This window comes from Sphingomonas montana, assembly GCF_001956315.1.
In the GTDB taxonomy this organism is placed as follows: domain Bacteria; phylum Pseudomonadota; class Alphaproteobacteria; order Sphingomonadales; family Sphingomonadaceae; genus Sphingomonas_R; species Sphingomonas_R montana.
This window is the reverse complement of the sequence record NZ_KV887142.1, coordinates 1-55793: the sequence shown is the minus strand read 5'-3', so window position 1 is coordinate 55793 and position 55793 is coordinate 1. Positions and strand designations below refer to the sequence as shown.

Annotated in this window: 51 protein-coding genes and 1 tRNA gene (1 of these 52 running past the window's edge); 23 read left to right on the top strand and 29 right to left on the bottom strand. The window is 67.9% G+C overall.

Annotated elements, in window-relative coordinates:
* Together gshB and BKY59_RS02935 are read right to left on the bottom strand one after the other, a co-directional pair.
* On the bottom strand, nt 1-741 hold the 5' portion of the coding sequence (gene gshB, locus BKY59_RS02940) for a glutathione synthase (RefSeq protein ID WP_076068606.1). Its footprint begins 213 nt before the window's first position; 741 of the gene's 954 nt are visible here — the first part of the coding sequence; its start codon is at nt 739-741; its stop codon lies off the left edge, out of view.
* Between the two features lie 160 nt (nt 742-901).
* Nucleotides 902-1282 carry a YraN family protein gene (locus BKY59_RS02935; RefSeq protein WP_076068605.1) on the bottom strand — a complete coding sequence of 127 codons (381 nt, stop codon included), beginning with the start codon at nt 1280-1282 and terminating at the stop codon, nt 902-904.
* Nucleotides 1283-1385: 103 nt separating this feature from the next.
* Here BKY59_RS02935 and BKY59_RS02930 point away from each other — a divergent pair, with 103 nt between their 5' ends.
* Nucleotides 1386-1754 carry a hypothetical protein gene (locus BKY59_RS02930; RefSeq protein WP_076068604.1) on the top strand — a complete coding sequence of 123 codons (369 nt, stop codon included), beginning with the start codon at nt 1386-1388 and terminating at the stop codon, nt 1752-1754.
* A gap of 76 nt (nt 1755-1830) precedes the next feature.
* Here BKY59_RS02930 and rsmI read toward each other — a convergent pair whose 3' ends face one another.
* Complete coding sequence (rsmI, locus tag BKY59_RS02925; RefSeq protein WP_076068705.1) at nt 1831-2691, bottom strand: 16S rRNA (cytidine(1402)-2'-O)-methyltransferase; 861 nt, start codon at nt 2689-2691, stop codon at nt 1831-1833.
* Between the two features lie 10 nt (nt 2692-2701).
* Here rsmI and BKY59_RS02920 point away from each other — a divergent pair, with 10 nt between their 5' ends.
* Nucleotides 2702-3916 (top strand): penicillin-binding protein activator, encoded by a 1215-nt coding sequence (locus BKY59_RS02920; RefSeq protein ID WP_076068603.1) that lies wholly within the window; start codon nt 2702-2704, stop codon nt 3914-3916.
* Nucleotides 3917-4180: 264 nt separating this feature from the next.
* On the opposite strand, the gene hemW is transcribed toward BKY59_RS02920, so the two are convergent.
* The 3 genes from hemW to rph all read right to left on the bottom strand — a co-directional run bounded on the left by hemW (nt 4181) and on the right by rph (nt 6785).
* Entirely contained in the window at nt 4181-5353 is a 1173-nt protein-coding gene (gene hemW, locus BKY59_RS02915) for a radical SAM family heme chaperone HemW (protein WP_076068704.1), read from the bottom strand.
* Between the two features lie 80 nt (nt 5354-5433).
* The gene (gene rdgB, locus BKY59_RS02910; protein WP_076068602.1) at nt 5434-6072 is read right to left on the bottom strand and encodes an RdgB/HAM1 family non-canonical purine NTP pyrophosphatase; all 639 of its coding nucleotides are present in this window, start codon (nt 6070-6072) and stop codon (nt 5434-5436) included.
* The gene (gene rph, locus BKY59_RS02905; RefSeq protein WP_076068601.1) at nt 6069-6785 is read right to left on the bottom strand and encodes a ribonuclease PH; all 717 of its coding nucleotides are present in this window, start codon (nt 6783-6785) and stop codon (nt 6069-6071) included. Before rph ends, rdgB begins: the two co-directional genes overlap by 4 nt.
* A 95-nt stretch (nt 6786-6880) precedes the next feature.
* Between rph and BKY59_RS02900 the strand changes: the two genes are divergently transcribed.
* From BKY59_RS02900 to BKY59_RS02885, 4 genes are all read left to right on the top strand, one after another.
* Entirely contained in the window at nt 6881-7075 is a 195-nt protein-coding gene (locus BKY59_RS02900) for a hypothetical protein (RefSeq protein ID WP_076068703.1), read from the top strand.
* A gap of 133 nt (nt 7076-7208) precedes the next feature.
* On the top strand, nt 7209-8252 hold the full coding sequence (gene hrcA, locus BKY59_RS02895; RefSeq protein ID WP_076068600.1) for a heat-inducible transcriptional repressor HrcA: 1044 nt from the start codon (nt 7209-7211) through the stop codon (nt 8250-8252).
* A complete protein-coding gene (gene grpE, locus BKY59_RS02890) occupies nt 8249-8821 on the top strand; it encodes a nucleotide exchange factor GrpE (RefSeq protein ID WP_076068599.1) in 573 nt (190 codons plus the stop codon). Before hrcA ends, grpE begins: the two co-directional genes overlap by 4 nt.
* Before the next feature lie 149 nt (nt 8822-8970).
* Nucleotides 8971-9942 (top strand): hypothetical protein, encoded by a 972-nt coding sequence (locus BKY59_RS02885; RefSeq protein WP_129586170.1) that lies wholly within the window; start codon nt 8971-8973, stop codon nt 9940-9942.
* 203 nt (nt 9943-10145) lie between these two features.
* Here BKY59_RS02885 and BKY59_RS02880 read toward each other — a convergent pair whose 3' ends face one another.
* The 4 genes from BKY59_RS02880 to BKY59_RS02865 all read right to left on the bottom strand — a co-directional run bounded on the left by BKY59_RS02880 (nt 10146) and on the right by BKY59_RS02865 (nt 12451).
* Nucleotides 10146-10553, bottom strand: coding sequence for a hypothetical protein (locus BKY59_RS02880; RefSeq protein ID WP_076068597.1), 408 nt, complete (start codon nt 10551-10553; stop codon nt 10146-10148).
* A 509-nt stretch (nt 10554-11062) separates the two neighbouring features.
* Nucleotides 11063-11254: a hypothetical protein gene (locus tag BKY59_RS02875; protein WP_076068596.1), complete on the bottom strand. Its 192-nt coding sequence runs from the start codon at nt 11252-11254 to the stop codon at nt 11063-11065.
* Nucleotides 11255-11413: 159 nt separating this feature from the next.
* Entirely contained in the window at nt 11414-11866 is a 453-nt protein-coding gene (locus BKY59_RS02870) for a vgr related protein (protein WP_076068595.1), read from the bottom strand.
* A 69-nt stretch (nt 11867-11935) separates the two neighbouring features.
* Nucleotides 11936-12451 carry a copper chaperone PCu(A)C gene (locus BKY59_RS02865; protein ID WP_129586169.1) on the bottom strand — a complete coding sequence of 172 codons (516 nt, stop codon included), beginning with the start codon at nt 12449-12451 and terminating at the stop codon, nt 11936-11938.
* Nucleotides 12452-12714: 263 nt separating this feature from the next.
* Here BKY59_RS02865 and dnaK point away from each other — a divergent pair, with 263 nt between their 5' ends.
* Together dnaK and dnaJ are read left to right on the top strand one after the other, a co-directional pair.
* Entirely contained in the window at nt 12715-14628 is a 1914-nt protein-coding gene (gene dnaK / locus BKY59_RS02860) for a molecular chaperone DnaK (protein ID WP_076068593.1), read from the top strand.
* A gap of 164 nt (nt 14629-14792) precedes the next feature.
* Complete coding sequence (dnaJ, locus tag BKY59_RS02855) at nt 14793-15917, top strand: molecular chaperone DnaJ (protein WP_076068592.1); 1125 nt, start codon at nt 14793-14795, stop codon at nt 15915-15917.
* Nucleotides 15918-16746: 829 nt separating this feature from the next.
* Here dnaJ and purB read toward each other — a convergent pair.
* Nucleotides 16747-18051, bottom strand: coding sequence for an adenylosuccinate lyase (gene purB / locus BKY59_RS02850; protein WP_076068591.1), 1305 nt, complete (start codon nt 18049-18051; stop codon nt 16747-16749).
* 202 nt (nt 18052-18253) lie between these two features.
* On the opposite strand from purB, the gene BKY59_RS02845 reads away from it, so the two are divergent.
* Nucleotides 18254-19252, top strand: a complete 999-nt coding sequence (locus tag BKY59_RS02845) for an SDR family oxidoreductase (RefSeq protein ID WP_076068590.1) — start codon at nt 18254-18256, stop codon at nt 19250-19252.
* 258 nt (nt 19253-19510) lie between these two features.
* Here the strand turns inward: BKY59_RS02845 and BKY59_RS02840 are convergent, their stop codons facing one another.
* From BKY59_RS02840 to BKY59_RS02825, 3 genes are all read right to left on the bottom strand, one after another.
* Nucleotides 19511-21994 carry a PhoX family protein gene (locus tag BKY59_RS02840; protein WP_076068589.1) on the bottom strand — a complete coding sequence of 828 codons (2484 nt, stop codon included), beginning with the start codon at nt 21992-21994 and terminating at the stop codon, nt 19511-19513.
* Between the two features lie 1016 nt (nt 21995-23010).
* A complete protein-coding gene (locus BKY59_RS02830; RefSeq protein ID WP_076068588.1) occupies nt 23011-24336 on the bottom strand; it encodes an APC family permease in 1326 nt (441 codons plus the stop codon).
* A gap of 172 nt (nt 24337-24508) precedes the next feature.
* On the bottom strand, nt 24509-25069 hold the full coding sequence (locus tag BKY59_RS02825) for an NMCC_0638 family (lipo)protein (protein ID WP_076068587.1): 561 nt from the start codon (nt 25067-25069) through the stop codon (nt 24509-24511).
* Nucleotides 25070-25279: 210 nt separating this feature from the next.
* Here BKY59_RS02825 and BKY59_RS02820 point away from each other — a divergent pair, with 210 nt between their 5' ends.
* Nucleotides 25280-26521 (top strand): threonine synthase, encoded by a 1242-nt coding sequence (locus BKY59_RS02820; protein WP_076068701.1) that lies wholly within the window; start codon nt 25280-25282, stop codon nt 26519-26521.
* Between the two features lie 94 nt (nt 26522-26615).
* Complete coding sequence (locus tag BKY59_RS17990; protein ID WP_076068586.1) at nt 26616-27149, top strand: hypothetical protein; 534 nt, start codon at nt 26616-26618, stop codon at nt 27147-27149.
* Between the two features lie 199 nt (nt 27150-27348).
* On the opposite strand, the gene BKY59_RS02810 is transcribed toward BKY59_RS17990, so the two are convergent.
* The 3 genes from BKY59_RS02810 to BKY59_RS02800 all read right to left on the bottom strand — a co-directional run bounded on the left by BKY59_RS02810 (nt 27349) and on the right by BKY59_RS02800 (nt 28429).
* Nucleotides 27349-27588: a hypothetical protein gene (locus BKY59_RS02810; protein WP_076068585.1), complete on the bottom strand. Its 240-nt coding sequence runs from the start codon at nt 27586-27588 to the stop codon at nt 27349-27351.
* Nucleotides 27589-27607: 19 nt separating this feature from the next.
* Nucleotides 27608-27901 (bottom strand): hypothetical protein, encoded by a 294-nt coding sequence (locus BKY59_RS02805; RefSeq protein WP_129586168.1) that lies wholly within the window; start codon nt 27899-27901, stop codon nt 27608-27610.
* A 96-nt stretch (nt 27902-27997) separates the two neighbouring features.
* Nucleotides 27998-28429 (bottom strand): DUF488 domain-containing protein, encoded by a 432-nt coding sequence (locus BKY59_RS02800; protein ID WP_076068700.1) that lies wholly within the window; start codon nt 28427-28429, stop codon nt 27998-28000.
* 303 nt (nt 28430-28732) lie between these two features.
* Here BKY59_RS02800 and BKY59_RS02795 point away from each other — a divergent pair, with 303 nt between their 5' ends.
* The 3 genes from BKY59_RS02795 to BKY59_RS02785 all read left to right on the top strand — a co-directional run bounded on the left by BKY59_RS02795 (nt 28733) and on the right by BKY59_RS02785 (nt 32551).
* A complete protein-coding gene (locus tag BKY59_RS02795; protein WP_165374788.1) occupies nt 28733-29536 on the top strand; it encodes a Crp/Fnr family transcriptional regulator in 804 nt (267 codons plus the stop codon).
* A 66-nt stretch (nt 29537-29602) separates the two neighbouring features.
* Nucleotides 29603-30808: a phospholipase A gene (locus BKY59_RS02790; RefSeq protein WP_076068583.1), complete on the top strand. Its 1206-nt coding sequence runs from the start codon at nt 29603-29605 to the stop codon at nt 30806-30808.
* Nucleotides 30809-30952: 144 nt separating this feature from the next.
* Nucleotides 30953-32551: an isocitrate lyase gene (locus BKY59_RS02785; RefSeq protein WP_076068582.1), complete on the top strand. Its 1599-nt coding sequence runs from the start codon at nt 30953-30955 to the stop codon at nt 32549-32551.
* A gap of 204 nt (nt 32552-32755) precedes the next feature.
* On the opposite strand, the gene BKY59_RS02780 is transcribed toward BKY59_RS02785, so the two are convergent.
* Nucleotides 32756-34126 carry an Nramp family divalent metal transporter gene (locus tag BKY59_RS02780; RefSeq protein WP_420822068.1) on the bottom strand — a complete coding sequence of 457 codons (1371 nt, stop codon included), beginning with the start codon at nt 34124-34126 and terminating at the stop codon, nt 32756-32758.
* A 106-nt stretch (nt 34127-34232) separates the two neighbouring features.
* Here BKY59_RS02780 and mntR point away from each other — a divergent pair, with 106 nt between their 5' ends.
* Nucleotides 34233-34646 carry a manganese-binding transcriptional regulator MntR gene (gene mntR, locus BKY59_RS02775; protein WP_076068581.1) on the top strand — a complete coding sequence of 138 codons (414 nt, stop codon included), beginning with the start codon at nt 34233-34235 and terminating at the stop codon, nt 34644-34646.
* Between the two features lie 113 nt (nt 34647-34759).
* On the opposite strand, the gene BKY59_RS02770 is transcribed toward mntR, so the two are convergent.
* Nucleotides 34760-34835: transfer RNA gene (locus BKY59_RS02770), tRNA-Thr, on the bottom strand.
* 71 nt (nt 34836-34906) lie between these two features.
* The gene (locus tag BKY59_RS02765) at nt 34907-35797 is read right to left on the bottom strand and encodes a hypothetical protein (protein WP_076068580.1); all 891 of its coding nucleotides are present in this window, start codon (nt 35795-35797) and stop codon (nt 34907-34909) included.
* Nucleotides 35798-35875: 78 nt separating this feature from the next.
* On the opposite strand from BKY59_RS02765, the gene BKY59_RS02760 reads away from it, so the two are divergent.
* The gene (locus tag BKY59_RS02760) at nt 35876-36769 is read left to right on the top strand and encodes an HpcH/HpaI aldolase/citrate lyase family protein (protein WP_076068579.1); all 894 of its coding nucleotides are present in this window, start codon (nt 35876-35878) and stop codon (nt 36767-36769) included.
* A gap of 111 nt (nt 36770-36880) precedes the next feature.
* Here BKY59_RS02760 and cysK read toward each other — a convergent pair whose 3' ends face one another.
* From cysK to BKY59_RS02735, 5 genes are all read right to left on the bottom strand, one after another.
* Nucleotides 36881-37801, bottom strand: a complete 921-nt coding sequence (cysK, locus tag BKY59_RS02755) for a cysteine synthase A (protein WP_076068578.1) — start codon at nt 37799-37801, stop codon at nt 36881-36883.
* Nucleotides 37798-39090 carry an MFS transporter gene (locus tag BKY59_RS02750; protein ID WP_076068697.1) on the bottom strand — a complete coding sequence of 431 codons (1293 nt, stop codon included), beginning with the start codon at nt 39088-39090 and terminating at the stop codon, nt 37798-37800. Before BKY59_RS02750 ends, cysK begins: the two co-directional genes overlap by 4 nt.
* Before the next feature lie 126 nt (nt 39091-39216).
* Nucleotides 39217-40038: an alpha/beta fold hydrolase gene (locus tag BKY59_RS02745; protein ID WP_076068577.1), complete on the bottom strand. Its 822-nt coding sequence runs from the start codon at nt 40036-40038 to the stop codon at nt 39217-39219.
* A 78-nt stretch (nt 40039-40116) separates the two neighbouring features.
* Complete coding sequence (astD, locus tag BKY59_RS02740) at nt 40117-41529, bottom strand: succinylglutamate-semialdehyde dehydrogenase (protein ID WP_076068576.1); 1413 nt, start codon at nt 41527-41529, stop codon at nt 40117-40119.
* 57 nt (nt 41530-41586) lie between these two features.
* Nucleotides 41587-42975, bottom strand: coding sequence for a protein adenylyltransferase SelO family protein (locus tag BKY59_RS02735; RefSeq protein ID WP_076068575.1), 1389 nt, complete (start codon nt 42973-42975; stop codon nt 41587-41589).
* A gap of 37 nt (nt 42976-43012) precedes the next feature.
* Here BKY59_RS02735 and BKY59_RS02730 point away from each other — a divergent pair, with 37 nt between their 5' ends.
* From BKY59_RS02730 to BKY59_RS02715, 4 genes are all read left to right on the top strand, one after another.
* On the top strand, nt 43013-43873 hold the full coding sequence (locus tag BKY59_RS02730; protein WP_076068574.1) for an alpha/beta fold hydrolase: 861 nt from the start codon (nt 43013-43015) through the stop codon (nt 43871-43873).
* 118 nt (nt 43874-43991) lie between these two features.
* A complete protein-coding gene (locus BKY59_RS02725; protein WP_076068573.1) occupies nt 43992-45122 on the top strand; it encodes a glycosyltransferase in 1131 nt (376 codons plus the stop codon).
* A 90-nt stretch (nt 45123-45212) separates the two neighbouring features.
* A complete protein-coding gene (locus BKY59_RS02720; protein WP_076068572.1) occupies nt 45213-46616 on the top strand; it encodes an NAD(P)H-dependent flavin oxidoreductase in 1404 nt (467 codons plus the stop codon).
* A 4-nt stretch (nt 46617-46620) separates the two neighbouring features.
* Nucleotides 46621-47316 carry a glutamine amidotransferase gene (locus tag BKY59_RS02715; RefSeq protein ID WP_076068571.1) on the top strand — a complete coding sequence of 232 codons (696 nt, stop codon included), beginning with the start codon at nt 46621-46623 and terminating at the stop codon, nt 47314-47316.
* A 235-nt stretch (nt 47317-47551) separates the two neighbouring features.
* On the opposite strand, the gene BKY59_RS02710 is transcribed toward BKY59_RS02715, so the two are convergent.
* Nucleotides 47552-47839, bottom strand: coding sequence for a hypothetical protein (locus BKY59_RS02710; RefSeq protein WP_076068570.1), 288 nt, complete (start codon nt 47837-47839; stop codon nt 47552-47554).
* An 89-nt stretch (nt 47840-47928) separates the two neighbouring features.
* Complete coding sequence (locus BKY59_RS02705) at nt 47929-48939, bottom strand: 2-hydroxyacid dehydrogenase (protein ID WP_076068696.1); 1011 nt, start codon at nt 48937-48939, stop codon at nt 47929-47931.
* Nucleotides 48940-49070: 131 nt separating this feature from the next.
* Here BKY59_RS02705 and BKY59_RS02700 point away from each other — a divergent pair, with 131 nt between their 5' ends.
* A complete protein-coding gene (locus BKY59_RS02700) occupies nt 49071-49571 on the top strand; it encodes an SH3 domain-containing protein (RefSeq protein ID WP_240499930.1) in 501 nt (166 codons plus the stop codon).
* A 112-nt stretch (nt 49572-49683) separates the two neighbouring features.
* Nucleotides 49684-50271, top strand: coding sequence for an NADPH-dependent FMN reductase (locus BKY59_RS02695; protein ID WP_076068568.1), 588 nt, complete (start codon nt 49684-49686; stop codon nt 50269-50271).
* Here the strand turns inward: BKY59_RS02695 and BKY59_RS02690 are convergent.
* Together BKY59_RS02690 and BKY59_RS02685 are read right to left on the bottom strand one after the other, a co-directional pair.
* Nucleotides 50255-51007 (bottom strand): sulfite exporter TauE/SafE family protein, encoded by a 753-nt coding sequence (locus tag BKY59_RS02690; protein WP_076068567.1) that lies wholly within the window; start codon nt 51005-51007, stop codon nt 50255-50257. The two genes, BKY59_RS02695 and BKY59_RS02690, sit on opposite strands and share 17 nt — an antisense overlap.
* 2 nt (nt 51008-51009) lie before the next feature.
* On the bottom strand, nt 51010-53940 hold the full coding sequence (locus BKY59_RS02685) for a TonB-dependent receptor (RefSeq protein WP_076068566.1): 2931 nt from the start codon (nt 53938-53940) through the stop codon (nt 51010-51012).
* 406 nt (nt 53941-54346) lie between these two features.
* Between BKY59_RS02685 and BKY59_RS02680 the strand changes: the two genes are divergently transcribed.
* The gene (locus BKY59_RS02680; protein WP_420822069.1) at nt 54347-55648 is read left to right on the top strand and encodes a pectate lyase family protein; all 1302 of its coding nucleotides are present in this window, start codon (nt 54347-54349) and stop codon (nt 55646-55648) included.
* Nucleotides 55649-55793: the final 145 nt, after the last annotated feature.

The window sequence follows — 55793 nt, the reverse complement described above, 5'->3', positions numbered from 1 at the left end:
AAGCTCGGTCGCGTGCGCGGCGCCGCCGGCGGCGAGGTTGGAGCGGATCTCGCCCGATTTGGGCAGGCGGTTGATCGCGCCGGTGGGGACGCCGTCCACCAGCACGATGCGCTTGTCGCCTTCGGACACGTCGGGGAGGAACGCCTGGACCATGAAGGGTTCGCGCCAGACCTCGCCGAACAGTTCGATCAGCGCGGCAAGGTTCTTGTCCGCGCGGCCGACGTGGAACACCGCGGAACCGGCATTGCCGTAGAGCGGCTTGACGACGATTTCGCCATGTTCGGCCTGGAAGGCGCGGACCTCGTCCAGCTTCCGCGTGATAAGCGTTGCCGGCATGAACTGCGCGTAGTCGAGCACGAACAGCTTTTCGGGCGCGTTGCGGACCGCGGCGGGGTCGTTCACCACCAGCGTGCGGTGGGCAATCCGTTCAAGCAGGTGGGTCGCGGTGATGTAGGCGAGGTCGAACGGCGGGTCCTGGCGCATCAGCACGACGTCGATGTCGTCGCCGAGGTCGATCACTTCCTGCTCGCCGGCGGTGAAATGGTCGCCCTGTTCGGCGCGGACCGTGACCGGGCGGGCGAGCGCGCGGACCTGGCCGCGGTCGTAGCTGAGGTCGCCGGGGCCATATTCGTAGAGCGTGTGGCCGCGGGATTGCGCGGCCATCATGAGCGCGAAGGTCGAATCGCCCGCGATCTTGATCGTTTCGAGCGGATCCATCTGGACCGCGACTTTCAGGCTCATGGGATCGGTCTCCGGCATGGGTGCTGGCGCTGTCTAGAGGGGGGCGGGGCGGCTGTCATCCCGTGGTGTATGGGGGGAAACCCCCTTCCGTTTGGTTCGAGCCTGTCGAGAACTTGCAGGAGTTCTCGACAGGCTCGAACTGAACGGGTTGCTGATGGTCTCAGCCTGTCCAGGCATTCTCGATATGGCGGACGGGGGTTCCACGCGCGATGAGGATGACGTCGATGCGGATGTCGTCGCCCGGGCCGGCGTAGCGCGGGATCAGGATTTCGGCGGCGGCGGCCACGCGGGCGAGGCGGTGGGCATCGATCGCGTGGTCGAGTTCCAGCGCGGTGGCCCGGCCTTTGACTTCGACGAACGCGACCAGCGATCCGCGGCGCGCGACGATGTCGACCTCGCCCCGCGGGGTGCGGACGCGCTTGTCGAGGATGCGCCAGCCCTTGAGCCGCAACCACCACGCCGCCAACCGTTCCGCGCGACGCCCCGCCGCGTCGGCTGCGCGGCGCGAGTCTGTGCTTCGTACGGGGCGCGGGCGTTGCATGATCGGGGCGTGCGGGATGGTGGCGACGAGGGCAAGCCCGCGTTGTGGATGTCGTCCGCTTTCGCCCAATTGCGGACGTTCAATGCCTGTGAGACGGTGGCGCATGACCCGCTTGGTGGAAATCCTTGTCTCATTGCTCAATGAGGGCACGGACGTGTGTCGCCCCGTCAAAGCCGAATGGCTTGGAGGTGATCGCTATCGTGTTCTGAGTGACGCTCCGCCTGATGAGGAATGGGCGTTCCGGTCCGGCACAATTGTCATCGCTCGGAAGGTGGAAGGGGGCATCCGCGCCGTTGACGAAGAGGGCGGTGACGAGGAGTTCTGGGCGGAGCACGACCCTTACGGCGACCGCTTTGGCACGCCGATCGGCAAGTGGGGTTGCGCAGTTGCGCTCGCGGTCGGGATGATCGGCTTCTATGCGGTCTATCGGTTCTTAATCAGCATCGGCTTTGCTGCGCAAATCAGGTTTTAAGGTGCGGCAAGCGGACGGTCTGCAAACCACCAGAAGCAGACATTAGGCCGCATTCGATCGACGAGATTTCCGTCGCTCACTCGTTCCGCATCGCGAGTGCGCGGGCGTAGAGGTCGCGTTTGTCCAGGCCCGTCGCCTTGGCGACTTCGGCGGCGGCTTTGGCCATGGGGAGGCGGGTGACGGCGTCGCGGAGGAGGGCGTCGACGGCGTCGGGTTCGGGGGGTGGGGCCTCACCGGGCGGGGCGACGACGATGACGATTTCGCCGCGGGGGCCTGACTCGGCATAGCGTTCGGCGAGGACCGAGAGCGTGCCCGTCACGGCCTCTTCGTAGGCCTTGCTGATTTCGCGGGTGACGGCGGCGTCGCGGTCGCCGAGGTGGGTGTGGAGCGCGGTGAGCGTCGCGTGGAGGCGGGGGCCGCTTTCGTAGAGGACCAGGGTCGCGCGGACGGCGCCGAGTTCGAGGATCGTGTCGGCTTTCGCTTTCTCCTTCACCGGCAGGAAGCCGGCGAACAGGAAGCGGTCGGTGGGCAGGCCGGCGAGCGTCAGCGCGGCGATCGCGGCGCAGGGGCCGGGGATGGTGACGATGGCGTGGCCGGCGGCGCGGGCGGCGCGGACGAGCTTGTAGCCCGGATCCGAGATCAGCGGCGTGCCGGCGTCCGACACCAAGGCGATCGATTCGGTGGCCAACCGCGCGACGAGGTCGGTGCGGACGTGATCGGCGCTGTGATCGTGATAGGGGATCATGCGGCGTTTCGTGCCGATATGGTTGAGCAGCTTGGCGGTGACGCGGCTGTCCTCAACCGCGATCGCGTCGGCGCGGGCAAGGATCGAGGCGGCGCGCGGGGACAGGTCGCCCAAGTTGCCGATCGGGGTGGCGACGATGTAGAGACCGGGTTCGAGGCGGTCTTCGCCGGGGCTGACAGGGTACGGGTTCATGAGCATGCACATGGCAGAGGCGTATCACCGCCCGCAACCTTTGCGACGGATGGGCGCGCGGGCGGGGATGGGCGCGGGCGTGCTGGCGGCGATGCTGCTGGCCGGGTGCCAGACGATCGTGCCGCGCGGCGTGCCGGACCGCGCCCCGCCGCGGCCGCGGCCGGGCGGTGTGCCGGATGCCCCGGTCACGCGGCCGGGCAGCAACCTGCCGGTCGATGCCGAGCGGCACCGCGTCGCCCTGCTCGTTCCGATGACGGGGCCGAACGCGGCGGTGGGCAATGCCATCGCCAATGCCGCGAACCTGGCGCTGATCGACAGCGGGACCGCGAAGGTGCGGATCACGACCTATGATACCGCCACGGGGGCGGCGGCGGCGGCGGACCGCGCGCTGGCGGACGGCAGCCGGCTGTTCCTGGGGCCGTTGCTGGGCGAGGATGTGCGCGTGGTATCGGCCGCGGCGCGGGCGGCGAAGGTGCCGGTGATCGCATTTTCCAACGATGCGACGGTGGCGGGCAACGGCACGTACCTGATGGGCTTTTCCCCGGCGCAGTCGATCGCGCGGGTGGTGGACTATGCCCGGTCGAAGGGGATGACGCGGTTCGCCGGGCTGGTGCCGACGGGCGCGTACGGCCGCACCGCATCGGCGATGCTGATCCGCGCGGCGGAGGCGGCGGGCGGCAGCGTCGTCGCGATGCAGACGTTCGACCGGTCGCCGGCATCGCTGAAGGCGGCGGTCGGCCGGTTCGGGCGCGACCAGCGGTACGACGCGGTACTGATCGCCGATGGCGGGCGGATCGCGGTGCAGGCGGTGCCGTTGCTGAAACGGACCGCGTCGCCGGCCGCCAAGATCCTGGGCACCGAATTATGGGCGACCGACAATGCGGTGCGGACCGGCGGCGTGCTGAACGGTGCATGGTATGCCAGCGTGCCGGATGCGATGTACCGCCAGCTGGGGCGGCGGTATCAGGCGCGATACGGCCGTGCGCCGTACCGGTTGGCGAGCCTGGGCTATGACGCCGTGCTGTTGACCGTGCGGATTTCGGCGAACTGGCGCGTGGGGACGGCGTTTCCGGAACGGATGCTGATCGACCGCGACGGGTTCGGCGGCGTGGACGGCGCGTTCCGGTTCGGCCGCGACGGGATCGCACAGCGGATGCTGGAGGTGAACCAGGTGGCGGCGGGCACGCCGGTGGTGGTCTCGGGGGCGGGGACGGGGTTCGAATAGGGGGTTGCTGTTCCCTTGGCCGTCATCCCAGCGAAGGCTGGTATCCATTATCATTACGGTTTCGGTTGAACCGGAGGCGGAGTGATAATGGATCCTGACCTTCGTCAGGATGACGGGGGTGGGGGCGGTGTCTCGATTGTTTTGTCGCGTGATGCATCCGCCCTCTGCGTGGGTTGACAGCATCGTCGTTCCCCGGCGGAGGCCGGAGCCCGGGTGAAGCGGTTGCGTCTAGGCCCCGGCCTACGCCGGGGTACACGTCATTCGTCAGTCCGTGATGACCAGGTCCGCGAGGACGGCGTTCAGGAGGAGCATGCCGGCCGGGGTTACGCGGATGCGGTCGCCTTCCCGGGTGAGCATGGCAAGGTCGGTCAGGCGAGCCTCCGCGCGCGGATCGATCAGGTTCGCGATGCCGGTGCGGCGCGACAGGTGGGCAAGGTCGACGCCTTCGTCGAGGCGGAGGCCCATGAGAAGCGCTTCGGTTGCGCGTTCGCGGGGGGCCAGCGGGTCTTCGACCTGGATGCCGTGGCCGGTGGCAGCGACGCGTTTGAGCCAGTTTTCGGGTTTCTTGTGGCGGACGGTGGCCGCACCCAGCCGGCGGCCGTGCGCGCCGGGGCCGATGCCGAGATAGTCCTGGTAGCGCCAGTAGGCGAGGTTGTGGCGGCTCTGCTGGCCGGGTTTCGCGTGGTTGGAGACTTCGTAGGCGGGCAAGCCGGCGGCGGCGGTGCGGGCGCGGGTGGCCTCGAACAGGTCGGCGGCGCGGTCCGGGTCCAGCTCGATCAGGCTCCCTTTGAGGGCATCGGTGGCGAAGCGCGTGCCGTCCTCGATCGTCAGCTGGTAGAGCGAGAGGTGGCCGGTGCCGAGTGCGATGGCTTGGGTCAGTTCGCGGTCCCAGGCTTGCGGAGACTGGTCGGGGCGGGCGTAGATCAGGTCGAACGTGACGCGGTCGAACACGCTCTGTGCGACGGCGAGTGCGCCGAGCCCTTCGCGGACGTCATGCGCGCGTTCGAGAAAGCGGAGTGCTGCGTCGTCGAGGGCTTGAAGCCCGAGCGAGACGCGGTTGACGCCGGCCGCGGCGATGTCGGCGAAGCGCGCGGCCTCGACCGAGGAGGGGTTGGCCTCCAGCGTGATCTCGATATCGGGCGCGAAGCCCCAGTGGCGTTCGGCGGCATCGAGGAGCGCGGCGACGGTTTCGGGGGGCATGAGCGACGGGGTGCCGCCGCCGAAGAAGATCGATTGCAGCTTGCGCCCCGGGGTGAGCGCGGCTTCGTGGGCGAGGTCGGAGAGGAGCGCGGCGCGCCAGGCGGCCTGGTCGACGCTGTCGCGGACGTGGCTGTTGAAGTCGCAGTAGGGGCATTTGGAGACGCAGAACGGCCAGTGGATGTAGAGGGCGAGCGGCTCCTGCTCCTGAAAGGAGGGGGTGGTGCGGGTGTGGGTTATGGGCTGCGCCTGGTCTGCGCCGGGGTCACCCACCCCCGGCCCCTCCCTTGAATTGGAGGGGGAAAGAGGGGCTTCGACCTTCAAAATACCGCAGCGGTGAGGAGGTTGAAGGCGGCGGCGCGGTGGCTGATGGCGTGCTTCGCGTCCGGGTCGATTTCGCCGTAGGTTTCGGTGGCACCCAAAGGCAGGAACATGGCGTCGTAGCCGAAACCGTGTTCGCCGCGCGGGGGCCAGACGAGGATGCCGTCGGCGCGGCCTTCGAAGGTTTCGATGTGGCCGTCGGGCCAGCAGAGCGATAGCGCGCAGACGAAGTGCGCGTCGCGGCCGGCATCCGGCCCGATGCCGGCAAGCGCATCGTGGACGAGTTGCATCGCGACCGCGAAGTCCTTCGACGGGCCGGCCCAGCGGGCGGAGAAGATGCCGGGATCGCCGCCCAGCGCCTCGACGCACAGGCCGCTGTCGTCGGCCAGCGCGGGGAGGCCGGACAGGTCGGCGGCGGCGCGCGCCTTCAGTTCCGCATTGGCGGCGAAGGTGGTGCCGGTCTCCTCCGGTTCGGGCAGGTCGAGCTCGGCCGCGGAGACGGTTTCAATGCCATAGGGGCGCAGCAGATCGCCGATCTCCCGCACCTTGCCTGCATTGTGGCTGGCGATGACGAGCCGGCCGGGGCCGAGCTTGCGGTGGGGCACGGGCGCGGGCGCGTCGTCGGAAAGCGCGATCATCGCCCGGTTGCCCGGCGCTGTGCCGCGAAGATGTCGGTGCAGCCGATGCGTGCGAGGCGGAGCAGGCGGAGCAGCTCCTCCTCGTCGAAGGTGGCGCCTTCCGCGGTCGCCTGGACCTCGGCGATCTTGCCGTCGCCGATCAGGACGAAGTTGGCGTCGGCATGCGCATTGGAATCTTCGATATAGTCGAGGTCGAGGACCGGCGTGCCTTCGTGGATGCCGGCCGAGACGGCGGCGACCTGCGACTTGATTGGGTCGGCGGCGAGCTTTCCGTCGGCGAGGAGCTTGTCGACCGCGAGGCGGAGCGCCACCCAGGCGCCCGAGATCGCCGCGGTGCGCGTGCCGCCGTCGGCCTGCAACACGTCGCAATCGAGCGTGAACTGGCGTTCGCCGAGCACGTCCATGTCGACCACGGTGCGCAGCGAGCGGCCGATCAGGCGCTGGATTTCCTGCGTGCGGCCGGACTGCTTGCCCTTGGCGGCCTCGCGGTTGCCGCGGGTGTGGGTGGCGCGGGGCAGCATGCCATATTCGGCGGTGACCCAGCCCTTGCCCTTGCCACGCAGCCAGGGTGGGAGCCGTTCCTCCAGCGAGGCGGTGACGAGCACGCGCGTGTCGCCGAAGCCGATCAGGCAGGATCCCTCGGCATGGGCGGAGTAGCCGGTTTCGATGGTGATCGCCCGCATCTGGTCAGGGGCTCGGCCGGAGGGGCGCATATCGTCTTGTCCTGTCGCTGTGATCCGCGCGATGTAGCGGCGCGACGGGATTGCCGCCAGCCCCGGCGGCCGCGTGGATGTTTGGAGATGATGCGATGAAGACGGCGTGGCGGATCGTGGGGGTGGCGGCAGTGCTGATCGGCGCGCTGTGGATATTGCAGGGGCTGGGCGTGGTGCGGTGGCCGGCGTCGAGCTTCATGCTGGACGCGCGACCCTGGGCGGTGCGCGGCGCTGTGATGGTGGCGATGGGGTGCATGGCGTTGTGGATGGGGGCGCGGGCGCGGGGTTAGGGTTTCGGGGCTAGGTTGCTCCCCTCTCCCTCCCACCGCCGAAGGGGCGGCGGGCCCCTCCTTCTCCCCAGAGGGGCAAGGGGTTTCGGGGGCCGGATTTGGACGCGCCGGAGTTAGTGATTACATGGGGGCCATGAACGGGACACCCATCACCGAACTGTCCGCCCGGGCGCGCGAGGTGTTTCGCGTGGTGGTGGAGGCGTATCTGGGCACCGGCGCGCCGGTGGGGTCGCGGACGATATCGAAGCTGGCGTCGCTCAACCTGTCGCCGGCGTCGATCCGCAACGTGATGCAGGACCTGGAGGAAGCGGGGCTGCTCGCCGCGCCGCATACCAGCGCGGGGCGGATGCCGACCGAAAGCGGCCTGCGGCTGTTCGTCGACGGGATGATGCAGGCGGCGTTGCCGTCGGCCGAGGAGCAGGCGGCGATCGAAGGGCGCGCGCGCGGCGGGGGGACGATCGAGGAGGCGCTGGTCGCGACGTCGGTGGCGTTGTCGGGCCTGTCGGCCTGTGCCGGGATCGTGCTGGTGCCGCGGCGGGAGCCGGTGCTGCGGCAATTCTCGTTCGTGCCGCTGAACGCGAGGCAGGCGATCGCGGTGCTGGTGGGCGGCGACGGAACGGTGGAGAACCGGGTGGTCGACCTGCCGCCCGGCATGCCGCCGTCCGCGCTGGCGGAAGCGGGCAACTACATGTCGACGCGGCTGGCGGGGCTGACGCTGTCCGATGCGCGCGGGCGGATGGAGGAGGAGATCGGGCGCGGGCGTGCGGCGCTGGACATGGCGGCGGCCGACCTGGTGGCGCGCGGGCTGGCGGTCTGGTCCGAGGACGGGGCGGCGCGGCCGGTGCTGATCGTGCGGGGCGCGGCCAACCTGATCGATGCGACCGCGGCGGCCGACCTGGAACGGGTGCGGCAGTTGCTGGACGAGATCGAGGGGAAGGAGGAGATCGCCCGGCTGCTCGACATGGCGCGCGGGGGGGCGGGGATGAAGATCTTCATCGGATCGGAGAACAAGCTGTTCTCGCTGTCCGGGTCGTCGGTGATCGCGGCGCCCTATCATGATGGCGACGGCCAGGTGGTCGGCGTGGTGGGGGTGATCGGACCAACTCGGTTGAACTATGCGCGGGTGGTCCCCATGGTGGATTTCACCGCACAAGCACTGACGAGATTGATGGCATGACCGATATGACGAACGACGGTACGAACGACGACGACCTGCGCGCCGAGACAGCGGGCGCCGCGCCCGAGCTGGCCGAGCATGACCGCCATGCGGCGCTGGAGGAAGAGGTTGCGCGCCTGAAGAACGAGGTGCTGTATGCGCAGGCCGACACGCAGAATGTCCGCCGGCGGCTGGAAAAGGACAAGGCCGACGCCACCGCCTATGCCGCGACGAGCTTTGCGCGCGACATGCTGTCGGTCGCCGACAATATGAGCCGTGCGCTGTCGGTGATCCCCGACGACATGCGCGGCGACGAGCGGCTGAAGGGCCTGCTGGTCGGAATCGAGGCGACGGGGCGCGAACTTGAGTCGGTGCTCAAGCGCCACGGCGTCGTGAAGATCGAGTCGCTGGGCGAGAAGCTGGATCCGAACAAGCATCAGGCGATGATCGAGATGCCGTCGGACAAGGCGCCGGGCACCGTGATCCAGGAAATGCAGGCAGGCTATATGCTGCGCGACCGGCTGCTGCGGCCGGCGATGGTCGGCGTGGCGAAGGCCCCTGACGGCGCGACGGTGGACGCGACGGCGTAAGCTACTTTAGGTTGCTATACGGTCCGGTTCGGCGTGAAATTCGATCCGGACCGGACAAATCTCAAGATAATGTCGCCGTTTCGGACATGGAACGGTATTTTTGAAGCGTCGCAATTCTTGCAGGATGCTCCCGTCAACAGGGGGGCATTATGAAGAGGAAGTATCGGGGGTTTTTCGCAGTTTTGCTGGCTTCGCCAGCGACGGCGCAGATGCCAACAGACGCAGCCCAGGAGATATGTGCCACATCCAGCGCGGCTCTTGCGAGCATAGGCGCGCGTTACGCATCCGATCAGGCTGCGCTCGAAAAGGAAGGTGCGGCCTTGGGCGGCGATGCAGACAAGGTGAAGATTTCGGGCATTGTTGATGTTTCGACGAAGAAGCGCCGGTTCGTTTTCGACATGCCGGGTGTGACGATGCAATCTCGACGGATGGCGCTCGACCTTCCGCAAACGACGGTCAACACGCGCAAGATGTCGTGGGACGAGCCGGTCACGGTGATGCGGCGTACCAAGACTGGGCAGAAACCAGAATTCACCTGCAAGGGATTTCTGAAGTGCAAGGTGAAGTGGACCGATATCTACATGGATCTGCCGACGATCGAAATGCGGCGGCGCGAAATCGCAATGGGTATACCTGAGTTCAAGATGAACCGGACGGACTTCAGGACTGACATTCCCGAGATAACCATGAAGCGCGTAAGTTGGGAGGTCGACATCCCAGAGATTACGTTGCGCAATCCGATGTTGGAAGCCGAGAAGCTCAAGGATCGTGGCGAAGCACTCGGGATGCAGGCGGATGCGCTGGCATCGCGCATCGAGGGTGATACCGCACAGAGTTCTGCCGATCTGTTCGGTTGCTATCGGGACGACATGCTGACGAAGCGGAGCGCGATTGCCGCGCAGTTCGATACGGCGATTCAGCAGATCGAGGCGGGGATCGGCGCGGTTGGAGGCGCGGGCGGCGACCCATCCAAAGTCGCTTCCGACACAGGGCCGATCGATCTGATCGCGCAACGCGGCATGCTCGTGAAACAACGAAGCGAGGCGTTAGCCGCCCTGGACGCTGCTCTTGCAGATCTCGAAGCCAGCCAGAAAAAGACCGTCGAAACCGTAATTTCCTGAACGCACATCAATTTCAGGAACTACTTTCGAACCGGTAGTAGCGTTTCGAAGAGGGCGATGCGCATCACCTACGGTTCGATTGTCCCCGTATTGCAGACGTCCTGCTTGTCCTGCTTCAACGCGCCTGGGCCGGAGGACTCCAAGTCTTGTCCGACTGAATAATTTCGATCCGTTGTCGCGATATCGGCTGCCTGAAAACCTTCCTAGCCTTGCAGCGCGGGGGTCAGGCGGCGGTTGAAGGTCGCGAGGTGGCGGACTGCCAGGGTCGCGGTGGCGCGTGGGACGAGGAGGGCGAGCGCGGCGGTGGCGGCGGCGGGGTTTTGCGGGACCAGTGCGGCAATGCCGAGCAGGACGGCTTCATCCTCCTCCACGCGGGCGTGGCAGGGACGCTGGAACGCGATCGGGGCGGCGTCCGCACCGTCGAGCAGCGTCATCGCGGCGTGGAGCGCGTCGGTCGCGCCAGCGCGGGCCGCGGCGGGGAGCCGGGCGGCGGCGGTGGCGGAACGGTCACGCCCGAGCGTGGCGGCGAGCGCCCAGTTGCGCATTGCATCGAGCAGGACGCGGTCGGCGGTCGGCAGCGCGGCGACGGGTCGGTCAAGATAGGCGTACATGGCGCTCCGGACGGCTCAATTGCGAATGATTGTCATTCCTAGCTTACTGGCGCGATCCGTCAAGATGCGAATGATTGTCATTCCGAGCTTAGTAGGTCGTGGCTTGTACGGGGACGTCGTGAGCGGCCGGATCGTGCGGCAATGATGCTGGTGAGGCGCAGCAGGGTTCTGCGCCGTTTCGCGAGGCCAGCCCGGGGGAGATGGCGCCAGTCTCGGCTCCGTTAAACTGGTCCCTTGACCGCGCTCGGGACGGACGGAGTGAGTCAAGTCCGCTTCCTATAGAGTGATGTTTCGCTCGTGCTCCGAAAGTTCCCCGGCGCAGGCCGGGGCCTCGACCCAGCCACTTCACCCAGGCCCCGGCCTGCGCCGGGGAACACAGCGTTTCGAGAGGGGCGGGCGCGTTGGGTTGGCGGCGGGCGGTTTGCCGCGCAGGAAAGCGATGTTCGGCACATACGAAAAAGGGCGCGGACCGTGGTCCGCACCCTCTTCATGTTCGACCGATCGACCGTTCAGGCGGCGACGGGTTCGAAATGACCGCACCAGTCGGAAGCCTCAACCTTCGGCCAGATGCCGGCTGCTTCGCCGCTCGGCTGGCTGATCGGCGGGTTGTAGCGGCACAGGCCCAGTTCGGCGCTGGTGTCGCCATCGTCGAAGAACTTGCACTTGGCGCAGGCAGCGGCTCCGGCGGTGGTGATGACCATGATGTTTCTCCGTACTTGGATTGTCTTGATGATGAAATTCTCTAGCCCACGAAAAGTTGCTTGTGAAGACAAACTATTCGTTGCGATTCACTCTCATGGATACTGATAATGGATCGCATTATCCGGGGTAACGATAATCATTTGCAAGTAAGCCGTAGATCAGCCGTGAAACGGCAGCAGGCTCTCATATTGTGCGAGCGGCGGGGCGCCGGGTACGGTGCGGCCTTGCCGGAGCAGCCAGGCGTGCCGAACGATCTCGGCCTGTTGTTCAAGCCCGTAGCGCGCGAGCGACCAGCCGGGGGTCAGGCGGTAATGGTAGCGGCAGAAGGGATGGCGGGCGAGCGGCAGCCAGATGCCGCGCTGATGCTGCCAGACATGCGTCATTTCGTGGACGAACAGTCCGCGCAGGCCGAGCGGAGCCATCGTATAGTCGTCGGCGTAGAGATCGCCCTGCGGATGGAGCCAGATATGGCCGTCGGGCGACATGGCGACGTTGCGCGGCTGGAAGGGGAACCATTTGGCGCGGTTGATGGTGACCGGGGCGGTGTCGACCGTCGCGCCGAAGATGGTATGGACGAGGTGCTGCTCGTTCTGGGTGAGGGCGCGGCGCATCTATCGGGTGTAACCGCGGACTTTGCGTTTGTGGAGAGGTTGCCCCCACCCCCCTGAAGGAGAGCGGCTTCAGGAGGGTCCGTACGGAGCGTCCTGGCCGGCGGCGATGGTTGGAGCGTCGGTCGCGACAGTGAAGCCGGACTGGAAGCGGACGAGGAGGCGGACCGGTTTGCCGGGGGCAAGGGTGGCGGGCAGGCCGAACAGCATGACGTGGTTGGCGCCCGGCGCGAACGTGGCAGTGGCGCCGGCGGCGATATCGACGCCGGGCAACGGGGCCATAGTCGCCATGCCGGCGTGCATGCCGGACGCGTGGATTTCAGCGCGCGACGCGTCGGGGCTGGTCACCGACACCAGCCGATCGGGGATGACTCCGTTTTCGATCTTGAAATAGGCGGCGGCCGGGTTGCCCCGCACCGCGGGCAGCCGGACATAGGCGTCGGTGACGGTCACCATCTTCTGCGGAGTGCCGCAACCGGCGAGCGCGAGCAGCAGGAGCGCCAGCGGCGCCCGGCCCGCGCGGTGGAGGCGGGCGAGCGGCATTGGGAGTCGGCGGGCCAGAACCCGGGTGGAGACGGCGGGCGGCATGGCGTTTCCTTGGCGGTTGGGAGCGCCCGGCCGGCCGGTCGTGCGACGCTCGTCGGGAATGACCGTGCCGGTGTGCAATCGGGGCCAGGCAACGCGCAACCCCGAAAAGGGGTCCGGCGGCAAATCGTCCCATGCTTGAAGGGCCGCGACACCCCCCTATATCCGGGATCACACCGGTTAACTCCGGGGTTTCGGCCGGGATCGCCAACCGGAGACGGGTGCGATACCGGCCGGTTCATCTTCGAGGGGCACAAGAGAGCATTATGGCAAAAGTCATCGGGATCGATCTGGGTACCACCAACAGCTGCGTCGCCGTGATGGAAGGCGGCAAGCCCAAGGTCATCGAGAATTCGGAAGGCGCGCGCACCACGCCGTCGATCGTCGCATTCGCCAAGGACGGCGAGCGGCTGATCGGCCAGCCGGCGAAGCGTCAGGCGGTCACGAACCCCGACAACACGATTTTCGCCGTGAAGCGCCTGATCGGGCGTCGGTTCGACGACCCGGTGACCAAGAAGGACACCGAGCTGGTCCCGTATCACATCGTGAAGGGCAGCAACGGCGACGCGTGGGTCAAGGCCGGCACGGAAGAATATAGCCCGTCGCAGATCAGCGCGTTCACGCTGCAGAAGATGAAGGAGACCGCCGAGTCCTATCTGGGCGAGACGGTGACGCAGGCGGTGATCACCGTGCCGGCATACTTCAACGATGCACAGCGCCAGGCGACCAAGGATGCAGGGCGCATCGCGGGCCTGGAAGTGCTGCGCATCATCAACGAGCCGACGGCGGCGGCGCTGGCGTACGGCCTTGAGAAGAACGACGGCAAGACGATCGCGGTCTACGATCTGGGCGGCGGCACGTTCGACATCTCCGTGCTGGAAATCGGCGACGGCGTGTTCGAGGTGAAGGCCACCAACGGCGACACGTTCCTGGGCGGTGAAGATTTCGACAGCAAGGTCGTCGAATATCTGGCTGAGGAGTTCAAGAAGGCCGAGGGCATCGACCTGACAAAGGACCGGCTGGCTCTGCAGCGGTTGAAGGAAGCGGCCGAGAAGGCGAAGATCGAGCTGTCGTCCACCGCGACGACCGAGGTCAACCTGCCGTTCATCACCGCCGACGCGACGGGTCCGAAGCATCTGGTCAAGACGATCACGCGATCGGACCTGGAGCGGCTGGTCGACGGGCTGGTGAAGCGCACGATCGAGCCGCTGCGCAAGGCGCTGGCCGATGCGGGCCTGAAGCCGGACGACATCGACGAGGTCGTGATGGTCGGCGGCATGACGCGCATGCCCAAGGTGCGCGAGGCCGTGAAGGCGTTCTTCGGCGGGAAGGAGCCGCATGTCGGCGTGAACCCGGACGAAGTCGTGGCGATGGGTGCCGCGATCCAGGCGGGCGTGCTGCAGGGTGATGTCAAGGACGTGCTGCTGCTCGACGTGACGCCGCTGTCGCTCGGCATCGAGACGCTGGGCGGCGTGTTCACGCGCATGATCGACCGCAACACGACGATCCCGACGAAGAAGTCGCAGACCTATTCGACGGCGGACGACAACCAGAATGCGGTCACCATCCGGGTCTTCCAGGGTGAGCGCGAGATGGCGGCGGACAACAAGATGCTCGGCCAGTTCGACCTGGTCGGCATTCCGCCGGCACCGCGTGGCGTGCCGCAGATCGAGGTCACGTTCGACATCGACGCCAACGGCATTGTGAATGTCAGCGCCAAGGATCGCGGCACCGGCAAGGAGCAGCAGATCAAGATCCAGGCATCGGGCGGTCTGAGCGATGGCGACATCGACCAGATGGTGAAGGATGCCGAGCAGTTCGCCGAGGACGACAAGAAGCGTCGTGCGGCGGCCGAGGCGAAGAACAACGCCGAGGGTCTGATCCATTCGACCGAGCAGCAACTGCGCGAGCATGGCGACAAGATCGACGCCGGGCTGAAGACCGAGATCGAGGCGGCAGTGGCCAAGGCCAAGACCGCGGTCGAGGGCGGCGATGCCGACGCGATGGCGGCCGAGGCGCAGGCCCTGGCGCAGGTCGCCATGAAGATGGGTCAGGCGATCTACGAAAAGGACCAGGCCGCGGCCGCAGCGCCCGGTGGCGAAGGCGGTGCGGAGACGGCGGCGAAGGACGACGATGTCGTCGACGCCGAATTCTCCGAGGTGGACGACAAGAAGGCGTAAGCGCCCGCTGGTCGGGTAATCCCCGCCCCACATGGGTCATCCCGGCGCCAGACTGGGATGACCATGGGGCGGGGGCTCATCTGGCCACAACGAGATCCCGGCGTCCGCCGGGATGACGGAAGGCGGGTGCGTCGAGCCCGCTTGTCAGAAGCCGAGTAAACGTCATGCCCGATACCGAATATTACGAGTTGCTGGAGGTCGAGAAGACCGCCGACGACAAGACGATCAAGTCGTCCTACCGGCGGCTCGCAATGATCTGCCACCCGGACAAGAACCCGGGTTGTGCCAAGAGCGAGGCGAAGTTCAAGGCGATCTCCGAGGCCTATGACTGCCTGAAGGATCCGCAGAAGCGCGCGGCCTATGATCGGTTCGGCAAGGCGGCGTTCCAGAACGGTGGGCCGGGTGCCGGCGGGCAGGATTTCGGGGGCGGTGGCTTTTCCGACATCTTCGAGAATATCTTCGGCGAATTCATGGGCGGCGGCCAGGGTCGTGGCGGGCAGCGTCAACAGCACCGCGGTGCCGACCTGCGTTACGACATGGAGATTGCGTTCGAGGATGCGTATCACGGCAAGGACGCGTCCGTCACGATCGAGGTCGCGACGCCATGCGAACCGTGCGACGGGACGGGTGCCAAGCCCGGTACCAAGGCGCGCGGATGCTCGACCTGCGCCGGTCACGGCAAGGTGCGCGCGCAGCAGGGCTTCTTCGTGGTGGAACGGGTGTGCCCGACGTGCCACGGCGCGGGCCAGGTGATAGAGGCGCCATGCGACGCGTGCCACGGCGAAGGCCGGGTCGACAAGCAGAAGACGATTTCGGTCAAGATCCCGCCGGGCGTGGACGAGGGTACGCGCATTCGCCTGACCGGCGAGGGAGAGGCCGGATCGCGGGGATCGCCGGCCGGCGACCTGTATATCTTCATTCATCTGGCACGGCACACGCTGTTCCAGCGCGAGGGCAACACGCTGTTCGCGCGGGTGCCGATCTCATTCACCACCGCGGCGCTGGGCGGGACGATCACCGTGCCCGGGCTGGACAAGGTGGCGCACGAGATCCGTATCCCGGTCGGCATCCAGTCGGGCAAGCAGATCAAGCAGCGCGGGGCGGGCATGCCGGTGCTGAACGGTCGCGGCTTCGGCGACATGGTCGTCGAGATCGAGGTCGAGACGCCGACCAAGCTGACCGCAAAGCAGAAGGACCTGCTGGAACAGTTCCGCGCGACCGAGACGGGTGCGGAGTGCCCGGCCAGCGAGGGGTTCTTCGGGAAGATCAAGCATATCTTCGGGGAGTGAGGTGCGCGGGGCTGTGGTGATGGTCGGGTTGGGCCGAACTGGTAGTTCGGCTTCATCCGGCCTAACCCCGAACTTTTACCGCGGCCTGAACTCCTGCGAGTACGTTTGTGCGGGCTCTATCGCGGCTATGGCGACGCGCTGATCGCGCGGCCGGTCGCGCGTTGTGTTGGTCGGACCTCCATTTTGCTCCGTTTGGTTCGAGCCTGTCGAGAACACAGCGCCCAGTTCTCGACAGGCTCGAACCAAACCGGCTGGGGTGTAGGGTCGCGAGGTCCTGGTGCCTTGGCCGCCTGTGACCGCTGTGAGATTCCGACTGTTACAGGATGATGTTTTCCGTGGACGTCCCGATCTTGGAAACCGGCTTTCTGGTTCGGCTGTCGCCGCTTAAATCTCGACGTTGCCGGCTGAGGTCCCCTGAGATCGAATTGCTACGAGCACGCGTCTCCAACTGGCATAGCGTCTGGACACAAAAAAGCGCCGCGAAAGCGGCGCTCTTGGGTGGGTTGCCCCGGTCGAGTGCGTCTGCGCCTTAGAGAGAGACGACGACGGCGACGGCAAGAGCCTGGGCAGCGATCGCAAGGACGGCGGTCGTGGCGGTTTCGAGGTAGGTCATGTCATGCTCCTTGGCCCCGGCGGAATGCTGCGGGCCGGCGCTCTCTAGCGCCTGAGTAGACATATGGGATTGTTGTTTAGCCGCGCAATTTTAATGCGTGAGCATGCGATTGTGTTTCTTGCACTTGTAAGTTTGTTTGGGACTGTGGTCGCAAAGGGCGCTCGCGCACCTCCCCTGCAAAGGCGGGGGAGGGCTTTGGAGATATCGGGTTAGGGGTCAGGCTTCACCGAACACGCGGGTGAAGATCGTGTCGACGTGGCGCAGGTGGTAGCCCAGATCGAAACGGCTCTCGATTTCCTCCGCGCTGAGCGCGGCGGCGACCTGCGGGTCCGCGAGCAACAAGTCCTTCAGCGACAATGCGCCGTCCGACTCCCACACCTTCATCGCGTTGCGCTGGACCAGCGTATAGGCGTCCTCGCGGCTGACGCCGGCTTGCGTGAGTGCAAGCAGGACGCGTTGCGAGTGGACGAGGCCGCCCATGCGGTCGAGATTCTTCTGCATGCGGACCGGATAGACGACGAGCTTGTCGATCACGCCGGTCAGCCGGGCGAGCGCGAAGTCGAGCGTGATGGTGGCGTCCGGGCCGATATAGCGTTCGACCGAGGAGTGACTGATGTCGCGTTCGTGCCAGAGTGCCACATTTTCGAGCGCCGGGGTGACATAGCCGCGGACCATGCGGGCGAGACCGGTGAGGTTCTCGGTCAGCACCGGGTTGCGCTTGTGCGGCATCGCCGACGATCCCTTCTGACCGGGCGAGAAATACTCTTCCGCCTCGAGCACCTCGGTCCGCTGGAGGTGGCGGATCTCGGTCGCGAGCCGCTCGATCGAGGAGGCGATGACGCCCAGCGTGGCGAAATACATGGCGTGGCGATCGCGCGGGATGACCTGCGTCGAGATCGGTTCGACGGTGAGGCCGAGCTTTTCGGCGACGTATGATTCCACGAACGGATCGATGTTGGCGAAGGTGCCGACCGCGCCGGAGATGGCGCAGGTCGCGATCTCCGCGCGTGCTGCCACGAGCCGCGCGCGGCAGCGGGCGAACTCGGCATAAGCGAGCGCGAGTTTCAGGCCGAAGGTGACGGGTTCGGCGTGGATGCCGTGGCTGCGCCCGATCGTGGGGGTGAGCTTGTGTTCGAACGCGCGAGTCTTCAGCGCGGCGAGCAGCGCGTCGAGATCGGCGAGCAGGATGTCGCTGGCGCGGGCGAGCTGGACCGACAGGCAGGTGTCGAGCACGTCGGACGAGGTCATGCCCTGGTGCATGAAACGCGCTTCCGGCCCGACATGTTCGGCGACGTTGGTCAGGAAGGCGATGACGTCGTGCTTGGTTTCGCGTTCGATCTCGTCGATGCGGTCGACTTCGAACGCGCCCTTGGCCCAGATCGCGGCGGCGGCTTCCTTGGGGACGACGCCCAGTTCGGCAAGCGCGTCTGTGGCGTGCGCCTCGATTTCGAACCAGATGCGGAAACGCTGTTCCGGCGTCCAGATGGCGACCATGTCGGGGCGCGAATAGCGGGGGATCATGTGCGGCGTCCTGGCTGATGATGTCTGGCGGGCGGGTAGCAGAGGCGGGCGGGGGCGTCCACGTAGGGGCGTGGTTCTTGATGTGGGTAAATCAAGGATGGTGGCGGCGATATCCGAAAGGTTTTGATGCGGCGATACAGCGGAACGCAAGTCGGCCGACGGGTGTTCTGCAATAAACGATCATCGTCGACAGGAATTCAGCATGACCGATACAGACGCAAGCCGCCGTACTTTCGTGACCGGTGCGGGCGTGGTTGCGGCCGCCGCCGCGGTTGCGCCCGTGCTGGCGCAGGCCCAGACGCCGAAGCCGGTCGAGTCCGCGACGACGCCGGCCGCCGCCGCATATCCGAAACCGCCGTTCCAGCCGCAGACGCAGCCCTGGCCGGGACTTGCGTCGAAGATGAACCCGCGGCCGGACCATGGCGAGCAGAGCTACAAGGGTTCGGGGCGGCTGGCGGGTAAGCGCGCGCTGATCACCGGCGGCGATAGCGGGATCGGCCGGGCGGCGGCGATCGCCTATGCGCGCGAGGGCGCGGATGTGGCGATCAACTATCTGCCGGCCGAGGAACCCGACGCGCGCGAGGTGGTGGCACTGATCCGTGCGGCAGGGCGCAAGGCGGTCGCGATCCCTGGCGATCTGCGCGACGAGGCGTTCTGCCAGAAGCTGGTGGCGCGGGCGACGCAGGAGCTGGGCGGGCTGGACATTCTGGTGAACAATGCCGCACGGCAGCAGACCAAGCCAGCGATCGCCGACATAAGCAGTGCCGATTTCGATGCCACGATGAAGACCAACGTCTATGCCCCGTTCTGGTTGACCAAGGCGGCGGTCGCGCGGATGGGCGCGGGCGGCGTGATCGTGAACACGTCTTCGGAACAGGCCGGCAATCCGTCGGAGGATCTGGTCGATTATGCACTGACCCGGGCGGCGGTGCTGAACTTCACCAAGTCGATGGCCAAGCAGCTGGCCCCGAAGGGGATCCGCGTCAACGCGGTGGCACCCGGACCGTTCTGGACCCCCTTGCAGGTAAGCGGGGGTGCGACGATGGAGAAGCTGGCAAGTTTCGGCAGCATGGCGCCGCTGGGTCGTCCGGGGCAGCCGGCCGAGATCGCCGGCCTGTACGTGGCGGCGGCGGATCCGGCGCTGAGCTATTCCACCGGGCAGATTTTCGGCGCGACGGGCGGGGACGGGCAGCCTGCCTGATCTTGGTCAAGTGCTGAGGTTTGGGGCGGGGGTGCACTGGGTGCGCCCCCGCTTTTTTGGTGTTTGCGTTGGGGGGTGTTGGTTCGATGCCTTGGTCGTTCCCCGACGGAAGCCGGGGCCTTGACACTGCCGTTTCACCTAGGCCCCGGCCTGCGCCGGGGAACCGCGCTCCTAAGGGGGCGCCAAGTGATTTGTTTCTATCTAGCCTAAGCTCTCCACCCCGGCCCTCCCCCCGGTGGGGGAAGGGAGAGCGTTGCCTTACAGGCCGACGAGGCCGCCGTCGTTCTTGGTGATAACGATCGTGGCCGAGCGGGGGCGGGCGGTGGCGGTGGTGCCGGCCTGCGAGGCGGGCCAGGCGCTGGTCGGGGCGGCGCCGGTGCCGCCTTCGCCCGGATGCTGGATGTTCACGAACAGCGCGCGACCGTCCGGCGTGCTGTCGACGCCGGTGATCTCGCATTCCTTCGGGCCGACCAGGAAGCGGCGGAGCGAGCCGCCGGGTGCCTTGCCGATGAAGGTCGACTGGCTGCGCGTGCCTTCGACCGCACCCAGGTTGACGATGGTGCGTTCGGCACCGTCGCCGACCGTACCGGGCAGGGCGGCCAGCATCATGCAGTTAGTCTGGTCGGTGAAGGCACCGTCGTCGGTCTGGATCCAGAGCAGCGGATTGACCTGGCCGGTCGGGTTGGTGGAGCGCGAGAACCACAGGCCGTCCGGGCTGGACAGATCGTTGGTGGCGTCGAGACCGGACAGGTTGATGTTGGTCGGGTTCAGATCGGACCCTGCGCCGAACAGGTAGATGTCCCAGCGGAAGCTGGTTGCCTCCGACGTGTCGCCGGCTTCGCGCAGGCGGATGATGTGGCCGTTGGGGTTGCCGCGCTGCGCCGCCGTGCCCTTCGGATCGTTATAGTAGCGCGGGTTGGCGGCATCGGTGTTGGCCAGCGTGCGCGAACTGTTGTTGGTCAGCGTCAGATACATCTCGCCCGTTGCCGGGTTGACCGCGGTCCATTCGGGACGGTCCATCTTGGTGGCGCCCAGCGCGTCGCCGGCCAGGCGGGCATTGGCGAGCACGTCCGCCTGATCCGCGAAGGGGTAGAGCGGGTTCGACGCGTTCAGACCGTTTTCGTTGAAGCGCAGCGGCAGCCAGGTGCCGGCCCCGGTCGCATCGAAGCGCGCGACGTAGAGCGTGCCGCGGTCGAGATATTTGTCGCCGGTCGCCAGCCGGTCCGTCGGGGTCGCATCGGCGGCGACCCAGGGGGTGTCGGAGACGAACTTGTAGAGATATTCGTTCTGCGCGTCGTCGCCCATGTAGAAGGCGGGGCGACGACCCACGACCGGCACCGACGGCCAGCAGCCTTCATGGTTCATGCGGCCAAGCGCCGTGCGCTTGCGCGGCACGGAGGTGGGCACATAGGGATCGATTTCGACGACCCAGCCGAACTGGTTGGCTTCGTTCCGGAAATCGCCGGTGCCGTCGGCCGCCGTGCCGGCCTGCACGTTGATGTTCCAGCGGCGGTAAAGCGTGTTGGCGCTGTCGGTCGGGGTCACCGTGCTCCAGCGGTTGTTGCCGGGGCGGTTGGTGGTGACGGCGATGCCGTAGCGGTTGAGCGAGATGACGTCCTTGGCCGTGCGAGCGGCGTTGTCGGTGGTGTCGCGGCGGAAATAGCCGGCCCAATTCTCCTCGCACGTCGAATAGGTGCCCCAGGGCATCAGGCCGTTGGCGCAGTTGTTGATCGTGCCGCGGCCCTGCGTCCCGTCCGTCGAGAAGCTGGTGCGGAGCAGCGCGGAACCGCGGGCCGGGCCGTTGAACTGCATCGGGGTAAGCGGCGTGATGCGGCGGTTGAGCGGCGAGTTCTGGACGTAGGACCAGGCCGCGGTGGCGCCACGGGTGACCTCCACGACGCTGACGCCGTGGCACTCCATTTCCTTCAGCGCCTCCGCTTCCGGACGCGCGTTGTTGACCAGCGTCTGGCCGGCCGGATGGAGATAGGCGGCGGTGATGTTCTCATGGTTCATGACCAGCAGGCCGCGCGCGCTGTTCGTGGCGTCGGGCGTGTTGGCACCGGTCAGCAGGCCGAAATAGGACATGCCGTCATGATGATCGCCCGCGCGGGCGGAAAAGCCGCTGTCGGTGCCGTCATTGGCGTAGGCGGAGGTCGAGGCGGTGATCGGGTCGCCCAACCGGTAGAGGACGGTGACGGTGTAGCCCGCGGGCACGGCGACGACATCGGCCAGCGATTTCGGCACGGCGGTGAAATCGAGCGTGGCGGGGGCCACCGTGATCGTGCTGTCCGCGGTGGCGGTCAGGCCGAAATTGTCGGTGGCGGTGACGCGGAACACCAGCGGCGTCGCGGCGGCGACGGCAGGGGCGATGAACGTGGCGGTAGGCGTGCCGGCGTTGGTGAGCACGACCGACGGCCCGGACACCTGCGTCCAGACGGTGCCGGCGATGCTGCCGCCCGGATCGGCGGCGGTGGAGGTCATCGTGACCAGCTTGCCCGAGGTGGTGGCCGCATTCTGGCCGGCTGTGACGGTGGGGGCCGCGTTGCCTTCCGCATCCGAACCGCAGCCGCTGAGCAGCGTGGTGCCGAACGCGGCCAGCGTCATGGCCGAGACGCCGCCGAACATCGTCTGGCGACGCGAGTAGCGCGCATCGACGATGGCACCCAGCGTCGGGCCATCGGAGCGGTTCGTGTCGATATCGCCGTCGGTATAGGCGTCGTCGAAAGTCAGGAGATCGTGCATCGGAAATTGGCCCCACCGGAAAGTTCCAGTTTCGGCTAGGGAAATCATGCGGCAGTCGCATGCGATTTGTCTGACCGTTTGATGACAACGGGCGTGGGTAAAGGCGTGGTAGTCGGCGCGGCCGTCAGGGTTGCCGGCCGGTAAACGAGATGCGGATCCGGACCCATGCACCGACCAGCGTCTTGCCGCCGACCCGGGGCGGGCGGACCCGGAATTGCCACGCGGCCTGTCGCATCGAACCGCCGAGGCCAAGACCGGACGGGGACTGCCCAAGTTCCTGGCACTGGTCGACGCGGAAGCCCGGCAGCGTGCGGCAGGCGATTTCCGCCCAGGCCCCCGATGGAGCGCCGCGCGGCAGATAATAGGCCAGTTCGGCGTTGGTGGGTTCGCGGACCCATTCGGCATTGTAGAGCTGTTCCCCGCCCGGTCCGGTGCCGGCGCCGCGCGTGTCCCCGCGGCCGCTGCCGGACCCGGTGCTGCCGGTTCCGGTTTCGCCCCCGCCGGTGGCCGCGGTGGGCGCGCGCGGCATGCGGGCGATATCGGCGGCAGCAAAATCCTCGCGACTGAGCGGGATGATGTCGAGCGGGGGGACGGGGGCGGGCGTCGGGACGGGCGTCGTGGCCGGCCGGGGGGCGGGGGGCTGTGTTGGCTGGGGCGCGGTGCGGGCGGCACGCGGNCGGGCGTCGTGGCCGGCCGGGGGGCGGGGGGCTGTGTTGGCTGGGGCGCGGTGCGGGCGGCACGCGGCGGCGGCGATCCGCCGCCGGCGGGCGCGGCCTTGGCCGGCGTGACGGTAGGCTCGGGATCGGCCGCCGCCAGATCGAACACGATCGGTGCGGTGCGCGGCACCGACGGCGCGGCGGTGAACACCGCGAGCCGCAACAGCATGAAGATGATGAGCGCCGGGATCGCGCAGGCCAGCACGAAGGCAAGCGCGCGGCGGCGTTTCGACACGAAATGCGGATCCGATGCGGAGCCATGCGCGAAGGTGGGGAGCGCCGGTGGCATCGCCGGATCGCCTAGCCGGTGGCGTCGCGCGCGGCAACCGGCCTGCGCAGCAGATGGGCGGCGACCCCGACCAGGATCGTGGCCGCAGTGGCCGCGAACTGCAACGGTGCCGCCAGCGCGGCGAGCAGTCCGCAGGCCAGCGTGCCGGCGACGAACAGCGCGGGTGCGAGCGGATAGGCGCGGCTGGCGGGACGTTCGCCGGTGCGGACATGACGCACGAACAGCGTCGACACCGCGAACGCGGCGCTGAGCGACAGCGCGAAGCCGAGATAGGACAGCAGGTCACGCAGCGAGGCGATGCCGGTGGCGACGACCGCGAGCGCCACCTGGAACAGGATCGCTGCGCGGGGTGGTGCCGCCGCGCCGCCGGCCAGCCAGCGCGGCAGCACGCCGTCGCGCGCCATCTGCGCATAGACGCGCGGACCGGCGAGCAGCATCGACAGGATTGCGGTAGCGAGCGAGACGAGGATCAGCGCCGCCACCGCATGGCGGGCGGGCGGGCCACCCAGCGCGAACGCGGCGCGGCCGGCGATGTCGGCCTGACCCGCGATGGCGGCATAGGGCGCGGCGTAGAGGAAGGCGAAGTTGGTCGCCAGATACAGCAGTAGCGTGAGCGCGGTGCCGATCAGGATCGCGCGTGGCACGGAGCGGGCGGGGTCGCGCGCCTCGCCCGCCACATAGATGGCGGCGTTGAACCCGGAATAGCTGAGCGAGATCCAGACCAGCGCGTCGCCGAACGCGGTCAGGCGGAAGGGCGGCGGTGCGGGGGCCGGCGGGACCGGCACGGGGCGCGCGCCGATCAGCGTTGCGGCCCAGACGCAGAAGGCGGTAAGCGCGACAAGCTTCACGACCACCATGACGGTGTTGAGCGCCGCGCCCGCGCCGGTGCGCGCAAGGTGGACGAGGCCGGCCGCGACGATCACGGCGGCGCCGATCGCCTGCGACGGCATGGCCGCCAGCGCCGGAACCGCGGCGCGGGCATAGACGCCGAAGGTGGCGGCCGCAAACGCGATCGCCCCGGTGAACCCGGCGAGCAGCGAGACATAGCCGGCGATGCTGCCCGCGACGGGATGGATTTCGCGCCGCAGGTAGAGATATTCGCCGCCCGATTGCGTCAGCCGCCGCGCCAGCATGGCGTAGCTGGCCGCGCCACACAGCGCGAGCAACCCGGCGACCGCCCAGCCCGCCATCACCAGCCCGCGCGACCCGAGCGCACCGAGCGACAGGCCCGAGGTGGTGTAGACCCCCGCGCCGATCATGTCGCCGACGACGAGCGCGACCAGCGTCCACAGGCCAAGGCCCGCGCTGCGGCCGGAGGGGGGCGGGGCCGGGGCCATGGCGCCTGATACGGCCGTTCGGGTGACGGGTCGATGGGAATGCTTGGGGGAGGGTATGTCGCGGGTTGCGGCCGGCGGGATCGGCCGGAACTTGACCTGACGTCCGCTGCGTTCCCCGCAGCAGCGTTCTGCCCTACGTCAGTAGGAAAGGGGCGGGAGCGGCGCGCCGTGGTTATTTCGCCATCTCCTCCGGTGGTGCGAATTGATGAACGAAGCGCAGTGACACGCCTGTGTCACCCGCTGCACGCCTTTTCGGGTCGGTGATGTGCTGGTCGAATATGAAGAGTGATTCGGTGCGCTTGTCCGGCAGCGTGCGTTGTTCGCCGACGGCATGGATGTGGATATCGCCCTGGTCGCCCTCCATCGGGGTGATCGGCGTGTAGCCACCCGTTCGGCTCTGATAGGCTTTGGCGATGGTGCGATAGGCGCTGAGATCGCCGATCGAAGGCGTATTCCAGCGCACGGAACAAGCATGGAAAGGCGGGAACTCGATCCACACCGTCGCGCCACCGTCGTGGACGTCCCAGCCGCGTGCCGGATCATCGCGCATCGTTACCTTTACCTCGTCCGGAGTAAGCTCCCGCGCATTGCGGGCCTTCATGAGCGCCACGACGGCGGCGTCGTCCGGAAAGGTCCTGAGGCAGACCTGATCGTACAACGTCGTCATCCGGGCCTGGCGCTGATCCGCCTCGGATGGACTTGCGCCCGCGATGAGCGCCAACAGCAACACCATCGCCCTTCTCCCCCGATCGAGAGCTTCGGTCACTCGATGCGTGTTGTCCAGCACCGGCCGCGGTTGCCGTGATGGGTGATATTATCGTTCCGCCACGAACTGCGTAACCCGGGCGCAGACCGGGATGACGTGAGCGGTCGGGATACGTACGATGCGACCGGGAAGGGTTCGGGGCGTTACTCGGCCGACCGTAGCGACGAGGAATCCAGCATGCGCCATGACGACAACCTGACCACCGATCGGCCGACGTTCGTGACGCATCTGGAATGTTCGATGACCGGCGAGCGGTTCGAGGCGGACCGGTTGCACGGCCTGTCGAACGTCGGGCGGCCGTTGCTGGTGCGGTACGATCTGGACGGCGTGCGGGGGGCGATGACGCAGGCCGGACTAGCCGCGCGGCCGGCGGACCTGTGGCGGTATCGCGAGCTGCTGCCGGTGCGCGAGACGCGGGACATCGTGAGCCTGGGCGAGACGATGACGCCGATCGTACCGTTGCCCACGGTGGCGCGCGCGCTGGGCGCGGCGGAGTTGCTGGTGAAGGACGAGGGGCGGTTGCCGACCGGATCGTTCAAGGCGCGCGGGCTGGTGATGGCGATCAGCATGGCCAAGGCGCTGGGCGTGAAGACGATCGCGATGCCGACCAACGGCAATGCGGGGGCCGCGGCGGCGGCCTATGCATCGCGGATCGGCATGGAGGCGGTGATCTTCTGCCCCGCCGATACGCCGGAGATCAACGTGCGCGAGATCGCGGCGCAGGGGGCGCGGGTGTACCGCGTCGACGGGCTGATCGACGATTGCGGAAAGCTTGTCGGGCAGGGGGCGAAGGAGCGCGGCTGGTTCGACCTGTCCACGCTGAAGGAGCCGTACCGGATCGAGGGCAAGAAGACGATGGGGCTGGAGCTGGCCGAACAGCTCGACTGGACGCTGCCGGACGTCATCTTCTACCCGACCGGCGGCGGGACCGGGCTGATCGGCATGTGGAAGGCGTTCGACGAACTGGAGGCGATCGGCTTCATCGGGCCGGAGCGGCCGCGGATGGTGGCGGTGCAGGCCGAAGGCTGTGCGCCGATCGTGAAGGCGTGGGAGGAAGGCGCGCGTCATGCGACGCGGTGGGAGGGATCGCACACGATCGCGATGGGCATCCGCGTGCCGCAGGCGGTGGGCGACTTCCTGATCCTGGATGCGGTGCGGGCGAGCAACGGGTTCGGCATCACCGTGTCGGACGAGGAAATCCTGACGGCGGTCGACCGGGTCGGGCGCGAGGAGGGGTTGCTGCTCTGCCCCGAGGGCGGTGCGACGCTGGCGGCATATATAAAGGCGCGCGCCGACGGGCGGGTGCGGGCGGACGAACGGGTGTTGCTGTTCAATTGCGCGACGGGCCTGAAATATCCGATGCCGGACCTGTCGCGCACGATCGCGAAGGCGGGGCCGATCGACTGGGCGTCGTTGTAGGACCTCGTCGTTCCCCGGCGGAGGAGGTCGGGCCGAGGTGAAACAGTTGCGCCTGGGCCCGGCCTGCGCCGGGGGGCGTGGAGGTGGTGCGGACATGGCGAAGCTGAAGGTCTATCGGACCGCGATCGGGTTCGACGATGCCTATGTCGCGGCGCCCAGCAAGAAGGCGGCGCTGGCGGCGTGGGGCAGCACGCGCGACCTGTTCGCGCGCGGGATGGCGGAGTTGGTGGACGATCCCGCGCTGTGTGCGGCGCCGCTGGCCGATCCCGGGACGGTGGTGCGCCGGTCGCGCGGTACGCGGGACGAGCAGATCGCGGCATTGCCGAAGACGAAGGCAAGCCGGGCGCGGCCAGCGGATGCGGAGGACGACGCGGCCCCGCGGGTCGCGAAGCGCAAGGCGGCCAAGCCCCCGCCGGACCGCGGAGCGCTGGACAAGGCGGAAGCGGCATTCGCGGCGACGGAGAGCGCCCACGCGGTGGCGGCCGAGGCGTTGCAGACGAAGATCCGCACGCTGGAGGCCCAGTATCGCGCGTTGCGGAAACGCCAGGCGACCGAGCTTGCCGCGTTGGAGGAAGTTCGGGCGGCCGCCGATGCGGCGTATAGAGAGGCCGTGGCGCGGGCCGGGTGAGTACGTCTGCCGGAAATTCGTCGTCCTTGATCGGGACCGTCCGTCGTTCCGGGACAGGCCGGGGCCGGGATCTCCCTTTGGCTGGGGGTGTGCGCCTTACCGGCGGGAGATCCCGGCTTTCACCGGGATGACGGTTTGGGGTTAAGCTGACCGGGGTGGAATCGGGCGTCGGCTTTGCGTCGGGTCGATCCGGCGCGCGTCAGGAGGCGCGCGCGCTGTCGATCATGCGCTGGGCGATGCGGCGGACGGCGGCGTCGTCCTTGGTGTCGTCCTTGGCATGGTCGCCGAGATGATCGAGGCTGGCTTCGATCGTGTCGAGCAGGCCAGGATGGGCGGCCTCCACATATTGCAGCATCTTGAACACGACATGTTCGGTCGCGATTTCGCGCTGGCGGGCCTCGACGATCGGGTCGGTCGGATGCGTGTCGGTATCGGGCATAGGGGTGTCCTTCGGAAGGTCAGCGGGTAGGGTTTGAATCGTCGGTGTGGACCCAGGCGGCGGGATCGTCGAGCGGGCGGCCGGTGGGGGGCGGGACGTCGCCTTCCTCGTCCGCACCGAACCATTTGTTGGCGCCGTGACCGGCATCCTGCACCGGAACCGCGCTGTCGCGGGCGAGCGCGGTCGGCAGGATCGCGTCGATATCGGCCTCCGTCCGGCCGAGCCGGCGGGCAATCTGTTCGGTGGTGCCGCCGCCCTCGACCATGCTGTGGATCAGGTCCAGGTCCATCCGGGTCCATTCGGGTTCGGTCATGGTCGCTTCCTCAACTGTGGCGAATTCGGGCGGTGCGGGTGCGGATTCGGGGGTCTCAACGCGCCGGGCCGGCATCGTCTCCATCGTGGCGGCGGATCAAACGAACAGGTCAACGACGTCCGCATGCGGCGCGGTACGGGCAATGAGGATCGAACGGTGGCAGCCCTTCGGATCGCGTTCGAAGCAGAGCAGCGCGGACGGCCGCGCGGCGGCTTCCTCCAGCATCTGCGCGGCGGCGACCATCGCCTCGGGCAGTTCGAGCTGGCCGGCATAGACGCGTTCGAGGACATCGTGGCGGCCCTTGCGCGCGGCTTCGCGTCCTTCGGGTGGCGTGCCGAGCGCCTTCAGCAGCAGGTAGCCGATGCCGGCCTCCTTCAATCCCGCAGCCAGCACGTTCTTGGAGAAGCCCGGGCGGCGGGAGAGCGGGACGGCACGGACGTCGATCAGCGTTTCGACACCGGCGGCGGTGAGGGTCGCGACCAGTTCGGCCTGGGTCGCGCCTTCATAGCCGATCGTCCAGATGCGCAGGGCGGAGGGCTTGGTCGGGTCGGTCACGGAGGGAGGACGCGCGGTTCCGTGAAAAGGTCCGGGATGACCGGCCACGTTGCCCCCCACCCCTATCCCCCCTGAAGAGGAAGGGGCTTTTCTGTGCCGTTTTGCTCGATGAGCGTGACGGGGGTAGGGAGACGAGGGCAACGTGGGCGGTCGTGAGGTGGGTCGGGCTGGCCGTGATGCGTTCCGGCCATGGTCGTGGCCGTGCCAAGCCGTTGGTCGTATGGATCGCGACGGACGGAGGCTGGCGCGCGGTCGCGATGCTGCCTAGACCGGGCCATGGCCCAACCTGTATCGACCGCCGAACTGCCCCGCGGGGCCGCCCCGGACGGCATGCAGCCGGGCACGCGGCCGGTGCCGATCACGCAGGCGGGAACACGCAACGCATTGCTGCGGTCGCTGTCGCCCGCCGACTTCGCGCTGTTGCAGCCGCATCTTGAACGGGTGCCGCTGGTGGTGAACGCGACGCTGGCGCAAGTCGGCCAGCCGATCGAGACGGTGTGTTTCCTGGAAGGCGCGATCGCCGGGTTCCTGGACGTGCTGGACGACGGACGGCAGCTGGCCGTCGGGCTCGTCGGTCGCGAGGGGTTCGTCGGCTGGCCGTTGCTGATGGGGGGCGACCGCTGGCAGCATGAGGTGACGGTGCGCGCGGAGAACAGCACCGCGATCCGGATCGGTGCGGAACCGATGCTGCGCGCGGTGGCGGACAGTGCGACGCTGCGCGGGCTGATGCTGCGTTTTGCTGGCAATTTCATGCTGCAGATGAGCCGCACGATCGTATCGAACCTGATCCATCCGGTGGAACGGCGGACGGCGCGCTGGCTGCTGCTGTATCATGACAGGATCGCCGGGGACGAGATCGTGCTGACGCATGAGGAGTTGAGCATCATGCTGGGCGTGCGGCGGGCGAGCGTGACGGACGCGCTGCACATGCTGGAGGGCGACCATGCGATCCGCGGCCTGCGCGGGCGGGTGGTGATCGCCGACCGGGCGCGGCTGGAGGCGATGGCGGGCGAAACCTATGGCTATGCCGAGGCGGAATATCGCCGGCTGGTCGCGCCGATGGACCGTGCGGAACGGTGATGCGCGATCGGGGGCGGCGGTGCGAACGGGCTGGTCGATCGGGCGCGATCGGCCCATAGCGCCCGCATGATGCTCCAGTCGTTCCGCCTGCTGTCCCTCCTTCTGCTCGCGGCCGCGCCGGTCGCGGTGACCGCACAGTCGCAGCCGCAGCGGATCGTGAGTGCAGTGATGCCGGGTGCGGACGCGGGCAGCCGGATCGTCGAGATCACGGTGCTGGACGGCACGGCACGCCTGCCCGAACGGATCGGGGCGGAGCTGATCCGCGGCGGCGCGCGGCAGGCGGTGACGCTGGTGCGTGCCGGCGCGGATACGGAGACAGGTGGGCCGGCAGGCGGGCGCGGCTATGTGCAGGCGCGCTACCGGCTTGCCCTGCCGGTCGATACGATGGGCGCGGGCGTGGCGACGCTGGCGCTGGAACCCGGCAGCGTCGGCGGATACGCGTTCGCGGTGAACGCCGCCGCGACGGCGCCCGCATCGTCGGCACAGGCGCTGGCGGCCCCGGTGATCGTCGCCGACGCGGTCGAGGCGCCGTCCGCCAAGCCGGAGACCGGCAACGCCTTCCTGGGCAATCTGTCGACCTATGGCCCGATCTACGGCGTGTACGGGCCGGGGACGAACACCGACGCGCGTATCCAGATCGGGTTCAAATATCAGCTGTTCGGCGCGGCGGGCGCGGTGGGCGGGGACGCCCCGGCGGAGAACGGCCTGCATTTCGGCTATACCCAGCGGCTGTTCTGGAACCTGGGCAAGAAATCGTCCCCGTTCCGCAACGTCGAATATCGGCCCGAACTGTTCTACCTAGTGCCGGCCGCGGCGGTCACCGACCGGATCGTCCTGGGCGGGCAGGCGGGGATCCGCCACGAATCGAACGGTCGCGACGGACTCGACTCGCGGTCGATCAACACGGTCTACGTCCAGCCGCAGGCCACGACGCGGATCGGCGACATGGTGGTGACGGTGGGGCCGCGTGCCTGGTTCTACGTCGGCAGCCTGGAAGACAATCCGCAGATCAAGCGGTATCGCGGCAATACGGGCCTGTTCGCCGAGGTCGGCCAGGTCGACGGCTGGCGGCTGAGCACGACGACGAACGTCGCGTTCCAGTCCGGCCGGGCGTCGATCGACGCGCTGCTGTCCTACCCGCTCGCCCGGATCGTGGCGAGCGACCTGAACCTCTATGTCTTCGGGCAGGCGTTCGCCGGTTATGGCGAGAACCTGCTCGACTATACCAAGCGGCAGACGCGGGTGCGGATCGGCGTCGGGTTCGTCCGCTGATCGGGTTGTCATAATCATGACGGAATGACAGGCTGGGATCCGTGACGCGTACCTGACGACCGCAGGACGCTCGAAAACCCGTCCCTTAACCTGTGGGAGCTGCATACAAGGATCGGCATAACAACCGATCATGAGGATGCCGCAATGCCTTACCAGACCGATATCGCCGACATGGACCGGCGGATCGCCGCGCAGGGCGGCAGCTGGGACGGGATCGATGGGGAGGCGGTTGCGCGCATGCGGACGCAGAACCGGTTCAGGACCGGGCTGGACATCGCGCGCTACACCGCCGGGATCATGCGGCGCGACATGGCCGCCTATGATGCCGATCCGACCGCCTACACCCAGTCGCTGGGCTGCTGGCACGGGTTCATCGGGCAGCAGAAGATGATCGCCATCAAGAAACATTTCGGGTCGACCGAGCGGCGTTATTTGTACCTGTCCGGCTGGATGATCGCGGCGCTGCGGTCCGAATTCGGACCGTTGCCGGACCAGTCGATGCACGAGAAGACCAGCGTGCCGGCGTTGATCGCGGAACTCTACACCTTTTTGCGGCAGGCCGATGCGCGCGAACTGGGCATGCTGTTCCGCGACGTGGATGCGGCGCGCGCGGCGGGCGACCAACTGCGCGAGAAGCAGGTGCTGGCGGCGATCGAGAACCATCAGACGCATGTGGTGCCGATCATCGCCGACATCGATGCGGGCTTCGGCAATGCGGAGGCGACGTATCTGCTGGCGCGCAAGATGATCGAGGCCGGGGCCTGCGCGCTGCAGATCGAGAACCAGGTGAGCGACGAGAAGCAGTGCGGCCATCAGGACGGCAAGGTGACCGTGCCGCACGAGGATTTCCTGGCGAAGGTCCGGGCCTGCCGTTACGCCTTTCTGGAACTGGGTGTGGAGGACGGGATCATCGTCACCCGCACGGACTCGCTGGGCGCCGGCCTGACCAAGCAGATCGCGATCAGCCATGCACCGGGCGACCTGGGGGACCAGTATAACAGTTTCCTGGACTGCGAACCGGTGACCGCGGAGACGAGCCGCAGCGGCGACGTGCTGATCAACCGCGACGGCCGGCTGATGCGGCCGAAGCGGCTGGCGAGCAACCTGTACCAGTTCCGCGCCGGGACCGGCGAGGACCGCTGCGTGCTGGATTGCATCACGTCGTTGCAGCACGGCGCCGACCTGTTGTGGATCGAGACGGAGAAGCCGCACATCGAACAGATCGCCGGAATGGTCGACCGGATCCGCGCGGTCGTGCCGGACGCCAAGCTGGTCTACAACAACTCGCCGTCGTTCAACTGGACGCTGAACTTCCGCCAGCAGGTGTATGACAACTGGACGGCGGAAGGCCGCGACATGGCGGCGTATGACAGGGGGCGGCTGATGAGCGTCGATTATGACGGAACGCCGCTGGGCGACGAGGCGGACGAGCGGATCCGGACATTCCAGGCGGACAGCGCGAAGCGGGCGGGGATATTCCACCACCTCATCACGCTGCCGACCTATCATACCGCGGCGCTGTCGACCGACAATCTGGCCAAGGAGTATTTCGGCGCGGCGGGTATGCTCGGCTATGTCAAGGGCGTGCAGCGGCGCGAGATCCGCGAGGGGATCGCCTGCGTGAAGCATCAGAACATGTCCGGGTCCGACATCGGCGACGACCACAAGGAATATTTCGCGGGCGAGGCGGCGCTGAAGGCGGGCGGCGCGGACAACACGATGAACCAGTTCGCGGCGGCCTGAGGGGGACTCGCTTACCGGGACGGCGTATCGCGCTGACCCAATCACCGTCATCCTGACGGACGTCAGGATCCATTATCACTACGCGCGGACAGGGTTCGGACGGAGTGATAATGGATCCCAGCGTCCGCTGGGACGACGGTCTTTTGGGTACGGCCTGGGGACCTCTCGGCTTCCGTCGGTGGAGCCGCCTTTACCGTCACTCGATCACCAGATGCCGGCAACACCCAGCAGCAGCTTCACGTTCAGGCCGACGATGATCGCCGCGATCGTCCAGGCGGCGATCTTCAGCCAGAGCGGGTTGGCGAATTCGCCCATGCGTGCGCGGTTGCCGGTGAAGCTGACCAGCGGGATAACCGCGAAGGGCAGCTGCATGCTGAGCACGACCTGGCTGAGCACGAGCAGGCGGGCGGTGCCCTGTTCCCCGTAGACGACCGCCACGCCCACCGCGGGGACGATGGCGAGCATGCGAGTGATGAGCCGGCGGACCCAGGGGCGGAGCCGCACGTGAAGGAACCCTTCCATCACGATCTGCCCGGCCAGTGTCGCGGTGACGGTGCTGTTCTGGCCTGACGCGAGCAGCGCCACGGCGAACAGCGTGCTGGCCGCCGCCGCCCCCAGCGTGGGGGCGAGCAGCTGGTACGCATCCTGGATCTCCGCCACGTCGGTACGCCCGCCGACGTGAAAGGCGGAGGCGGCCAGGATCAGGATCGCAGCGTTGATGAACAGCGCGAGCATCAGCGCGATCGTGCTGTCGATCGTGGCGAAGCGCACCGCCTCCCGCTTGCCGCGGGCATCGGTGTCGAAGGCGCGGGTCTGCACGATCGAACTGTGCAGGTACAGGTTGTGGGGCATGACCGTAGCCCCGATGATGCCAATCGCGATATACAGCATCGCCGGGTTGGTAACGACCTGCGTCGAGGGGATGAAGCCGGCCAGCACCGCGGACAGTTCCGGCCGCGACAGTGCCAGTTCGATGATGAAGCAGCCCGCGATCACCACGAGCAGCGTGATGATGAACGCTTCCAGCATGCGGAATCCGCGCTGTTGCAGCAGCAGGATCAGCAGCACGTCGAACGCGGTCAGGCAGATGCCCCACACCAGCGGCAGCCCGAACAGCAGTTGCAGCGCGATCGCGGTGCCGATCACCTCCGCCAGGTCGCACGCCACGATCGCCAGCTCGCACAGGATCCAGAGCAGGATGCCGACCGGGCGGCTGTAGCTGTCCCGACAGGCCTGGGCGAGATCGCGACCGGTGACGATGCCGAGCTTCGCGGCGAGCGATTGCAGAAGGATCGCCATGACGTTCGACAGCAGGATGACCGAGAGCAGGGTGTAGCCGAACTGCGACCCGCCGGCGAGGTCGGTCGCCCAGTTGCCCGGATCCATATAGCCGACCGCGACGAGGTAGCCGGGGCCGGAGAAGGCCGCGAGTTTCCGCCAGAAACGCGCGCCGCCCGGAACAGAGATGCTGCGAAACGATTCAGGAAGGCTGGGCGTGCGCTGGCGGTCGGGCGCTGGCGGATCGGCCGGCGCGTGGCCGGCGCCCGGTGTCATCGGCTGGTGATCGTCCTGCATGACGACGTCTCCCTGTTTCGCACCTGTTAGGCAATCTTCAGGGTTTAGCCAAGGCTAACTTTGCTTAGCCATCCGATTGTGGCAGGAGGGCGGACGGAGGCGAGCGATGACGTTACCGGACCCCGGCGAGCAGGCCCGCCGGTTCATCAAGGTGCGGGAAGCGCACCGCAGCGAAGTGCAGCAGGATTATGTCGAGCTGATCGCCGATCTGGTGGCGGCGCGTGGCGTGGCGCGCGTGGTGGACCTGGCCGAACGGTTCGGCGTGACGACCGCGACGGTGGCGAACACGCTGGCGCGGCTGAAACGCGACGGGCTGGTCGAGGATCGGCCGTACCGATCGCTGTGCCTGACCGCGGCCGGGACCGCGATGGCCGAGGCATCGCGCGCCCGACACGACATCGTGGTCGCGTTCCTGCTGCGGCTGGGCGTGTCCCGCGCGGTGGCGGAGCTGGACGCCGAGGGACTGGAACATCATCTGAGCGCGGAGACGCTGGCCGCGATGGAGGGTTTTGCGGGCTGAACGTACTGCAAACACCGTTCCCGGCACTTGTACCGTCGCCATGTACCGTAGCGAACGTCAAAGCCCGGGTGTTCGGCCGTTTTCTAGGGGAGCTTGATCCCTTGAGGTGTGCGTGGTGCCGAGTGTCGGACTCGAACCGACGACCTACCGCTTACAAGGCGGTTGCTCTACCAGCTGAGCTAACCCGGCGACCGGGCATCCATGCCTTGCGCGCACGGCGGGGGCAAGAGGGTGCGCGAGGTGGCGGCGATCCGGGCGGGTCAGGGGATGCCGAAGGTCCAGCCTTCGGTGGCGGATAGTGCGGCGTCCAGGCCGGTGGGTGCCCAGAGCGCGGGATCGGCCGCGACGTGGCGGAGCCAGGCGGCGCCGAGCAGCGCGTCGGTCGCGTGATCGTCATAGCGCGGCAGGACGGCGTGGGGGCGGGTGGCAAGGGCGTGCAGCGCGGCATCGAGCGTCGGGCCGTCGCGCAGCTTGCTGCGGCTGCCGGTGACGCCGGCCGCGCGGGCGGCGATGGTGGTGTAGATCTCGACGATCAGCGGGCCGCGCGCGGGGACCGGATCGAACGGCCAGATCGGTACGCGCCCGGCGAGCGCATGGAGCAGCCGCATGCCGGTCAGGCTGGATTTGCCGACCTGCGACGCGCCGATCAGGTTGAAGCAACTGACCGCATTGCCGCGCTTCATTTCGCGACAGCGGCGTTCGGCGACCCGAAGCCGGCCCATGCTGCCTTCGAACCGGTCGCCGCGCAGGATGGTGCCGCCGGACGCATGGCGGAAATGGCGCGCGGTCTCGACATGTTCGACGAAGGTGGAGGCGGACAGATGCGGTTCGGCGGCGCACAGACGGTCGACCAGCGCCCAGAGTGCGCGCGCATCGGCGGGGCTTTCGGACCAGTCGGGGAAGTACTCGCCGCGATCGGCGTGGGGCAGCGCGGGCGAGAAATCGATGCCGATCAGCATGTCTGTGCCGGCGTCCGCCTGCTCGATCAGCCAGTCGAGCGCGGCGGGGCGCGACCAGCCACGATCGGGTGCGACCAGGATGGGGGCGGCATGGCCCGCCGCGCAGGTGGCGAGCGTGATGCCGGGCGGACGCGGGACGGCCCGGCCCGACCAGTCGAACGCGGCAAAACGGGTGAAGCGACGGGGAATCATCGGCAGAATGGATACCGCGGTGCGGACGGTGGCGGATTGCCGCGTCGCGACCGCCGGGTTAGGCCATGGCAGTCCAACATGCGAGGCCCCACGATGATCGTCCGCCCCCGACGCAGTGCGCTGTACCTGCCGGCGTCCAACGCGCGCGCGATCGAGAAGGCGCGCGGGTTGCCGTGCGACGTCGTGATCCTAGACCTGGAGGATTCGGTCGCCCCCGACGCCAAGGCCACTGCGCGCGCGCGGGCGGTGGCGGCGGTCCATGAGGGCGGGTTCGGCACGCGCGAACTGGTGGTGCGGGTGAACGGACTGACGACGCCGTGGGGCGCGGACGACCTGGCCGCGCTGGCGGCCGCCATGCCCGATGCGGTGCTGGTGCCCAAGGTGGACGGGGCGGACGACGTCGCGACATATCGCGCACACGTGCCGGACGGAACGGGCCTTTGGGCGATGGTGGAGACGGCGCGGTCGGTCTTGCGGCTGGACGCGATCGCGTCCGCGCCGGGGCTGGATGCACTCGTGCTGGGCACGAACGACCTTGCCAAGGAGATGCGCGCGCGCGTGGACGACGACCGGACGGTGTTCCTGGGCGTGCTGGCGATGGCCGTGGCGGCGGCGCGCGCACATGGTCTGGTCGCGCTGGACGGCGTGTACAACGCGATCGACGATGCGGAGGGGTTCGCGCGGGAATGCGCGCAGGGCGCGATGTTCGGGTTCGAGGGCAAGACGTTGATACACCCAACGCAGATCGGGGCCTGCAACATCGGGTTCAGCCCGTCTGCGATCGAGGTGGAATGGGCGCGCACGGTGGTGGCGGCGTTCGACATGGCCGATCATGCGGGCAAGGGCGCGATCCGCGTCGAGGGGCGGATGGTGGAGCGGCTGCACCTAGAGGAAGCGCGCGCGTTGCTCGACCTGGTGGCCATGCTGGCGACGCGTGGGGTGCGGGCCGCCGAACCGCCGTCGCGGAACTGACCCGAAGTCGGTTTCGATCAGATCCTGTCACCGCCCGCATCATCCCGGCTTTCACCGGGATGATGCGTCTGGCGGACAGAAGGATCGATCCGGCCTAGGACGGCGCCTGTATCAATGTTCGGGCAGGAAGTCCGGGACCGACAGGTAGCGTTCGCCGGTGTCGTAGTTGAAGCCAAGAACGCGGGCATCGGGCGCGAGATCGGGCAGTTTCTGCGCGATGGCGGCCAGCGTCGCGCCGGACGAGATGCCGACCAGCATGCCTTCTTCCCGCGCGGAGCGCAGCGCCATGGCCTTTGCCGCGGCGGGATCGACCTGGATCACGCCGGTCAGCAGATCGGTATGGAGGTTGGACGGGATGAAGCCCGCGCCGATGCCCTGGATCGCGTGGGGGCCGGGTTGCCCGCCGGAGATGACGGGGGACAGGGTCGGCTCGACCGCGAACACCTGAAGATCGGGCCAGACCTTGCGCAGCACCTGCGCGACGCCGGTAATATGGCCCCCGGTGCCGACCCCGGTGATGAGCGCATCGATCGGCGTGTCGGCGAAGTCGGCGAGGATTTCCTCGGCCGTGGTCGCGACATGGACCGCGATGTTCGCGGTATTGTCGAACTGTTGCGGCATCCAGCTGTTCGGTGTTTCGGCGACGATTTCGAGCGCGCGTTCGATGGCGCCCTTCATCCCCTTCTCCTTGGGCGTCAGGTCGAACGTCGCGCCATAGGCCAGCATCAGCCGGCGGCGTTCGATCGACATCGATTCGGGCATGACAAGGACGAGCGTGTAACCCTTGACCGCGGCGACCATGGCAAGACCGATGCCGGTATTGCCGCTGGTCGGTTCGACGATCGTGCCGCCGGGCTTCAGACGGCCGTCTGCCTCCGCCGCCTCGATCATCGCCAGCGCGATGCGATCCTTGATCGATCCGCCCGGGTTGGACCGTTCGGACTTGATCCAGACCTGCGCGTCGGGGAACAGCCGGGCGACGCGGACGTGCGGCGTGCGGCCGATGGTCGATAGGATGCTGTCGGCGATCATGATTTCGTCTCCTGAGCCGGGGCAAGGGTAGGGTTGTCGAGTAGAGCCGGTGTCGTGAAGGAACGCGCGGCGCGCAGTTCCGGGAACAGGCGCGACCAGAGCAGCGCGACGAACATCGCGCCGACGCCGCCGGCAACGACCGCGGCGACCGGACCGACCAGTGCCGCGAGGAAGCCGGACTCGGCCTCCCCCAGCTCGTTCGATCCGGAGATGAACAGCGAGGACACCGCGCCGACCCGACCGCGCATCTCGTTGGGGGTGGACAACTGGATCAGCGACTGCCGGACATAGACCGAGAACATGTCCGCGACGCCCAGGAGCGCCAGGCAGCCGAGCGAGAGGACGAGATTGCGCGACAGCCCGAAGACGACCGTGGCCGCGCCGAACACGCCGACCGCGACAAGCATCTTGACCCCGACATTGGAGCGCAGCGGCCGGAACGAGAACCAGAGCGCGGTCACCGCGGCCCCGAATGCGGGTGCCGCGCGAAGATGGCCGAGTCCCTCTGCCCCGACATGCAGCACGTCACGCGCGTAGATCGGCAGCATCGCCGTCGCGCCGCCGAGCAGGACGGCGAACAGGTCGAGGGAGATCGCGCCCAGCACGATGCGGTTGCGACGGACATAGCGCAGCCCGTCGATCATCTGCCGCCAGGGATTGGCGCCACGATCGAGCGCGGTGCGCGGGATCGGCCCGATCGTCATCAGCGCGACGAAGGCGAGGAAGAACAGCACGGCCGCGCACGCGAACGGCAGCCAGTGGCCGGACGCGTAGAGATAGCCACCCGCCGCCGGGCCGACGATGCCGCCCGTCTGCCACGCGATCGAGCCGAGCGCGATGGCGGTGGGGAGCGATGCCGCCGGCACGAGATTGGGCGCGAGTGCGCCGAGCGCGGGGCCGGCAAAGGCGCGCGCCACGCCGAGCAGCGCGGCGATGCCGAACAGCGCGGGCAGGGTGGTGCCGTCCGTCCAGGCGAGCCCGGCGAGCGCGGCGGCGCACCCCGCCTCCAGCAGGACGGCGCCGCGCGCGATCCAGCGGCGGTCGATGCGGTCCGCCGTCCAGCCGACGACCAGCGTGAGCAGCAGCAGCGGCAGGAATTGCGCGACGCCGATCAGACCGAGTTGAAAGGCAGCCTCCTTCGGCGTCATTGTGCGGCGGGCGATGTCGTAGACCTGCCAGCCGATCACCACCACCATGCCGTTCTGCGCCAGCGTGCTGGAAAAGCGCGCAACCAGATAGGAGCGGTAGTCCGGGAAGCTGAGGGGGTGCGGCGGACGGGCGGGGGACATGGTCACCGCGCGGCTTTAGGCGGTCGGGGCGGGGGCGGGCAAGGCGGTTGGGGTTTCCGCGGGGATAGCTGGAATAGGATCGGGCGGCCGCCCCGGAACCGCATGCGCCGGGGCGGCATCACCGGATCAGCCCTTCACGAACGCCAGCAAGTCCGTGGTGAAACGATCCTTTTCGGTGACGTTCAGGCCGTGCGGTGCGCCGGAATATTCGATCAGCTGCGACTGCGCGATGCCGGCGGCGGCGGCGCGGCCGGCCGTGTCGATCGGCACCGTGCTGTCGGATGTGCCGTGCAAGACCAGGGTCGGTACGTCAAACGCGGCCAGATCGGCGCGGAAATCGGTGCGGCCGAACGCATCGACGCAATCGAGCGTGCCCTTCAACCCGGCCATCAGCGCCTGGCGCGAGAAATCGTCGATCACATCCTGGCTGACCGGGCTCGAGATCCAGCCCACGCCGTAAAAGGCCTGTGCGAAGGTCGCCATGAAGTTCGGCCGGTCCTTAAGAATGCCGTCCTTGATGCCGTCGAAGACCGAACCGTCGACGCCGTGCGGGTTGCTTTCGTCCTTCAGCATGTAGGGCACGACCGAGGAGATCAGCGCGGCCTGCGCGATACCCTTTCCACCGTGGCGCGACATGTAGCGGGCGACTTCGCCGCCGCCCATCGAGAAACCGACCAGCGTCGCGTCCTGCGCGCCGGTCCGTTCGATGACCGTCGCAAGGTCGTCGGCGAGCGTATCATAGTCGTAGCCGGTCCAGGGCTGCGACGAACGGCCGAAGCCGCGGCGGTCGTAGAAGATCACGCGGTGGCCGGCATTGGCCAGTGCCAGCGCCTGATCGTCCCAGCTGTCGGCCGTCAGCGGCCAGCCGTGCAGGAGGATCACGGGACGGCCGCTGCCCCAGTCCTTTACGTAAAGGTCGGTATCGTCCTGCGTCTTGATGTAGGGCATGGGGGGCTCCGCTTAGATATCCGGGCTAGAACGCCGCACCGGCGCGGAGGGTTGCCTGTGTTCCGGAGCGCCCGCCGATCAGGCGTCGCGCAGGCCGATGCCGAGCGAGGCGCGCGGCTGTTCCGCCTCCGACGACACCACCGGATAGGCGCAGTAGTCGGCGGCGTAATAGGCCGTCGGCCGGTGGTTGCCGGACAGGCCGACGCCGCCGAACGGGGCTTTGGACGGCGCGCCGTTGGTCGGCCGGTTCCAGTTGACGACGCCCGCGCGCGTGTTGGCCCAGAAACGATCGTACAATTCCGGCGTGCCGCTGACCAGCGAGGCGGACAGGCCGAAGCGCGTGGCGTTCGCCTCCGCGATCGCCGCGTCGAAATCCGCCACGCGGATGACCTGGAGGACGGGGCCGAAAATCTCCTCGTCCGGGCGTTCGGCGATGGCGGTGACGTCGATCAGCGCGGGGGTGAGGAACGGACGGTCGGGTTCCGGCCGGATCAGCTGCTTGATCGCGCGGCCGCCGGCCAGGATCAGGTCGAGAAACGCCTCCTGCACGCGGTCCGCCGCCGCATTGTCGATGACCGGCCCCATGAACGGGGCGGGGACGGCGTGGGGGCCATCGACTATGATCCGGTCGATCAGCCGGCCGATCTGGTCGATCAGCGGCGCGTGCGCGCCATCGCGGACGATCATCCGGCGGGCCGCCGTGCAGCGTTGCCCGGCGGACAGATAGGCGGACTGGACCGCGATGACCGCGGCGGAATAGATGTCGGGCGTGTCCCACACCACCAGCGGATTGTTGCCACCGAGTTCGAGCGCGAGCATCTTGTGCGGCGTGTCGGCGAACTGGCGGTGGAGTGCCGTGCCGGCGGCGGCCGAACCGGTGAACAGCAGCCCGTCGATCCCGGCATGCGCGGCCAGCGCGCGGCCGGTGGCGGGGCCGCCCTGGACGCATCGGACCACCGTCTGCGGCACGCCGGCGGCATGCAGGCAATCGACGAGATAGGCGCCGACCGCCGGGGTTTTCTCCGATGGCTTGAACAGCACGCCGTTGCCCGCGATCAGCGCCGGCACGATGTGCCCGTTCGGCAGGTGGGCGGGAAAGTTGAACGGCCCCAGCACCACCATGACGCCGTGCGGCTTGTGGCGCACCGCGACGCGCGCGCCCATCGCTCCGTCCATCCGGCGTTGCGGCGTGCGATCGGCATAGGCGGCGACGGAAATGTCGATCTTCGCGATGACGCTGTCGACCTCGGTCCGCGCTTCCCACATCGGCTTTCCGGTTTCGCGCGCGATCAGGTCCGCGAACGGTTCCGCGCGGGTGCGGACGGTGTTGGCAAAGCGGCGCAGCGTTTCGACGCGGACGGTGAGCGGGCGCGCGGCCCATTCGACCCAGCCGGCGCGGACGATCGCGACCTCCGCATCCACATCCCCCGGCGCGCCGCTCCACAGGACGGCATCCGTCGCGGGTTCGGTCGATTGAAACATCGTCGTCATGCGGGCGGCACTCTGGCGGGGGGGAAGCCGGGAGGCAAGAGGCGGGACACCGGACGGCTAACCGCGCAGGGCGTCGCCCATCCGGCGGATCGCGGCGACCTTTGCGTGGAACGGACCCCAGTCGTCCCGCGCGGCGATCGGTTCCCACAACGCCTCGACCACCGCGATCGGCATGGCGCATGGGTCGGCATCCGACCAATAGGAATGGTCGAGCGGGCCGACCGGTTCGAAGGTGGCGGCGACCGCGCGAAACTCCGCGAAGCGTGGATCGTCATAGGCCGTCGTCGCGGTTCGCAGCCGCCCGCCGCGCCAATCGAAGAAGAAGCGGTCGATCGACGTACCGGTTTCGGCCAGCGCCGTCTCCATCGCGCCGAGCAGGGCGAAATCGTCGGCTTCCTCGCGTGACCGGACGCCCAGACGGGCGAGGATGGCGGCACGGAACGCGGTTTCGTAGGCGGGGGAATAGAGATCGACCATCGGGGCGAGTGCCTCGGCCGGGGCGAGCGTGCGGAGCGCGATGGCGAGCTGGACGACGTTCCAGTGGATCGCGCCGGGCTGCCGTCCGAAGGCGTAAAGGCCCTGATGGTCGAAATAGGCGGCGGTGAATTCGGAATCCCAGGTCGGCGCGAACCGCCATGGGCCGTAGTCGAAGCTTTCCGCGGTGATGGCGATGTTGTCGGTGTTGAGCACGCCGTGAACGAAGCCGGCGGCCATGTAGGACGCGGCCAGCCGGGCGGTGCCGCGCGCGACATGGCCGAGCAGCTGCGCCTCCGGCTCCGCGCCAGGCGCGTCGCCGTAAAGTTCGGTCAGGCAATAGGCGACGAGCGCGCCCATGCTTTCCGCATCGCCGAGCGTGGCGAGCCGCTGGAACGAGCCGATCCGGATGTGGCCGTGGCTGAGCCGGACCATGACGGCCGACCGGGTGGGCGAGGGTTCGTCGCCGCGGTGAAGCGCCTCGCCCGTCTCGACCAGCGAGAAGGTCTTCGACGTGTGGACGCCGAGCGCCTCCAGCATCTCGGTCGCCAGGATTTCGCGGACGCCGCCCTTCAAGGTCAGGCGGCCGTCGCCGGAGCGGCTCCACGGCGTGGTGCCCGATCCCTTGGTGCCGAGATCGAGCAGGCGATCCGCGCCGTCGCGCAGTTGCGCGAACAGGAAGCCGCGACCGTCGCCGAGATCCGGGTTATAGTGGCGGAACTGATGCCCGTGATAGCGCAGCGCGAGCGGGCGTTCGAGCGAGCCGGGGAGCGTTTCGAACCGCCCGAAGTGCCTGAGCCATGCGCGATCGTCGAGATGGTCGAGCCCGACCGCGGCGGCGTGCCGATCGTTGCGGAACCGCAGGATCGTTTCCGGGAAATCGGCGGCGGACACCGGATCGTAGAGCGTAGCGGGCAGCGTCAGGATCGTCCGTTCGGGGCGATAGGCGGCGGGTTGCGGAGCTGCTGTCATCCGCGGATATGGGGGTGGGGCGCATGAGGGTGCAAGCATGGCGGCATGGACGGACGGATATTGGTGGTCGAAGGACGGGATCCGGCTGCATTACCGTGATTATCCGGGCGACCCCGCGCGACCGCCGATCCTGTGCATTCCGGGGCTGACGCGCAATCCGCGCGATTTCGAAAGCCTGGCGACCGACCTGGCCGGTGGCTGGCGGGTCATCTGCGTGTCGCTGCGCGGGCGGGGGGAGAGCGGCTATGCGCGCGACCCGATGACCTATGTGCCGCTGGTCTATCTGCAGGATCTGGAGGCGTTGATCGAGACGCTGGGGCTGGCGCGGTTCGTGGCGGTGGGGACGTCGCTGGGCGGAATCCTCACGATGTTGCTGGCGGCGACCGGCGGCGGGCGGATCGCGGGCGCGGTGCTGAACGATATCGGGCCGGTGCTGGACCCGGCGGGGCTGGCGCGGATCCGCAACTATGTGGGCAAGAACAACAGCTTCCCGACCTGGCTGCATGCGGCGCGCGCGATTGCGGAAACGAACGGCGCGGCATTCCCGCGGTTCGCGGTGGGCGACTGGGTGGCGATGGCCAAGCGGCTGTGCCGGCTGACCCCGGCCGGGCGGATCGTGTTCGATTACGACATGAACATCGCCGAACCGATGCGCGTACCGAACGAAGGGACGCTGGACATGTGGCCGGCGTTCGCCGCGCTGGGCACGATGCCGTTGCTGCTGGTGCGGGGTGCGGTGTCGGACCTGTTGTCCGCGCAGACCGCCGAGACGATGGTCGCGCGTTGCCCGGGGGCGGAGCTGGTGACCGTGCCGGAAGTGGGGCATGCGCCGACACTGGACGAGCCGGAGGCGCGGGCGGGGGTGATGCGGTTGCTGGCGCGGGTCGTGGCGGGGTAGCGGGGGCCTTGGTTTCTTCACGCCAACGCCTTTCTCTCCAACCCTCTCCCCCGATGGGGGGCGGGCTTTGCTGCGTCGGGCGCTGCATTCTTAACTTTGCGGCGGGTAGGTTGTGCTCATGACGCCGATCCGCATCCTCCACCTCCACTCCACCTTCGCGCTGGGGGGCAAGGAGGCGCGGGCGGTCCGGTTGATGAATGCGTTCGGGGATCGGGCCACGCACACGATCCTCAGCGCGATGCCTGGCGAGATGGGCGCGCGGGGGGCGATCGATGGCGGTGTGGCCGTCGCGTTTCCGACCGATGCGCCGTCGTTGCAGGGCAAGCCGGGGCCGGCGCGCTACTGGCGGCTGGCATGCTATATGGCGGGCTTCGATCTGGTCCTGACCTATAATTGGGGGGCGATGGACGGCGTGATGGCGCGGCGGATGTACGCGCCGGTGATGCGGTTGCCGCCGATCGTCCATCATGAGGATGGGTTCAACGCGGACGAGACGCAGGGCCAGAAGCCGAAGCGTGTCTGGTTCCGGCGGGCGGGTCTGGGCACGGTGACGGCGCTGGTGGTGCCGTCGCGCCGGCTGGAGGCGATCGCGCGCGATACCTGGCGGCAACCGGCCGGGCGGGTGCGACGGATCGCGAACGGCATATCGATCGGCGATTATGGCGGCGCGCCGGAGCCGTTGCCGGGGTTCGTGCGGCGGCCGGGGGACGTGGTGGTGGGCACGATCGCCGGCCTGCGCGCAGTGAAGGACCTGCCGCGGCTGGTGCGGGCGGTGGCGGCATTGCCGGACCATGTCCGGCTGCTGATCGTGGGCGAGGGGCCGGAACGCGGCGCGATCCTGGCGGAGGCGGCGCGGCTGGGCATCGCCGAGCGCGTGCACCTAGCTGGGTTCCACCCGCGGCCGGCGGCGGTGCTGGGACATTTCGACCTGTTCGCGCTGTCGTCCGAAAGCGAGCAGTTCCCGATTTCGGTGCTGGAGGCGATGGCGGCGGGCTTGGCAGTGGCGGCCCCGGCGGTCGGCGACGTCGCGGCGATGGTGTCCGCCGAGAACCGGCGCTTCGTCGTGACGGCGCCGGATCCCGCGCTGGCGGATGCGCTGGGCGTGCTGGTGGCCGACGTTGCGTTGCGCGAGACGATCGGTCGGGCGAACCGGGTGGTGGCGGAAAAATCCTTCGACGAGAAGGGGATGATCGATGCGTATCGCGCGCTGTACGCCGGCGCGATCGGCCGTCCGGGCAGCCTTGGCTGACCCCACGCCGCTTTGACGTGCTTTCCGCGCAACCCTATTATAAGGGAGCGCGTATATCAGCCGGGCAGAGGCCCGACCGGGAGGCTTTCGTTGTTCAAGGGTATCAAGCCGATCGTCTATGCCGGCCGCGAAGTCTGGCCGTTGATCGAGGGCGGCAAGGGCGTGGCCGTATCCAATCACATGAGCAGTGGGGCATGGGCGGCCGCGGGCGGGATCGGCACCGTATCGGCCGTGAATGCCGATAGTTACGACCCCGAGGGCAAGATCGTACCGCAGGTGTACCATGCGCTGACGCGTCGGGCGCGGCACGAGGAACTGGTGCAATATGCGATCGACGGCGCGGTGGCGCAGGTCCGCCGCGCGCATGAGATGGCGGGCGGGCGCGGGGCCATCAACATCAACGTGCTGTGGGAAATGGGCGGCGCGCAGCGCGTGCTGCACGGCGTGCTGGAACAGACGCGCGGCATGATCGCCGGCGTGACCTGCGGCGCGGGCATGCCGTACAAGCTGAGCGAGATCGCGGCGTCGTTCGATGTCGCCTATCTGCCGATCATCTCGTCCGGCCGGGCGTTCCGCGCGCTGTGGAAGCGCGCATATTCCAAGGCGTCGGAGCATCTGGGCGCGGTGGTGTATGAAGATCCGTGGCGGGCGGGCGGGCATAACGGCCTGTCCAACGCGGAGGACCCGCTGGTCCCGCAGGATCCGTTCCCGCGCGTGAAGGCGTTGCGCGACACGATGCGCGAAGGCGGCATCGCCGACAGCGTGCCGATCGTGATGGCGGGCGGCGTCTGGAACCTGAAGGAATGGAACGACTGGATCGACAATCCGGAACTGGGCGCGATCGCGTTCCAGTTCGGTACGCGGCCCTTGCTGACACAGGAAAGTCCGATCCCGGAGGACTGGAAGGCGGCGCTGATGGTGCTGGAGGAAGGCGACATCCTGCTCCACAAATTCTCGCCGACCGGTTTCTACTCTTCCGCCGTGCGCAACCCGTTCCTGCGTCACTTGGAGGCGCGGTCCGAGCGCCAGATCGCATTCAGCGGCGAGGCGGCGGGCGACCACCAGTATCAGCTGGACGTGGGCGTGAAGGGCAAGAGTTTCTGGGTGACGCGCGGTGACCTGCTGCGCGCGCGCGAATGGGACATGCTGGGCTTCACGTCCGCACTGAAGACGCCGGACAACACGCTGGTGTTCGTGCGGCCGGACGAAATGAAGGATATCCGCAAGGACCAGGCGGACTGCATGGGGTGCCTAAGCCAGTGCAGCTTCTCCTCCTGGGCCGATACGGAGGGCAATTCGACCGGGCGGCTGGCGGATCCACGCAGTTTCTGCATCCAGAAGACGTTGCAGGACATCGCGCATGGCGGGCCGATCGACCAGAATCTGATGTTCGCGGGTCATTCCGCGTTCCGGTTCCGGAAGGATCCCTTCTATTCCAACGGGTTCGTGCCGACGACGCGGCAACTGGTCGACCGCATCCTGACCGGCGACTGATCGGTTGCGCGCACTGATCGTCCGCCACACCGCCTATGAGGGTGCGGCGGGGTTTCGCGAACCGATCGAAACGGCGGGCTATGCCTTCAGCCGGATCGACGTGCTGGACCCGGCCTTTTCCGACGCGGACTTCATGGCGCCGGACCTGCTCGTCCTGATGGGCGGGCCGATGGGGGTGTACGAACGCGCCGCGCATCCGTGGATCGACGGGGAGGTCGCGCGGATCGCGGCGCGGCTGGCGGCGGGATTGCCGACGATCGGCATCTGCCTTGGCTCTCAACTGATCGCGGCGGCGCTGGGGGCGGCGGTGTATCCGGGGCCGGCGCAGGAGATCGGGTTCGCGCCGCTGACGGTCAATCCGTCGGGAATGGCGACGCCGGTCCGGCAGCTGGCAGATACGCCGGTGCTGCACTGGCATGGCGATACGTTCGACCTGCCGGACGGATGCGAACTGCTGGCGTCCAGCGCGCTGTACCGTCATCAGGCGTATCGACGCGGGGCGCGGATGCTGGCGCTGCAATGCCATCCGGAGATGGGCGAGGACCCGCGGATCGCGACATGGATCGACGCCGGCGCGGCAGACATGGCGGCGGCGGGCACGACGGCGGAGGCGGTTCGGTCGGATTATGCGGCGAAGGGGCCGCAGGCGGTGGCCGCGGGACGTGCGATGCTGGCGGAGTGGCTGGCAGCGTTGCGCTAAGTGCCTGGTGACGGCGGGGTGGGTGATCGACGCGCGACCGGGGTCGGGCGTGCCGGGTATGGTTTAGGAGGCCGGCTGTTTCGAGCCGATTGGCGTTTGCCGGACCGGCGTGACGCGAAGGGCAGGCAAAGCCTTAACTCATCTTCTCCGGCGAAGGCGGGGGAAGGCCGTTGTTTCTTGGCATAAAAAAGGGGCGCGTATCCCAGTGGATACGCGCCCCTTTCACTACCGTAGCTTAGCGGTAGGTGCGGCGACCACGCTTGTCGAGCGAGTAGCGGCGGCCGCGGCTGTCGCGATAGTAACGCTTGTTCTTGGTGAGCGCGGTTACGGCTGCACCGCCAGCGGCACCGATGAGTGCGCCGTTGCCGACGGACAGGCCGGGAATGACTGCGCCCGCAACCGCGCCGCCTGCGCCGCCGATGGCACCACCCTTGAGCAGTTCACCGGTGCTCTGCGCGTAGGCCGGCGATGCCAGACCGAGTGCCATTGCGGCCACGCCCACGATATATTTCGCAGTCTTCATGATTCTTCCCTTTCGTGATCGGAACTCGGGCGTAACAACGGGACAAATGCGACCCGGTTCCTTCACCTGGGGTTCACCCGATCGGGGCGTCAGACCCAGCCGTCGAGGACGGTATCGGGGGGTGTATGGCCGTCGATCCAGGCGCGGATGTTGGCGATCGTCTTCTCGCCCGTGGCGATCCGGCCCTCGAACGTGGCGGACCCCATATGCGGCAACAGGACGACGTTCTGGAGCGCGAGCAGGCGGGGATCGACCGCGGGTTCGCGTTCGAACACGTCGAGCCCGGCCCCGGCCAGGCGGTGATTGGCCAGCGCGTCGATCAGCGCGTCCTCCGCGACGATCTCGCCCCGCGCAATGTTGACCAGATAGGCCTGGCGGTGGAGCAACGCGAGCCGGCGCGCGTCGATCAGATGATGCGTCTGCCGGGTGTGCGGGCAGTTGATCGAGACGATGTCGACATTTGCCAGCATCGCGTCGAGATCGGCATGCCACGTCGCGCCCAGTTCCGCCTCCACATGCGCGGGCAGCCGGCGGCGGTTGTGATAGGCGACGGACAGGCCGAACGGGGCGGCGCGTCGGGCGATCGCCTGACCGATCCGGCCCATTCCGACGATGCCGAGCCGCTTGCCGCCGATGCGGTGGCCCAGCATCGCCCGCGGGCTCCACCCGACCCAGCTACCGGACCGGACGAGCTTCTCCCCCTCCGCAAGTCGGCGCGGGACCGACAGGATGAGCGCGAGCGCCATGTCGGCGGTGTCTTCGGTCAGCACGCCGGGCGTGTTGGTGACGACGATGCCGGCGGCGCGCGCGGCGGCCAGATCGATATGATCGACCCCCGCCCCGAAATTCGCGATCAGCCGGAGCCGCGGGCCGGCCGCGGCGATCAGCGCGGCGTCGATCTCGTCCGCGATGGTGGGGACCAGGATGTCGGTATCGGCCATCGCCGCGACCAGCGCGGCGCGGTCCAGCGGTCCGTCGTCTGCGGCGGGCGTGAAATCGAACAGTTCGGCCATGCGGCCTTCGATCCCGTCAGTCAGCCGCCGCGTGGCGACGACCCGCGGGCGGGAAGGGCGGGCCGGGGGCGGGCGATGGGTGGCCATGTCCCAGCGATTGGCGCGCGACGGTGCCAGCGTCAAGGGACGCGATGCGGCGGGCCGGGTATCAGGCCCGATAGGGATGGTTGTGGTGCGGCCGGCCGGGCGGCTAGAGCGAGGCGACGACGGTTCGGGGAATGACGATGGTGGTTGGGCGTGGACGGATGCGCTTTGGAATGCTGGCCGCGGCCATCACGATCGCCAGCACGGGCGGCGTGGCGCAGGCACCGCGTGCGTTGCCTTACTGGGCATCGCTGACCGCGGGCGACGCGCTGATGCGGAGCGGGCCGGGGCGCGAATATCCGGCGCAATGGCGCTATCGCCGCGTGGGATTGCCGTTGAAGGTGGTGGCGGTCCACGAAAGCTGGCGCAAGGTGCGCGAACCGGACGGCACCGAAGGCTGGATGGCGTCGGTGCTGCTGACCGAACGGCGGACGGGCATGGTCCAGGGCGACACCGTGATGCTGCGCGCGAAACCCGCGACGGACGCGGCTGTACAGTGGCGGGCGGCGCCCGGCGTGATCGGGCGGATCGAAAAATGCCGCGCGGGCTGGTGCCACCTCGACGTGGCCGGCAAGGCCGGTTTCGTGGAGGCGAGCCGGTTGTGGGGCGTGGAACTGGGCGAGGTGGTGGAGTAGTTTCTGGGCGGGTGAACGAGCCGCAAGCGTCATTCCAGCGTCCGCTGGGATGACGGGTTCGGGGGGCGGTGCGCCTTGCTGACGTTACCGGTTGCGAACATGGAGCGAGACGATGTCGGACCGGATATTGGTGTTCTACGGATCGTACCGGTCGGACCGGATGGGGATCCGGCTGGCGATGCATATCGTCGATGCGTTGCGGGCGCGGGGGGACGATGCGGAACTGATCGACGCCAGGGCGGTCGCGCTGCCGATGCTGGACCGGATGTACAAGGAATACCCGGCCGGGACCGCGCCTGCGGCGATGGAGACGCTGGCCGGCAAGATCCGCGCCGCCGATGGGTTCCTGTTCGTGGTTGGCGAGTATAATTGGAGCGTCCAGCCGGGGCTGAAGAATCTGACCGACCATTATCTGGAAGAATGGGCGTGGCGCCCGGCGGCGATCGCGAGCTACTCCGCCGGGCGGATCGCGGGGGCCCGGGCGGGCCTGGCATGGCACGGGATCCTGCCCGAAATGGGCATGGCGGTGGTGCCGCGGACGTTGACCGTCGGCTCGATCGGCGATGCGCTGGATGCGGACGGGCGTGCGACCGGGGCGGGCGGGGCAGCGTTGACGCACGCATTTCCGCGTTTCGCGGACGACCTGCGCTGGTGGACGGCGGCGGCGCGGGCGCAGCGGTCGCTTAGTTCGCAGGGCTGAACGCGGACCAGAGCAGGCGCAGGCCAACCGCAATCATCAGCAAGTCGATGAGGAGGTAGAAGCGATCCGCGGTGACGCGGCGGACGAGCCGCACCCCGCCGAAGGTGGCGGCGATCGCGACGGGCATCAGCACCAGCGTCGCGCCAAGGTTCGCCGCGGTGAACTGGCCGAGCGAAAGGAAGGCCGGCACCTTCATCCAGTTGACGGCCGCGAAGAAGATCGCGCCGGTGCCCGCGAAGCGGGTGGGGGACAGGCCGCGGGGCAGCACGAACAGCTGGAACGGTGGCACGCCGGCATGCGCGATCTGGCTGGTGAAACCAGATGCGAGCCCGAACAGCGGCCCCGCGCGGTCGGGCATCCGGGCGGGGAGGCCGGGACGGTAGCGCCGGTGCAGCCGGTACAGCCCGAACAGGATCGCGATCCCGCCGGTGACGCCCAGCACCGCGCCGACCGACACGACCGCGGCCAAAAGATAGCCCAGCAGCACGCCGACCGCCGCCCCGGGCAGCGTGGCGCGGAGGACCGCGCTGTCCCAGTCACGCCGGAACGCCCAGACGCCGACGACGTCCTGGACCACCAGCACGGGCAACAGGATGGCGGCGGCACGGACCGGCGACATCGCGAGCGCCATCAGCGGCAGCGCCAACGCACCGACCCCGGCAAAGCCGCCCTTCGAGAAACCGAGAAGGACGACCGCCGGGATCGCGACCGCATAGAATGCGGGATCGTCGGGCAGGATCAGAACTTGAAGCGTGCCCCGAAGTAGAACTGCCGGCCGGTGTGGTGATAGGTGACCGACCGGTCGGCCGCGCTGTCGATATACTGATCGTTATACACGTCGGTCAGGTTGATCGCCTCGATCGTCAGGCTGAAATTGTCGGTGACCTTGACCGAGGCCGATGCATCGACGTTGATCGTGCCGTGGACACCCTCGACGTCGTTGAACGTAGGCTGGCCGGAATTGACGTTGAACACCGGCCCGTTGCCGGGGGCGACGCCGTTCTGACCGGGAACGCGCGTCAGATACCCGCTGCGATAGGCGACGGAGCCGCGCAGCGACAGGATCTTGTCCTCATAATAGACCGTGCCGTTGGCGCTGTGCTGCGACAGGTTGTTGAGCGGCTGGACGACGACCGGGGCACCGACGGCCGCGGCGAGCGGATACTGGATGTCCGATTTCACATAGGTGTAGTTCAGCTGGACGCCGGTATTCGCCAGGAACCCGGGCAGGAAGCGGAACGGCGACTGGATGCCGACTTCCACCCCCTTCAGTTTGCCGCCGTTGCTGTTGACCGGCTGGGTAACGGTGAACAGGTCGGTCGGGGACGCACCGGTGCCCGCCAGCAGGCTGTCGGGAAGGCCGAGCTGGTTGAACGGGACCTGCTGCGTCGTGGTGGCGACGAAGGACGAGATGTCCTTGTAGAACAGCCCGACGATCAGCGCCGATTCAGGTGCGAAATACCATTCGGCGGAGAGGTCGAAATCGGTCGCCTTCGTCGGATCGACGAACGGGTTGCCGAGGCTGAGCGTGCGGTTGCCGCCGCTGACCGAGAAGGAACCGCCCGGATTGACCGTGCCGATGTCGGGACGCGCGATGACCTTTGCCGCCGCCGCACGGATGATCAGCTTGTCGGTCAGGTTGACGCTCAGATTGGCGGACGGCAGCCAGTTGTCATAGGTCCGGTCGACCTCGATCAGCGCGAAGCTGGTCGCGGTGTTCTGGTAACCGGTCGATTTCTGCCGCGTCTCGACATACCGCAGGCCGATGTCGCCCTTCACCGGCAGGCCGGCGATATCGGCGTTCAGCGCCACCTGACCGAAGGCGCCCAGGTCACGTTCGTCGACCGTGCGGAAGTTGCCGCGCGCGCTGGGGTTGGTGATGCCGGTGACGGCGAAGCGGCCGGTGCCGGAATAGATGCCGAGCGCGCTGTCGAACGCCGCCAGGTTCGGGATCACGAACGTGGTGGGCGTGCCGTTGGTCGGCGTCCCCGTGCTGATCGAGTAAAGCTGCGTCAGCGGACCGAGTTGCCCCGCGCCGACCAAGCCGGCGACGTCGGTCTCGCTGGCCCGGCGGTATTCCTCCGACGAGAAGCCGAACTTCTTGTAGTCGCCACCGATCCGCACCTTGAGCGCGCTGGTCAGGTCATATTCCAGCTGCGCGCGGCCGACCTTGAAGTCGTTGTCGACGAACTGCGGACGCAACCGGACCTCACCCAGCGTGAAGCTGGCCGGGTTGGCGACGTTGAGGTTCCCGTAGCCGAAGGTCGGGAAGCGGCCCTTGGTGTAGTCGAAGCTGTAGCCCTGCACATTGGCGGCATCGAGCGCGATCGTGGTCTGGATCGGGTTGGAGAAGGCCGACTTCGAATAGCCACCGAGCAGGTCGAGGTGCAGCTTGTCGCCGAAATCCTGGCGCAGCGAGCCGGTATATTGCTGGAACTTGGTGCGCAGCCGATCGAACCGCGATTCGACACGGACGTCGACATTGTTGAACGTGCCCGAAACCAGGCTGTTCGTGCCGTCGACCAGCGCGCCTGGCAGGATCACGGTGTCCTGCTTGCCGCCGGCCCCGCGGCTGAACGAGATCGCTTCCAGATACTGTTCGCTGCGGTCCGACTTGAAATCGGCATAGAGCGCATCGAAGGTCAGGAGCGTGCTGTCGGCCGGCTGGAACTGGATCGATCCGGTCAGGCCGAGCCGCTTGGTCTTATATTCCAGGCTGTCGTAGCGCGGGATGCGCGGCGCGAAGAAGGCATAGCCCTGGTTCGCGCCGGTCGGCAGCGTCGACCCGGGAGCGAACGCGCCGGTCGGGCGGGCGACGGCCGGGCCGTTGTCGGTGCCGCGTTCCCACCGGACGGTGGACGGGCCTTCCTCGAGGATGCCGCGTTCGGAATAGGCGGCGGACAGCAGGATGCCGAGCTTGCCGTCGAGGAACTTGGCCGAGACCAGCCCCGACAGCTTCGGGTCGATCGCGTTCGAGAAATCGTTGAGCCCGACCGCGGTGGAGCCGGCGACGGTGAAGTCGTCCTTATAGTCGAACGGGCGCGCGGTGACGAGATCGACGGTGGCGCCGAGCGAGCCTTCCTCGACATCGGCCGACGCGCTCTTGCGGACGGTGATGGAGTTGAAGAGGTCCGAGGCGAACACGTTGAAGTCGAAGCCGCGGCCGCGGTTCGCGCCGCCCGACGAATCGGACCCGCCGGTGGTCGACAGCCCTTCGATCCCGTTGATCCGGACGCGCGTGAAGATCGGGCCGAGGCCGCGCACCGTGATGTTGCGTCCTTCGCCCTGGTCGCGATTGATAGTGACGCCGGGAATGCGCTGGATCGATTCCGCGATATTGTTGTCGGGGAAGTCGGCGATGTCCTCCGCCTTGATGACGTCGATGATGCCGGTGGCGTTGCGCTTCTCGGACAGCGAAGCGTTCAGCGAGGCGCGGAAGCCGGTGACGATGATCTCCTCGCCCGGCTGAGCCTCGGCCGGAACGCCGGAGCCTTCGACCGTCTGGGGGTTGGCGGGCGGCAGGTTGAGACCGGCGGCCGGCGTGCCGGGGTTGCCGGCGGGTGCGGCGTCCTGCGCATGGGCGAGGCCCGCGGCGAAAACGAGCGTGGAGGCCGCGCCGAGCAGGCGGGCAATGCGGAGGCTGGCAGGCGTGGCCCGGAAACTGGTCATCGAACATTCTCCCCTGCGGATCGCGGACGACCCGGTTATCAATACCGGCGTCATCGGATTTCCGAGGACCCGTTCAAAAGGGGAGAATATGCCAGGTGTGCCGGCATCATGATCCTCCCCTGGACGGTCGCTCTTGCGGCGACGCGATCCTGGTCACTTCCTAGAAGTAACCGGTGTCATTTTTGCTAAGCCGCGTTTCGAAACGCGTCAAGCGGTGTCATGTCGGGCCATGACGAAAGATTCCGGAGTGTTGCACGGCCGCTTGGCGGGAGCGCGTTCGCGGAGTAAGTAACCGGTGTCATCGACACGGCCGTGCATGCCGGACGAGACGAGCGACGGGAGAGCGATGATGAAGCGATTGCAGCAGATGGCGCGGATGGCCGCACCGGTCCTGGCGGCGCTGGCAATGGCCGGCGGCGCCTGCGCGAAGCCCGCATTTCCGGGCGCGGTCGGCTGGGCGGCGGAGACACCGGGCGGGCGCGGCGGGCGCATCGTGCGGGTGACCACGCTGGCGGCGGACGGGCCGGGATCGCTGCGCGCGGCGCTGGATGCCAAGGGGCCGCGGATCATTGTGTTCGAAGTGGGCGGCGTGATCGACCTCGGCCGGACGGTGCTGACGATCGTGGAGCCCTATGTGACGATCGCCGGGCAGACGGCGCCCTCGCCGGGCGTCACGCTGATCCGCGGCGGGATAGACATCAAGACGCACGATGTGGTCATGCGTCACATCCGTGTACGGACCGGCGTGGACGGTCAGGCGCTGCGCAGCGGGTGGGAGGCGGACGCGCTGTCATCGGTCGCCGGGCATGACATCATCGTCGACCATTGCTCGTTCCTGTGGGCGCTGGACGAAAATATGTCCGCGTCCGGGCCGCGCTTCACCGGCAAGACGCCGGCGGAATGGCGGGCGGGAACGTCGCACCGTATCACATTCTCCTACAATATCGCGGGGGAAGGGATCGCCAATGGCAGCCACCCGAAGGGCGAGCACAGCAAGGGATCGCTGATCCACGACAATGCGACCGAGATCCTGCTGTACCGCAACCTGTATGCGCATAATTACGAGCGCAACCCGTTGCTGAAGGGCGGCGCGCAGGTCGCGATGGCGAACAACTTCATCTACGATCCGGGCCAGCGCGCGGTGCAGTATAATCTGATGGAACTGGAGTGGGAGGGGCAGGCCTATCAGACGGGCGAACTGTCCGCGGTGGGCAACGTGCTGCGCGGCGGGGTGTCGACCGAGCCGCTCGCGTTCCTGATGATCGGCGGGGTCGGCGACCTGCGCTATCACATGCGCGACAATATCGCGGTGGACCGGATCGGTGCGCCTCTGCCGATGCTGGGCCGCTACGCCACCGGCGGCGCGAAGATGATTGCCAGCGCGACGCCGGTTTCGTGGCCGGCGGGGCTGGCGGTCATCCCGGCGACGGACGTCGAGACGCATGTGCTGACACGCGCCGGTGCGCGGCCGTGGGACCGCGACGCCGACGACAGCCGGCTGGTGTTCGACGTGGCCGAGGGCCGCGGCGAGATCATCGACGACGAGAAGGCGGTCGGCGGTTATCCGGCGGTGACGGCCGCGACCCGCCTGCGGTTCGACCCGGCGGCTTGGGACCTGGAGACGATGGAGCCGAAGTCCGGGCTCTATCCCGGCCAGAAGCCCGGGGGCCGCGACATCGCGTCGCCGCAGGGCAAGCGTGTGGGGTAGGTGCGGTTAGGAGTCTCTTACGGATACGTCATCCCGGCCTGCGCCGGAATGACAGGCTTGATTAGCATTCTGCTCATCGTCGGCTTCGTTCGTGGTGTCGGATGACTTCGTTTATGACGAATCTGAGGAAGGCTTCGGAGAAGTC

Bases quoted from the DNA above. Each gene is read 5' to 3' on its own strand.
- BKY59_RS02695 (WP_076068568.1), top strand. From the start codon at position 49,684: ATGTCGGACCGGATATTGGTGTTCTACGGATCGTACCGGTCGGACCGG.
- BKY59_RS02745 (WP_076068577.1), bottom strand. From the start codon at position 40,038: ATGCCCTACATCAAGACGCAGGACGATACCGACCTTTACGTAAAGGAC.
- BKY59_RS02730 (WP_076068574.1), top strand. From the start codon at position 43,013: ATGGCGGCATGGACGGACGGATATTGGTGGTCGAAGGACGGGATCCGG.
- BKY59_RS02710 (WP_076068570.1), bottom strand. From the start codon at position 47,839: ATGAAGACTGCGAAATATATCGTGGGCGTGGCCGCAATGGCACTCGGT.
- BKY59_RS02680 (WP_420822069.1), top strand. From the start codon at position 54,347: ATGGCCGGCGGCGCCTGCGCGAAGCCCGCATTTCCGGGCGCGGTCGGC.
- BKY59_RS02790 (WP_076068583.1), top strand. From the start codon at position 29,603: ATGATGCTCCAGTCGTTCCGCCTGCTGTCCCTCCTTCTGCTCGCGGCC.
- BKY59_RS02805 (WP_129586168.1), bottom strand. From the start codon at position 27,901: ATGACCGAACCCGAATGGACCCGGATGGACCTGGACCTGATCCACAGC.
- BKY59_RS02865 (WP_129586169.1), bottom strand. From the start codon at position 12,451: ATGCCGCCCGCCGTCTCCACCCGGGTTCTGGCCCGCCGACTCCCAATG.
- BKY59_RS02780 (WP_420822068.1), bottom strand. From the start codon at position 34,126: ATGCAGGACGATCACCAGCCGATGACACCGGGCGCCGGCCACGCGCCG.
- BKY59_RS02885 (WP_129586170.1), top strand. From the start codon at position 8,971: ATGAAGAGGAAGTATCGGGGGTTTTTCGCAGTTTTGCTGGCTTCGCCA.
- BKY59_RS02750 (WP_076068697.1), bottom strand. From the start codon at position 39,090: ATGTCCCCCGCCCGTCCGCCGCACCCCCTCAGCTTCCCGGACTACCGC.
- purB (WP_076068591.1), bottom strand. From the start codon at position 18,051: ATGATCCCCCGCTATTCGCGCCCCGACATGGTCGCCATCTGGACGCCG.
- BKY59_RS02820 (WP_076068701.1), top strand. From the start codon at position 25,280: ATGCGCCATGACGACAACCTGACCACCGATCGGCCGACGTTCGTGACG.
- dnaJ (WP_076068592.1), top strand. From the start codon at position 14,793: ATGCCCGATACCGAATATTACGAGTTGCTGGAGGTCGAGAAGACCGCC.
- hrcA (WP_076068600.1), top strand. From the start codon at position 7,209: ATGAACGGGACACCCATCACCGAACTGTCCGCCCGGGCGCGCGAGGTG.
- BKY59_RS02840 (WP_076068589.1), bottom strand. From the start codon at position 21,994: ATGCACGATCTCCTGACTTTCGACGACGCCTATACCGACGGCGATATC.
- BKY59_RS02705 (WP_076068696.1), bottom strand. From the start codon at position 48,939: ATGGCCACCCATCGCCCGCCCCCGGCCCGCCCTTCCCGCCCGCGGGTC.
- grpE (WP_076068599.1), top strand. From the start codon at position 8,249: ATGACCGATATGACGAACGACGGTACGAACGACGACGACCTGCGCGCC.
- BKY59_RS02880 (WP_076068597.1), bottom strand. From the start codon at position 10,553: ATGTACGCCTATCTTGACCGACCCGTCGCCGCGCTGCCGACCGCCGAC.
- BKY59_RS02700 (WP_240499930.1), top strand. From the start codon at position 49,071: ATGACGATGGTGGTTGGGCGTGGACGGATGCGCTTTGGAATGCTGGCC.
- BKY59_RS02765 (WP_076068580.1), bottom strand. From the start codon at position 35,797: ATGATTCCCCGTCGCTTCACCCGTTTTGCCGCGTTCGACTGGTCGGGC.
- BKY59_RS02935 (WP_076068605.1), bottom strand. From the start codon at position 1,282: ATGCAACGCCCGCGCCCCGTACGAAGCACAGACTCGCGCCGCGCAGCC.
- BKY59_RS02735 (WP_076068575.1), bottom strand. From the start codon at position 42,975: ATGACAGCAGCTCCGCAACCCGCCGCCTATCGCCCCGAACGGACGATC.
- rph (WP_076068601.1), bottom strand. From the start codon at position 6,785: ATGCGCCCCTCCGGCCGAGCCCCTGACCAGATGCGGGCGATCACCATC.
- BKY59_RS02825 (WP_076068587.1), bottom strand. From the start codon at position 25,069: ATGGTGTTGCTGTTGGCGCTCATCGCGGGCGCAAGTCCATCCGAGGCG.
- astD (WP_076068576.1), bottom strand. From the start codon at position 41,529: ATGACGACGATGTTTCAATCGACCGAACCCGCGACGGATGCCGTCCTG.
- BKY59_RS02870 (WP_076068595.1), bottom strand. From the start codon at position 11,866: ATGCGCCGCGCCCTCACCCAGAACGAGCAGCACCTCGTCCATACCATC.
- BKY59_RS02810 (WP_076068585.1), bottom strand. From the start codon at position 27,588: ATGCCCGATACCGACACGCATCCGACCGACCCGATCGTCGAGGCCCGC.
- rsmI (WP_076068705.1), bottom strand. From the start codon at position 2,691: ATGAACCCGTACCCTGTCAGCCCCGGCGAAGACCGCCTCGAACCCGGT.
- dnaK (WP_076068593.1), top strand. From the start codon at position 12,715: ATGGCAAAAGTCATCGGGATCGATCTGGGTACCACCAACAGCTGCGTC.
- BKY59_RS02795 (WP_165374788.1), top strand. From the start codon at position 28,733: ATGGCCCAACCTGTATCGACCGCCGAACTGCCCCGCGGGGCCGCCCCG.
- BKY59_RS02845 (WP_076068590.1), top strand. From the start codon at position 18,254: ATGACCGATACAGACGCAAGCCGCCGTACTTTCGTGACCGGTGCGGGC.
- rdgB (WP_076068602.1), bottom strand. From the start codon at position 6,072: ATGATCGCGCTTTCCGACGACGCGCCCGCGCCCGTGCCCCACCGCAAG.
- BKY59_RS02875 (WP_076068596.1), bottom strand. From the start codon at position 11,254: ATGGTCATCACCACCGCCGGAGCCGCTGCCTGCGCCAAGTGCAAGTTC.
- BKY59_RS02785 (WP_076068582.1), top strand. From the start codon at position 30,953: ATGCCTTACCAGACCGATATCGCCGACATGGACCGGCGGATCGCCGCG.
- BKY59_RS17990 (WP_076068586.1), top strand. From the start codon at position 26,616: ATGGCGAAGCTGAAGGTCTATCGGACCGCGATCGGGTTCGACGATGCC.
- BKY59_RS02900 (WP_076068703.1), top strand. From the start codon at position 6,881: ATGAAGACGGCGTGGCGGATCGTGGGGGTGGCGGCAGTGCTGATCGGC.
- mntR (WP_076068581.1), top strand. From the start codon at position 34,233: ATGACGTTACCGGACCCCGGCGAGCAGGCCCGCCGGTTCATCAAGGTG.
- cysK (WP_076068578.1), bottom strand. From the start codon at position 37,801: ATGATCGCCGACAGCATCCTATCGACCATCGGCCGCACGCCGCACGTC.
- BKY59_RS02830 (WP_076068588.1), bottom strand. From the start codon at position 24,336: ATGGCCCCGGCCCCGCCCCCCTCCGGCCGCAGCGCGGGCCTTGGCCTG.
- BKY59_RS02920 (WP_076068603.1), top strand. From the start codon at position 2,702: ATGGCAGAGGCGTATCACCGCCCGCAACCTTTGCGACGGATGGGCGCG.
- BKY59_RS02685 (WP_076068566.1), bottom strand. From the start codon at position 53,940: ATGACCAGTTTCCGGGCCACGCCTGCCAGCCTCCGCATTGCCCGCCTG.
- BKY59_RS02760 (WP_076068579.1), top strand. From the start codon at position 35,876: ATGCGAGGCCCCACGATGATCGTCCGCCCCCGACGCAGTGCGCTGTAC.
- BKY59_RS02725 (WP_076068573.1), top strand. From the start codon at position 43,992: ATGACGCCGATCCGCATCCTCCACCTCCACTCCACCTTCGCGCTGGGG.
- BKY59_RS02930 (WP_076068604.1), top strand. From the start codon at position 1,386: ATGACCCGCTTGGTGGAAATCCTTGTCTCATTGCTCAATGAGGGCACG.